Annotated in this window: 57 protein-coding genes and 3 riboswitches (1 of these 60 running past the window's edge); of the genes, 19 read left to right on the forward strand and 38 right to left on the reverse strand. The window is 50.6% G+C overall.

Annotation, left to right across the window (positions count from 1 at the left end; translation table 11 throughout):
* Positions 1-501, reverse strand: partial view of an ECF transporter S component gene (locus M4D81_RS21190; RefSeq protein WP_071222437.1) — the 5' portion only. It extends 129 nt beyond the left edge of the window; 501 of the gene's 630 nt are visible here — the first part of the coding sequence; the start codon lies at positions 499-501; the stop codon falls past the left edge of the window.
* Between the two features lie 91 nt (positions 502-592).
* Positions 593-705, reverse strand: a riboswitch (TPP riboswitch).
* Between the two features lie 164 nt (positions 706-869).
* Here M4D81_RS21190 and asd point away from each other — a divergent pair.
* The gene (asd, locus tag M4D81_RS21195; RefSeq protein ID WP_071222436.1) at positions 870-1,673 is read left to right on the forward strand and encodes an archaetidylserine decarboxylase; all 804 of its coding nucleotides are present in this window, start codon (positions 870-872) and stop codon (positions 1,671-1,673) included.
* 75 nt (positions 1,674-1,748) lie between these two features.
* Here asd and M4D81_RS21200 read toward each other — a convergent pair whose 3' ends face one another.
* The 3 genes from M4D81_RS21200 to pdxR form a co-directional block, all read right to left on the reverse strand.
* Positions 1,749-2,603, reverse strand: a complete 855-nt coding sequence (locus M4D81_RS21200; protein WP_260067979.1) for an SDR family oxidoreductase — start codon at positions 2,601-2,603, stop codon at positions 1,749-1,751.
* An 801-nt stretch (positions 2,604-3,404) separates the two neighbouring features.
* Complete coding sequence (locus M4D81_RS21205; RefSeq protein ID WP_260067980.1) at positions 3,405-4,190, reverse strand: helix-turn-helix domain-containing protein; 786 nt, start codon at positions 4,188-4,190, stop codon at positions 3,405-3,407.
* Between the two features lie 59 nt (positions 4,191-4,249).
* Positions 4,250-5,716, reverse strand: a complete 1,467-nt coding sequence (gene pdxR, locus M4D81_RS21210; protein WP_260067981.1) for a MocR-like pyridoxine biosynthesis transcription factor PdxR — start codon at positions 5,714-5,716, stop codon at positions 4,250-4,252.
* A 125-nt stretch (positions 5,717-5,841) separates the two neighbouring features.
* On the opposite strand from pdxR, the gene M4D81_RS21215 reads away from it, so the two are divergent.
* The 3 genes from M4D81_RS21215 (at position 5,842) to M4D81_RS21225 (ending at position 8,169) form a co-directional block, all read left to right on the forward strand.
* On the forward strand, positions 5,842-6,456 hold the full coding sequence (locus M4D81_RS21215) for a pyridoxamine 5'-phosphate oxidase family protein (RefSeq protein ID WP_260067982.1): 615 nt from the start codon (positions 5,842-5,844) through the stop codon (positions 6,454-6,456).
* Positions 6,457-6,581: 125 nt separating this feature from the next.
* The gene (locus M4D81_RS21220) at positions 6,582-7,880 is read left to right on the forward strand and encodes an aminotransferase class I/II-fold pyridoxal phosphate-dependent enzyme (protein ID WP_260067983.1); all 1,299 of its coding nucleotides are present in this window, start codon (positions 6,582-6,584) and stop codon (positions 7,878-7,880) included.
* A gap of 172 nt (positions 7,881-8,052) precedes the next feature.
* Positions 8,053-8,169: a sporulation protein YjcZ gene (locus M4D81_RS21225; protein ID WP_083397722.1), complete on the forward strand. Its 117-nt coding sequence runs from the start codon at positions 8,053-8,055 to the stop codon at positions 8,167-8,169.
* Positions 8,170-8,299: 130 nt separating this feature from the next.
* Here M4D81_RS21225 and M4D81_RS21230 read toward each other — a convergent pair whose 3' ends face one another.
* The 4 genes from M4D81_RS21230 to M4D81_RS21245 all read right to left on the reverse strand — a co-directional run bounded on the left by M4D81_RS21230 (position 8,300) and on the right by M4D81_RS21245 (position 12,877).
* Positions 8,300-9,520: an ABC transporter permease gene (locus tag M4D81_RS21230; RefSeq protein WP_260067984.1), complete on the reverse strand. Its 1,221-nt coding sequence runs from the start codon at positions 9,518-9,520 to the stop codon at positions 8,300-8,302.
* On the reverse strand, positions 9,517-10,269 hold the full coding sequence (locus tag M4D81_RS21235; RefSeq protein WP_071222429.1) for an ABC transporter ATP-binding protein: 753 nt from the start codon (positions 10,267-10,269) through the stop codon (positions 9,517-9,519). The genes M4D81_RS21230 and M4D81_RS21235 overlap by 4 nt, the downstream gene beginning before the upstream one ends.
* 119 nt (positions 10,270-10,388) lie before the next feature.
* Positions 10,389-11,735: a DEAD/DEAH box helicase gene (locus M4D81_RS21240; protein ID WP_260067985.1), complete on the reverse strand. Its 1,347-nt coding sequence runs from the start codon at positions 11,733-11,735 to the stop codon at positions 10,389-10,391.
* 257 nt (positions 11,736-11,992) lie between these two features.
* The gene (locus M4D81_RS21245) at positions 11,993-12,877 is read right to left on the reverse strand and encodes a LysR family transcriptional regulator (protein WP_260067986.1); all 885 of its coding nucleotides are present in this window, start codon (positions 12,875-12,877) and stop codon (positions 11,993-11,995) included.
* Positions 12,878-13,086: 209 nt separating this feature from the next.
* Between M4D81_RS21245 and M4D81_RS21250 the strand changes: the two genes are divergently transcribed.
* Complete coding sequence (locus tag M4D81_RS21250) at positions 13,087-14,367, forward strand: adenylosuccinate synthase (RefSeq protein ID WP_260067987.1); 1,281 nt, start codon at positions 13,087-13,089, stop codon at positions 14,365-14,367.
* Here the strand turns inward: M4D81_RS21250 and M4D81_RS21255 are convergent.
* The gene (locus M4D81_RS21255) at positions 14,354-15,106 is read right to left on the reverse strand and encodes an alpha/beta fold hydrolase (protein ID WP_260067988.1); all 753 of its coding nucleotides are present in this window, start codon (positions 15,104-15,106) and stop codon (positions 14,354-14,356) included. The genes M4D81_RS21250 and M4D81_RS21255 overlap by 14 nt on opposite strands.
* Positions 15,107-15,253: 147 nt before the next feature.
* Here M4D81_RS21255 and M4D81_RS21260 point away from each other — a divergent pair, with 147 nt between their 5' ends.
* Together M4D81_RS21260 and M4D81_RS21265 are read left to right on the forward strand one after the other, a co-directional pair.
* Positions 15,254-16,195: a helix-turn-helix transcriptional regulator gene (locus tag M4D81_RS21260; RefSeq protein WP_260067989.1), complete on the forward strand. Its 942-nt coding sequence runs from the start codon at positions 15,254-15,256 to the stop codon at positions 16,193-16,195.
* A gap of 43 nt (positions 16,196-16,238) precedes the next feature.
* Positions 16,239-17,072: a nucleotidyltransferase domain-containing protein gene (locus tag M4D81_RS21265; protein WP_260067990.1), complete on the forward strand. Its 834-nt coding sequence runs from the start codon at positions 16,239-16,241 to the stop codon at positions 17,070-17,072.
* A gap of 11 nt (positions 17,073-17,083) precedes the next feature.
* Here M4D81_RS21265 and M4D81_RS21270 read toward each other — a convergent pair whose 3' ends face one another.
* Positions 17,084-17,857, reverse strand: coding sequence for an SDR family NAD(P)-dependent oxidoreductase (locus M4D81_RS21270; protein ID WP_260067991.1), 774 nt, complete (start codon positions 17,855-17,857; stop codon positions 17,084-17,086).
* 94 nt (positions 17,858-17,951) lie between these two features.
* Positions 17,952-18,410 (reverse strand): chemotaxis protein CheX, encoded by a 459-nt coding sequence (locus M4D81_RS21275; protein WP_071222422.1) that lies wholly within the window; start codon positions 18,408-18,410, stop codon positions 17,952-17,954.
* 418 nt (positions 18,411-18,828) lie between these two features.
* Here M4D81_RS21275 and M4D81_RS21280 point away from each other — a divergent pair, with 418 nt between their 5' ends.
* Both M4D81_RS21280 and M4D81_RS21285 read left to right on the forward strand, forming a co-directional pair.
* Positions 18,829-19,731, forward strand: coding sequence for a LysR family transcriptional regulator (locus M4D81_RS21280; RefSeq protein WP_071222421.1), 903 nt, complete (start codon positions 18,829-18,831; stop codon positions 19,729-19,731).
* 53 nt (positions 19,732-19,784) lie between these two features.
* Complete coding sequence (locus M4D81_RS21285) at positions 19,785-20,594, forward strand: histidinol-phosphatase (RefSeq protein WP_071222420.1); 810 nt, start codon at positions 19,785-19,787, stop codon at positions 20,592-20,594.
* 233 nt (positions 20,595-20,827) lie between these two features.
* Here the strand turns inward: M4D81_RS21285 and M4D81_RS21290 are convergent, their stop codons facing one another.
* Positions 20,828-21,736 (reverse strand): metallophosphoesterase, encoded by a 909-nt coding sequence (locus tag M4D81_RS21290; protein WP_260067992.1) that lies wholly within the window; start codon positions 21,734-21,736, stop codon positions 20,828-20,830.
* Positions 21,737-21,832: 96 nt separating this feature from the next.
* Here M4D81_RS21290 and M4D81_RS21295 point away from each other — a divergent pair, with 96 nt between their 5' ends.
* A complete protein-coding gene (locus M4D81_RS21295) occupies positions 21,833-23,212 on the forward strand; it encodes an aldehyde dehydrogenase (RefSeq protein ID WP_260067993.1) in 1,380 nt (459 codons plus the stop codon).
* Between the two features lie 71 nt (positions 23,213-23,283).
* Here the strand turns inward: M4D81_RS21295 and M4D81_RS21300 are convergent, their stop codons facing one another.
* The 5 genes from M4D81_RS21300 to M4D81_RS21320 form a co-directional block, all read right to left on the reverse strand.
* Positions 23,284-23,970 (reverse strand): potassium channel family protein, encoded by a 687-nt coding sequence (locus M4D81_RS21300; RefSeq protein ID WP_260067994.1) that lies wholly within the window; start codon positions 23,968-23,970, stop codon positions 23,284-23,286.
* Between the two features lie 218 nt (positions 23,971-24,188).
* Positions 24,189-24,989, reverse strand: coding sequence for an AAC(3) family N-acetyltransferase (locus tag M4D81_RS21305; protein ID WP_260067995.1), 801 nt, complete (start codon positions 24,987-24,989; stop codon positions 24,189-24,191).
* A 116-nt stretch (positions 24,990-25,105) separates the two neighbouring features.
* Positions 25,106-25,870 carry a succinate dehydrogenase iron-sulfur subunit gene (gene sdhB / locus M4D81_RS21310; RefSeq protein ID WP_071222415.1) on the reverse strand — a complete coding sequence of 255 codons (765 nt, stop codon included), beginning with the start codon at positions 25,868-25,870 and terminating at the stop codon, positions 25,106-25,108.
* A gap of 19 nt (positions 25,871-25,889) precedes the next feature.
* On the reverse strand, positions 25,890-27,632 hold the full coding sequence (sdhA, locus tag M4D81_RS21315) for a succinate dehydrogenase flavoprotein subunit (protein ID WP_071222414.1): 1,743 nt from the start codon (positions 27,630-27,632) through the stop codon (positions 25,890-25,892).
* A 16-nt stretch (positions 27,633-27,648) separates the two neighbouring features.
* Complete coding sequence (locus tag M4D81_RS21320; RefSeq protein ID WP_071222413.1) at positions 27,649-28,317, reverse strand: succinate dehydrogenase cytochrome b558 subunit; 669 nt, start codon at positions 28,315-28,317, stop codon at positions 27,649-27,651.
* A 348-nt stretch (positions 28,318-28,665) separates the two neighbouring features.
* Between M4D81_RS21320 and M4D81_RS21325 the strand changes: the two genes are divergently transcribed.
* Positions 28,666-29,583 carry a LysR family transcriptional regulator gene (locus M4D81_RS21325; protein ID WP_071222412.1) on the forward strand — a complete coding sequence of 306 codons (918 nt, stop codon included), beginning with the start codon at positions 28,666-28,668 and terminating at the stop codon, positions 29,581-29,583.
* A gap of 36 nt (positions 29,584-29,619) precedes the next feature.
* On the opposite strand, the gene M4D81_RS21330 is transcribed toward M4D81_RS21325, so the two are convergent.
* Together M4D81_RS21330 and M4D81_RS21335 are read right to left on the reverse strand one after the other, a co-directional pair.
* Positions 29,620-30,294: a potassium channel family protein gene (locus M4D81_RS21330; protein ID WP_260067996.1), complete on the reverse strand. Its 675-nt coding sequence runs from the start codon at positions 30,292-30,294 to the stop codon at positions 29,620-29,622.
* Between the two features lie 16 nt (positions 30,295-30,310).
* Positions 30,311-31,651: a TrkH family potassium uptake protein gene (locus tag M4D81_RS21335; protein WP_260067997.1), complete on the reverse strand. Its 1,341-nt coding sequence runs from the start codon at positions 31,649-31,651 to the stop codon at positions 30,311-30,313.
* A 65-nt stretch (positions 31,652-31,716) separates the two neighbouring features.
* A riboswitch (cyclic di-AMP (ydaO/yuaA leader) is annotated at positions 31,717-31,861 on the reverse strand.
* A 292-nt stretch (positions 31,862-32,153) separates the two neighbouring features.
* Here M4D81_RS21335 and M4D81_RS21340 point away from each other — a divergent pair.
* Positions 32,154-33,842, forward strand: a complete 1,689-nt coding sequence (locus M4D81_RS21340; protein WP_260067998.1) for a CPBP family intramembrane glutamic endopeptidase — start codon at positions 32,154-32,156, stop codon at positions 33,840-33,842.
* Here the strand turns inward: M4D81_RS21340 and uvrC are convergent.
* Both uvrC and trxA read right to left on the reverse strand, forming a co-directional pair.
* A complete protein-coding gene (gene uvrC, locus M4D81_RS21345) occupies positions 33,814-35,817 on the reverse strand; it encodes an excinuclease ABC subunit UvrC (protein ID WP_260067999.1) in 2,004 nt (667 codons plus the stop codon). The genes M4D81_RS21340 and uvrC overlap by 29 nt on opposite strands.
* 135 nt (positions 35,818-35,952) lie before the next feature.
* Positions 35,953-36,270, reverse strand: coding sequence for a thioredoxin (gene trxA / locus M4D81_RS21350; RefSeq protein ID WP_009592891.1), 318 nt, complete (start codon positions 36,268-36,270; stop codon positions 35,953-35,955).
* Positions 36,271-36,523: 253 nt separating this feature from the next.
* Here trxA and M4D81_RS21355 point away from each other — a divergent pair, with 253 nt between their 5' ends.
* The gene (locus M4D81_RS21355) at positions 36,524-36,679 is read left to right on the forward strand and encodes a hypothetical protein (RefSeq protein WP_006212594.1); all 156 of its coding nucleotides are present in this window, start codon (positions 36,524-36,526) and stop codon (positions 36,677-36,679) included.
* 121 nt (positions 36,680-36,800) lie between these two features.
* Here M4D81_RS21355 and dnaI read toward each other — a convergent pair whose 3' ends face one another.
* The 3 genes from dnaI to M4D81_RS21370 all read right to left on the reverse strand — a co-directional run bounded on the left by dnaI (position 36,801) and on the right by M4D81_RS21370 (position 39,790).
* Positions 36,801-37,754, reverse strand: coding sequence for a primosomal protein DnaI (gene dnaI / locus M4D81_RS21360; RefSeq protein ID WP_260068000.1), 954 nt, complete (start codon positions 37,752-37,754; stop codon positions 36,801-36,803).
* 32 nt (positions 37,755-37,786) lie between these two features.
* Complete coding sequence (locus M4D81_RS21365) at positions 37,787-39,292, reverse strand: replication initiation and membrane attachment family protein (RefSeq protein WP_071222407.1); 1,506 nt, start codon at positions 39,290-39,292, stop codon at positions 37,787-37,789.
* Between the two features lie 198 nt (positions 39,293-39,490).
* Positions 39,491-39,790, reverse strand: coding sequence for a YuiB family protein (locus M4D81_RS21370; protein ID WP_015737411.1), 300 nt, complete (start codon positions 39,788-39,790; stop codon positions 39,491-39,493).
* A gap of 250 nt (positions 39,791-40,040) precedes the next feature.
* Here M4D81_RS21370 and hemQ point away from each other — a divergent pair, with 250 nt between their 5' ends.
* Positions 40,041-40,790: a hydrogen peroxide-dependent heme synthase gene (gene hemQ, locus M4D81_RS21375; protein WP_071222406.1), complete on the forward strand. Its 750-nt coding sequence runs from the start codon at positions 40,041-40,043 to the stop codon at positions 40,788-40,790.
* A gap of 147 nt (positions 40,791-40,937) precedes the next feature.
* Here the strand turns inward: hemQ and M4D81_RS21380 are convergent, their stop codons facing one another.
* Together M4D81_RS21380 and M4D81_RS21385 are read right to left on the reverse strand one after the other, a co-directional pair.
* The gene (locus M4D81_RS21380; RefSeq protein WP_071222405.1) at positions 40,938-41,201 is read right to left on the reverse strand and encodes a hypothetical protein; all 264 of its coding nucleotides are present in this window, start codon (positions 41,199-41,201) and stop codon (positions 40,938-40,940) included.
* The gene (locus M4D81_RS21385) at positions 41,201-42,394 is read right to left on the reverse strand and encodes an NAD(P)/FAD-dependent oxidoreductase (protein ID WP_071222404.1); all 1,194 of its coding nucleotides are present in this window, start codon (positions 42,392-42,394) and stop codon (positions 41,201-41,203) included. Before M4D81_RS21385 ends, M4D81_RS21380 begins: the two co-directional genes overlap by 1 nt.
* Before the next feature lie 479 nt (positions 42,395-42,873).
* Between M4D81_RS21385 and M4D81_RS21390 the strand changes: the two genes are divergently transcribed.
* On the forward strand, positions 42,874-43,875 hold the full coding sequence (locus M4D81_RS21390; protein ID WP_071222403.1) for an NAD(P)/FAD-dependent oxidoreductase: 1,002 nt from the start codon (positions 42,874-42,876) through the stop codon (positions 43,873-43,875).
* 199 nt (positions 43,876-44,074) lie between these two features.
* Here the strand turns inward: M4D81_RS21390 and sda are convergent, their stop codons facing one another.
* Positions 44,075-44,218 carry a sporulation histidine kinase inhibitor Sda gene (gene sda / locus M4D81_RS21395; protein ID WP_006212600.1) on the reverse strand — a complete coding sequence of 48 codons (144 nt, stop codon included), beginning with the start codon at positions 44,216-44,218 and terminating at the stop codon, positions 44,075-44,077.
* Positions 44,219-44,517: 299 nt separating this feature from the next.
* On the reverse strand, positions 44,518-45,180 hold the full coding sequence (locus M4D81_RS21400; RefSeq protein WP_194544537.1) for a YheC/YheD family protein: 663 nt from the start codon (positions 45,178-45,180) through the stop codon (positions 44,518-44,520).
* Positions 45,181-45,401: 221 nt separating this feature from the next.
* Between M4D81_RS21400 and M4D81_RS21405 the strand changes: the two genes are divergently transcribed.
* Positions 45,402-45,611, forward strand: coding sequence for a hypothetical protein (locus tag M4D81_RS21405; protein WP_071222401.1), 210 nt, complete (start codon positions 45,402-45,404; stop codon positions 45,609-45,611).
* 93 nt (positions 45,612-45,704) lie between these two features.
* Here the strand turns inward: M4D81_RS21405 and M4D81_RS21410 are convergent, their stop codons facing one another.
* Complete coding sequence (locus M4D81_RS21410) at positions 45,705-45,986, reverse strand: hypothetical protein (protein ID WP_260068001.1); 282 nt, start codon at positions 45,984-45,986, stop codon at positions 45,705-45,707.
* A gap of 242 nt (positions 45,987-46,228) precedes the next feature.
* Positions 46,229-46,588: a HesB/IscA family protein gene (locus M4D81_RS21415; RefSeq protein WP_071222399.1), complete on the reverse strand. Its 360-nt coding sequence runs from the start codon at positions 46,586-46,588 to the stop codon at positions 46,229-46,231.
* A 393-nt stretch (positions 46,589-46,981) separates the two neighbouring features.
* Here M4D81_RS21415 and mqnE point away from each other — a divergent pair, with 393 nt between their 5' ends.
* Both mqnE and M4D81_RS21425 read left to right on the forward strand, forming a co-directional pair.
* Complete coding sequence (gene mqnE / locus M4D81_RS21420; RefSeq protein WP_260068002.1) at positions 46,982-48,088, forward strand: aminofutalosine synthase MqnE; 1,107 nt, start codon at positions 46,982-46,984, stop codon at positions 48,086-48,088.
* 157 nt (positions 48,089-48,245) lie between these two features.
* Positions 48,246-49,304 (forward strand): NAD(P)/FAD-dependent oxidoreductase, encoded by a 1,059-nt coding sequence (locus M4D81_RS21425; RefSeq protein ID WP_071222397.1) that lies wholly within the window; start codon positions 48,246-48,248, stop codon positions 49,302-49,304.
* Between the two features lie 57 nt (positions 49,305-49,361).
* Here M4D81_RS21425 and M4D81_RS21430 read toward each other — a convergent pair whose 3' ends face one another.
* Complete coding sequence (locus tag M4D81_RS21430; RefSeq protein WP_260068003.1) at positions 49,362-49,610, reverse strand: YuzB family protein; 249 nt, start codon at positions 49,608-49,610, stop codon at positions 49,362-49,364.
* Between the two features lie 82 nt (positions 49,611-49,692).
* Here M4D81_RS21430 and M4D81_RS21435 point away from each other — a divergent pair, with 82 nt between their 5' ends.
* Complete coding sequence (locus M4D81_RS21435; protein ID WP_006212609.1) at positions 49,693-49,938, forward strand: NifU family protein; 246 nt, start codon at positions 49,693-49,695, stop codon at positions 49,936-49,938.
* A 199-nt stretch (positions 49,939-50,137) separates the two neighbouring features.
* Here the strand turns inward: M4D81_RS21435 and M4D81_RS21440 are convergent, their stop codons facing one another.
* The 7 genes from M4D81_RS21440 to M4D81_RS21470 all read right to left on the reverse strand — a co-directional run bounded on the left by M4D81_RS21440 (position 50,138) and on the right by M4D81_RS21470 (position 56,119).
* Positions 50,138-50,911 (reverse strand): SDR family oxidoreductase, encoded by a 774-nt coding sequence (locus M4D81_RS21440; RefSeq protein WP_260068004.1) that lies wholly within the window; start codon positions 50,909-50,911, stop codon positions 50,138-50,140.
* 201 nt (positions 50,912-51,112) lie between these two features.
* On the reverse strand, positions 51,113-51,955 hold the full coding sequence (locus M4D81_RS21445; RefSeq protein WP_260068005.1) for a MetQ/NlpA family ABC transporter substrate-binding protein: 843 nt from the start codon (positions 51,953-51,955) through the stop codon (positions 51,113-51,115).
* Positions 51,956-52,023: 68 nt separating this feature from the next.
* The gene (locus tag M4D81_RS21450; protein WP_260068006.1) at positions 52,024-52,692 is read right to left on the reverse strand and encodes a methionine ABC transporter permease; all 669 of its coding nucleotides are present in this window, start codon (positions 52,690-52,692) and stop codon (positions 52,024-52,026) included.
* Positions 52,692-53,708 carry a methionine ABC transporter ATP-binding protein gene (locus tag M4D81_RS21455; RefSeq protein WP_260068007.1) on the reverse strand — a complete coding sequence of 339 codons (1,017 nt, stop codon included), beginning with the start codon at positions 53,706-53,708 and terminating at the stop codon, positions 52,692-52,694. The genes M4D81_RS21450 and M4D81_RS21455 overlap by 1 nt, the downstream gene beginning before the upstream one ends.
* Before the next feature lie 107 nt (positions 53,709-53,815).
* Positions 53,816-53,962: riboswitch (SAM riboswitch) on the reverse strand.
* Between the two features lie 108 nt (positions 53,963-54,070).
* Positions 54,071-54,790, reverse strand: coding sequence for a Cthe_2314 family HEPN domain-containing protein (locus tag M4D81_RS21460; RefSeq protein ID WP_260068008.1), 720 nt, complete (start codon positions 54,788-54,790; stop codon positions 54,071-54,073).
* A 46-nt stretch (positions 54,791-54,836) separates the two neighbouring features.
* Positions 54,837-55,034, reverse strand: a complete 198-nt coding sequence (locus M4D81_RS21465) for a hypothetical protein (protein ID WP_260068028.1) — start codon at positions 55,032-55,034, stop codon at positions 54,837-54,839.
* Positions 55,035-55,144: 110 nt separating this feature from the next.
* Entirely contained in the window at positions 55,145-56,119 is a 975-nt protein-coding gene (locus M4D81_RS21470) for a COX15/CtaA family protein (protein ID WP_260068009.1), read from the reverse strand.
* Positions 56,120-56,274: the final 155 nt, after the last annotated feature.

A 56,274-nucleotide genomic window follows, 5' to 3' on the forward strand; every position in this document is an offset into this window, starting at 1 on the left:
GCTGAGTACCCGCATACCGTATTTGGCCAGGAACATCCACGTCTGCAGGTCATCGGTATAACTGTAATAGAAGTCCATGATCATCGATCCGATGGCTGCGCCTGCTCCGGCAATCGCCAGCGTCCACGCCGAGGTGCTCCGATAACGGAACGCCGCGAATACCAATTCTGCCCCAAGTCCTTGAATGAGGCCATACAGCAGCAGAGTCAATCCCCAGCCGCTGCCAAACAGCACTTCCACGTGGGCAGCCGCCACTTCCGCAATGATGGCCACTCCCGGCTTACGGATTAGCAAGTATGCAAGCGTGGCTGCAGCGAACCACATTCCGTATAACAACTCATCCGCTTCAAAGAACAGCGGTTTTAACAGATTGTAAACCGAACCCCAGAAGTGATAAATGACGCCAAGCACCAGCGATACCAGCACCGTCACCAAAATATCGCTTAACCGCAGCCCTTTTCGGGGCTGAACCCCCAACTTCTCTTGCATAGATGTTCCCATAACCATACATTCCCCTCTCCACCTCTATTTTTGTGTAAGCACAACAAAAAACCGTCTGGAAAAACGCGCAGACGGAAAAATAGGCCCTATGTAGGCAGGGTCGGATATTCTCTACGCTGGCATTACCCAGTTCAGATTAACGGTCAACAGCGGATAACAGCTGCAATCTCAGCCTGATTCACTCAAGCCCCCGTATTCCCTATTCGGTTTCATGTTAATCTTAAAATACACATTCGTTCTCCAATTAGCAAGAACCTTTTTTCAAAAATGGCTATTTATTGATTTCCAGCTCATTCTATGTCAATATCAGAGTGATTGGCTTTTCCACCAACGTTTATTGCTGACACCTATGCACAAAGGAGAATGACATGGCTAAACAATTGCTGCGTCTGATGACTGAGCTGTCCTCCCGCAAGTGGCTGTCCCGAATCATGGGACATTGTTCCCACAGCCGGCTGAGCCGTCATCTAATACCTGCATTCATACGAATTTATCAAATTCCGGCGCATGAAGCGGAGAAAGAAATCCACGAATACCGCTCACTGAACGAATTCTTTTCCCGCCGGTTAAAAATAGGCCTGCGCGCCATAGACGACACCGCCGATGCCATGGTAAGCCCCGTCGATGCCACGATATCGGCGATGTGCGCCGTCAACGCCGGCACCATTCTGAGCGTCAAGGGACAGGATTATACCCTGAGCGAGCTGCTCGCCAAATCACCGAGAATGGAAAACTACATCAACGGTTATGCATTTGTATTGTATTTAAGCCCAACCGACTATCATCGCATTCATTCCCCTGTAACCGGTGTTCAGGCGGAAAGCGAGCATTTAAAGGGACGCGTTTACCCCGTGAACGATTTTGCGATGACCCATATCCGGCATGTGCTCAGCCGTAATGAGCGCCTCATTACCTATATTGCGCATGAGTTCGGCGAAGTTGCCGTCGTGAAGGTCGGAGCCATGAACGTAAGCAGCATCCGTTATGCCGACGAGAACGTGAAGAAATACGAGATCGGCGATGAACTCGCGTACTTTGAATTCGGCTCTACCGTCGTGCTTCTGACAGAGAACGGCACGTTTACTCCGCGCGGTGACCTGGAACCCGGCTCCAAGGTGAAGATGGGAGAGCTGCTTGGTTTGCTTCACCCGTCCCCGACCAGAAAAGGGTAACTCCATTCACCTTACCAAGCTTCACCAAGCATCGCATGACAAGTTAAGGCCATGAATCATTCGCTGCATGAATGATTAACGCCGGTCCAGCATCCGATAAACGATCCGCTGAAACAGCCGATCCGGCAGTACGCCCTTGATCCATGCGGTCAGCCGCGTACCTCTGGGCAGCGTATAGCGGAACCTCGGTTTGGACATGGACGCAATGTTTGCCACAAGCCTGGCTACCTCCTGCGGATCTCCGCTTCCCCTGGCTGTCCGCTCGGAATAGTCCAGCACGCCCTTCAGCAGACCGCTGTAGGGTGATCCTTCCTTTACCGTAAGCTCCCCAAAACTTTTATTCCAGATCGGCGTGCCATAGGCACCAGGCTGGATCAGCACAACATCGATGCCAAAGGGCATCAACTCCATGGACAGGCTCTCGCCGAACCCCTCCAGCGCAAATTTGGATGCCGCATAGGGACCATAACCCGGAAAGCCGACCACGCCGCTAATGCTGCTCATGAGAATGATTTTGGATCGTCCCGTCTTGCGCAGCAGCGGGAGCATATGCTGCGTTACCGATACGGTCCCGAAAAAATTCGTCTCCAACTGCTTGCGCCAGCCGCTGAGCGGTACTTCCTCCACCATGCCGCCTACCGCTTCGCCGGCGTTGTTCACCAGCACGTCCAAGCGGCCGAACTTCTGCTCTAACTCCCAAGCAGCAGCCTTGACATGTTCCTCTGAGCATATATCCAGCTGGAATACGTGAATGCGTTCGACAACATCTGCTTTTTCGGCTCGGGTCAACAGCTCTGCAGCCGCCTCCGGCCTGCGCAGACCCGCTGCCACGTCATAGCCCGCTTTTGCCAGCTCCAAGCTGATGAGCAGTCCGAACCCGCTCGACGCGCCCGTGATCAGCGCAACCTTTCCTGCTCCCGCCGTTACCACCGAAACACCGCTTGGTCCGCCATTGCCACTTTACCCTTCACACCCTTCACCCTTCCGTTATCCGAACTGCCTGTCCGGTCCATTAAAACCCTGCGTTTAGCGCTTTATACATATTCCTAATATAACAAATTTTCGCAATGCCAACAGAGTCCCTATCCGTATATGCATCCTTTTACAACGTAATCAGACATACTCCCTATTCCCATGTGCATCCATTAAATAGAACCGCAAAGTGGAGCCTATGCTTCGATGCGTATTCCAAATACTTTGCGGGGACCCCAATACAAAATGCCCCACAAAGTGGAGCCTGTGCTTCGATGCTTATTCCAAATACTTTGCGGGGACCCCAAAACATATCAAAAAAAGGGAGCCATTTAGCTCCCTTTTGCGTTCATACAGAAAAAAGCGTATATGATAACGGGATTCCACGTCCCCGTATGTAGGCCTAAGTCTCGTTAAAACCACACATTCTGATGATCCTGAGTCGTTGTCTTCATGCGGCGCAAGCGATTTCTGAAAATACCGCAGCCACCGCGACTGAAGAAACGTCCACGCACCCGTCTTCTTGGGCTCATTCCTCTCTCCCCCCCTTCATAAGAAAAACGTCTATCGACGTACTCGCATAGAAGACAGACCGCATTTAGCGGAAGTTTTTCTTGCGATATCAGGAAGGCTCATGCTTCGAATTTATACTTTCTGATATCTTAAAATGAAACTGTATGTCGTTTTTACCCTAAATCGCTTGCTATGAAACCCATTTTGCCCTTCGACTACCCAGGTAAGTTATGGAAGGTCGGGGAATCACCGAATCTCGGATGGGCTCTTGCCCGTATACTGCTTGAATTGCCGGCTGAAAAAGAATATATCCCGGTAACCCAGCGCGTCGGCTACCTCCGTTACGTTCATCCCCTGATGCAGCAGCAGATGCTGCGCCCGCTCGATCCGCATCTGAATGATGTAGGATTGTACCGGCGTGCCGATCAGCTCCTTGAACTTGATCGAGAAGTAACGGGGGGACAATCCCGCTCTGGCCGCCAAATCCTCGACCCGATGGGGAACACCCGGGTGCTGGCGTACGTAATTCGCGATTTCATGGATCGCCTCGGACAGCTGATTGCTTGCTTTTTTGACCACCGGCTCCGCGAGATCTGCACGCAGCAGATGAATCATCAGCTGTTTCAGAATTAGCTGCCCCTCCTCCAATGATCCATAGGGCTTGTCCAGATACAAACGCACATAGCGTGCAAGCAAATATTCGAAATCCATCGTTTCCGTCAGCTTGCGATAAGATGCCGGAATCTCTTGGACCGGGTCGGTCACGTCAAAATGGATATATGTCAATACGAGCGGCTTCTGCGGATTGTGCGTCGCGCTCGTATGATCTCCTGGACGGAACAGGAAGCAGCTTCCTTTTCCCACGGCAAAGGGCTCGTCATTAAGCTCGACCGTGCCTTCGCCGCTCCATACATAGAACAAATCGTAGTTCTGCATGGGCCTTTCGCGTTTTTGCCATTTCCAGCCCGGCTCGCACACGATTTTGGCAAGCGCAGGCATGATTATAAACGAAGACGGCGATGCATTCAGCATCTCGTCATAACCCCCTCATCTCATTCAAAAATTGACCTCTTTTCCATCATACCCGTTTTTTATGTTTTTTGCATGTCCCGCCATGCCTGCGCCATCCGGGCAACCCCTTCTTCGATGCTGGATATGCCGAGATGCGAGAAGCCGAAGCAGGCGGCAGGCGGTCCGGGCGTACGATGATAGGCCGCTGCATCCCGAAACATGACGCCGCGCTTGCGGGCAGCTTCCTGGAACAGGGCATAATCTTCCGCGGAGCGCAGCCAATTCGCGTAAACATGCAGGCCGGCATCGCCGGGATGAAGACGAAACAGTTCGGAGGCATGGGTATCCATCGCCTGGCGAAGCGCCCCATATCGTGCGCCGTACAGCCGGGTCATTCTTCTAAGATGCCGACCGTATCCTCCCCGTACAATAAAGCGCGCCAGCGCGCGCTGCTCCAATACGGATGGTGAGATCGGCTCATACAGAGCCTTGGCCTGCACGACCGCCTCAACCAGGCTTGGGGGCAGCACGGCATACCCGATGCGGAGCCCGGTGAACATCGTTTTGGAGAACGAACCGACGAAGATGACACGTCCCTCGTTATCCAGCATCCGCAGGGGCTCAATCGGCTTGCCGCCCCACCGGAACTCGCTGTCGTAATCATCCTCGATAATAAAGGCCTGTCGGCTTCGTGCCCAATTCAGCAGCGCCCTTCTTCGCTCCAGCGGCAGGACCGCGCCCGTCGGGTATTGACGGCTGGGGCTTACGACAAGCAGGCCGGCGTCCCAGTCACGCGGTATCAATCCCGCATCGTCGACGGGGGACGGCAGCGGAATCCCGCCGCTCAGGCTTATGCCCCGGTGGATTCCCTGATACCCCGGATCCTCCATCACCACGTGATCGCCGGGATCAACCAGCAGCTGAAACATCAGGACAAGCCCCTGCATGGAACCGCTGAAGATCACGATATGCTCGGGATCGGCCTGTATGCCCCGCGTAAAGCGCAGGTGTCCGGCTATCGCCTGACGCAGTTCGGGATCCCCTTCCGGCGGCGCGCCGTTCTGCAGTTCGGTTCCCCCGCTTCCGCCTGCGTAGGATAACGCGCTCCGCCACTCCGAATAGGGGAAATCCTCCATGGGCATCCTCGCATTCGCGAAAGAGATCGTACCCGGGGGAGGCTCCTCAAGCAGCTGCTGTGCCGAGATATATTCCCCGCTCTGGTTCATCAGGCGTTGTCCCCAAGCGGAGAGCACTGGCGCCCGCTCGGCCGATGGCGGCTGGTCTGCCATCGCAGCAATCCCTTCGGCAACATAAGTTCCGCTGCCCTGCCGGGATACGACGTAACCCTCGGCCATCAGCATGTCATAACACTGCGCGGCCGATCCCCTGGACACGCCATACAGCTTTGCAAGCTCCCGTGTCGCGGGAAGTCGGGTTCCTTCCGGCAGCTTGCCGCTATGAATGGCCGCGCGAATTGCGTGGTACAAAGCCAAATATTTATATCGATATTGTTCCACATAGGTCTCAAATGGCAATCCCAGCTCCATAATGACGACTCCTCTATTGTTATTTCAATAAAATTGGACTATATAAATTACTCTAAATTGGCGCTTTTTCCTTGTCAATGTTCATCGTATGCTGTTAATCAAAATGATAGGGGGAGCGTTTAACCATGAGAAGAGACGAATTTACGATGGAGGATCAACAAGAAATCGAGGACTTCCTTAGCGGCATGAGCTTTGGTTTCCTTGGAACAGCCGATGAAGAGGGAATTCCGCGTGTAACGCCATTGAACTACGCCTATGTTAACGGCGCGTTCTATTTTCATGGCAGCCGGATGGGGGAAAAAATGGACCATTTGCGCCGGACGCCCGCCGTGTGCTTTACCATCGCCGATGAGTATGCCCTAATCCCTTCTTATTTCTCCGATCCGGAGATGGCCTGCCCGGCCACGGCCTACTTTAAAAGCGTAACGGCTGTCGGCGAAGTGGTAATCGTGGATGATCTGGAGGAAAAAGCCCTTGCGATGGAGGCCCTAATGACTAAACTGCAGCCTGAAGGCGGATACCGCGCCATCGACGCGAATGACCGGGCTTATATCCCCAGACTGAAAGGGGTAGCCGTCATCAAGCTCGCTCCGCAGCGAATGAGCGCTAAATTCAAGTTCGGCCAGAACCTGAAGGCGGATCGGCTCCAGACCGTAGTCGAAGGGCTTGAATGCCGCGGCAAGGAGCGGGATGAAGAAACCGCCGGACTGATCTGCAAGTATCACCCTGGACCGCGTTAAAGCATTACAATTATCCGTGACGGTTCCTGGGGTAGGTGGTATAATGTTAGGCAATGAAAACGTAAAGGCAACTTGTCACCTGCACTTACCTTAACCAAAAGTATTCGGAAGGAAGGAATCAGTTCATGAACCCATTGGTTGGTCAATTGAATGGAAAAATGCAAGCCGGCAATCCGCATGTGTACGACATGCTCTCCACACTCGGCAAAGAAATCTACTTCCCGAAAGAAGGCATACTGAGCCAATCTGCGGAAGCGACGAGCCATGCGAAAAAATATAACGCTACGATCGGTATTGCAACCGAAGGCGGAGTCCCGATGCATCTGGGCGTCATCCAGGACAAACTTTCGGCTTACCAGCCGAAGGATCTGTACCCGTATGCCCCTCCGGCAGGCAAGCCGGAGCTGCGCTCCGTATGGCGAAACAAGATGATTCAGGAGAACCCTTCGCTTGAAGGCAAGAGCTTCAGCAATCCGATCGTCACGAATGCGCTGACGCATGGTCTTAGCATCGTAGCCGATTTGTTCGTGGATGAAGGGGACGCCGTTATTTATCCCGATAAGAATTGGGAGAATTACGAGCTGACATTCGGCATTCGCCGCCATGGCATTCATGTAACCTATCCTCTCTTCACAGACGATATGAAATTTAACGCCGAAGGACTTCGTCAGGCTCTGCTGAGCCAGAAGGATAAAGGCAAAGCGGTCGTTCTGCTGAACTTCCCGAACAACCCGACGGGTTATACGCCTGGCGCTCAGGAAGGGGCCGCCATCGTGTCCGCAATCCAGGAAGCGGCCGAAGCCGGCATGAATATTGTGGTTGTTACGGATGATGCGTATTTCGGATTGTTCTTTGAAGATTCGCTGAAGGAATCACTCTTCGGACGTCTGGCAGGCCTTCACCCTCGCGTGCTTCCTGTGAAGGTTGACGGAGCGACCAAGGAAGAATTCGTATGGGGATTCCGTGTTGGCTTTATCACGTATGCGGCAGAAGATAAAGGCGTGCTGGACGCATTGGAGCAGAAGACGCTCGGCATTATTCGCGCTACGATATCCAGCGCCTCCCACCCTTCGCAAACCTTTGTGCTGGAGGCGCTGAAGGCGCCGGAATTCCATGAACAGAAGGAAGAGAAGTTTGCCATCATGAAAGGCCGCGCCAACAAAGTGAAGTCCATTCTCGACAGCGGCAAATACGGCGATGTATGGGAATACTATCCGTTCAACTCCGGCTACTTCATGTGCCTGAAGCTGAACACGGTAAATGCCGAGGAGCTCCGTTCCCATCTCATCCATGAGTATGGCGTGGGAACCATCGCCCTTGGCGAGCATGATCTCCGGATCGCCTTCTCTTGTATTGACGAGGAGTATTTGGAGGATCTGTTCGACCTGGTCTTTAAAGGGATTCAAGACCTGCAGAAGGTTTAATGATCCGCTGCATCCAACAACATAACCGTTCAAACATAACAAAGACCGGGGAGAGTCATCCCCGGTCTTCATTTTTTCTTCTGCCACAAATAAACGCTCGCCCATACACATAGACCATTAGCTACATACAATACCGTGTACTACAAATCAACGAACTGAAAGGGGAATGAACATGGGTGCAGTTGAAGAAGTAAGATACGGCGGCGGATACGGCGGTGGATACGGAGTTGGAGCAATCCTGGTTCTCTTTATCCTGCTCGTTATCATCACTCGTTCTTTCTGGGTGTAATGACAACTAGATAACAGCCTAACAGAAATCGCAGGTCGCCACACCACGCACTGCGATTTCTGCAACCGGAATAACCCATACTATAATTACAATAGAAGGCCGGGACGTTAACGTCCCGGCCTCTTCCCGTTTATTCGTCGTCATCATCTTCACGTCGGCTCTTCCGGGCAGCAGCGCTTCGGAACAGAAATACAAGCACGATCCCTGCAGCCAGCGTACCCAATATACGTCTGGGGGCACTCAGGATGTCCGGAATGAGTGGGAGCCACAGGAGGACAGCCCAGAACAGCTGCACCTGGAAGATCAGTTTCCCTTCATTGTCGCGGCGCGTACCTTCCGGAAGCGGGTAGACATGCAGCCAGAACGATTCCGGGTGAAGCTTTCGCAGTGCAGACAGTTGGAGTCCGATAATCATCAGGCTGACCAGATACACAAACGCCGATACCAGACTCTCCCGGGTTGCCCACACCAGAAAGGCTCCCAACAGTCCGACCCGAATCAGTATGCCCAGAATATCACTGCGCGTCAGGCTCTTAATCAGAAGAAAGCGATAGGCGCTTTCCTTCTTCCACGCCAAGCCCTTGCCCCATCCGGACAGCCATTTCCGCGCATGGACACGCTGCCCGCGCTGAGGCACATTCACGAACCAGCTCAACACCATCATCACCCGGCTCGCCTGTCGCTCCTCAACGGCGATGAATCGTTCCCAAGCGACCAGGTGCTTGCCGGGTACCGACAAGGCGGCAATATACGTGAGGCCGAGCAGCGCCATGAACAAGAGGGCGCGGCCCGTTGGATGCCATAACCAGGCGGCTAAGCTCAGCGCCGGAATGATCCAGCGGAGTGCCCGGTAGGCTGCTGCCGCGTTCCTTGACACCATAAGCTGCTCCTTCCAGCTGCCGAAGCTGGAGAGCAGTTTAAACAGCGTCAAAACAACAAACGTAGCCAGCAGCGGTTTTGGTGAAACATCGCTGCGTATGTATAGAGGCCATAGGATTAACATCACCAGTCCCAAACCGATGATTTTATAAATGACGCCGCTGAACCATGCTGTACTGAAGTATTTCTTCATCCGGGATTCCTGCGGAATGAGAAACACCGTATCCGCCGGACGCAGATAGGTACGGATGCTGCTGTTGATCATAAGGGGCACAAGGAAAATCATCATGATCCAGCGAATCGGCAGATCTGGCGGAATCTGCTGCAGTAGTGCAGTATACCAGGCAGCGAATGCAATCAGCAGAAACAGAAATACGACGGCTACCCCGCTCTGTATGACATAACCCAGATAGGGGAGAACTTCACCCCAAAACTGCCCGCGTCGTTTGACATACAGCTCACGCAGGCTCATTCGCCTTTACCGTCCTGAATCAACACATTAAACAGCTCCTCCAGCGACATCCCCGGCCTTCCGGCTTGGTCCTGAATTTCCTTCAGCGTTCCCTGAGCAATGATGCTGCCGCGGTGCAGCACGATGAACCGGTCGCAATAATTCTCAATCGTGGAGAGAATATGGGAGCTGAGCAATACCGAAGCGCCGGACGCCTTCAGCTCCAGCATGAAGTCAAGCAGTGAACGTATCCCGAGCGGATCAAGCCCAAGGAAGGGCTCGTCAATAATGTACAGCGACGGTCTGGCGACAAACGCGCACATGATCATCACTTTTTGGCGCATACCCTTGGATAAATGCGTGGACAGGCTGTCCATCTTCTCTTCCATGCGGAACATCTTGGACAGCTGCTCCGAACGCGACTCATAATCTTCACGGGATACGCCATAGGAGCGCGCCGTAAATTCCAGATGCTCGCGTACCGTCATCTCCTCATACAGCAGCGGGGATTCGGGAACAAACGCCAAAGCGCCGTGATAAGCTTCGGAATGCTCTGCCCGGCTCTTCCCTTGCACCTGAATGCTCCCTTTTTGCGGGTTCATCAGTCCGAGAATATGCTTCATCGTGGTGCTCTTGCCCGCCCCGTTCAGGCCGATCAAACCTACCATCTCACCCGGTTCAACCTGAAAGGTTACATCATGCAGAACCGGTCGATTCATGCTATATCCGCCGCTTAATCCTTGAACAGACAATACCGGCTGTTCACTCATTATCGATCACCTCTTATTCTGAAAAGTCCGGTCCCTATGGATGTCGACCACATCCGTTGAATCGGACCCGAAAAACAACATACCGGTTGCAAGCTCCGCATGGATGGAGCCTGCAGCCATTAGCTCCGTGGAGGCTTATTCTTCAGCCATTTCGGAGCGCCCTTGTTCTTGCGGTCCCGCTCCCTTTCACTCTGACGCTCACCCGAAGCCTTACCGCTTCCCGCCTTACCATTGGCGCTGGTCGAAGCAGGCTTTCGGGCTGGTTTCTCTTTTCGGGCAGGACCTCCGGCTGACCCACGTGGACCATGCCCTCGATCGGCCGGTGTAGCACGAGGAGATCTAACCTTCCCGCCATACAGAGCGCGTTCTTCAATCGATATGCCCAGCTCGCGATTGAACTTGCGCATGATGAACGTCTGACGGTCCGTTACGAGCGTTATCGCCATGCCGCTCCGTCCCATGCGTCCAGTACGTCCTGCGCGGTGTGTATAATGCTCGGCGTCTATAGGCGGATCGTAATTGATGACCATGCCGAGTCCTTCGATATCAAGTCCGCGGGCAGCGACATCGCTAGCCACCAAGAGCTTGGTACGCCCTTCTCTAAACGCATTCAAAACCCGGCTTCTAGTCATCTTGTCGGCATCACCATAGATGGCAGCCGCATTTAAGCCGAGGTAGTTCAGCTTCGCTTCAACCTCTGCCAAATTCTCCGTGGCATTGACGAAGACAATCGCACGGTCGGGATTGTAATGCCGGACTATGCGGCGCAGCATGTCCAACTTGTCACGCTCTTCGGTCACAAAATAATAATGCTCCAGCGCGGACGGTGTCCGCTGCTCGGGATCAATCCCGATTTCGACCGGCTGATCCATCTCCTTCTTAACGAGCTCTGCCGTCTCCGGACTCACCGTGGCGGATAAGAATACCAATTGACGATCGCGTAATGCACTGCGCAGAATGCGATCCACATCGCCGGCGCCGCCCAGATTAAATACCTGATCCACCTCGTCCACTACGATCGTGCTTACTTGGTGCATCTTCAATTTCCGGATTTCGATCAACTCCCGCACGCGTCCCGGCGTCCCTACGATCAGCTGCGGATGCAGCTTCAGCTTCTCAATCTGACGCTTGGCCGCGGCGCCCCCGATGAGACCGAGCACACCGATTCCGCGGGCTTCCCCGTAACGCTCGCTCTCTCTCACAATCTGTACGGCAAGCTCTTGTGTCGGAGCAAGAATCAATTTCTGTGTTCCCTTGATCTCCGGATCGATGCCCTGAAGAACAGGCAGCAAATAGGCAAGCGTCTTGCCTGTGCCTGTCTGGGAAGTCGCAAGCACGTCCTTGCCTTCGAGTATGGGTGGTATAGCCTCAGCCTGAACGGGAGAAGGCGTGACAATGCCAAACTCCGTTAATCTGGAGGACAAATCCTCGGCTATTCCTAATGTATGAAATGTAGTTGCAGTCATATGTTAGTCCATCCTTTTTTTTAGATATCAGAAGTCTATAATTCCAAAGCGCGTCTGCCTGATATCGCTAGAAAAAATCTTCCGATACATGTGGTTTGTTTACTTCATACGGTGGTAGCAGGCGTGTTTCCTACCAAGTTTTGATCACTCTTTTTCATTATATGCCAAAACAGGAGTCCTCACCAAATCAAACATCCTAAACGGCAGTGAACAGCACTTTCAAATATAGCATTCGAATGGCTCGATTACCGACCTGGCTAAGGCAAAAGAGAAAGAAATGACTTGGCGGCAGCAGATAACGGAATACCTCGAAGCGTTGCAATTCCTATGCTGCGCTCGGGAATCGGAGGATGGAGCGGCACCTCGATCAGCTGTCCTCCTTGCAGTTCCTCGTTAGCATAGTCGCGAATGACAAAAGCCAGTCCAAAGCCGCTCCGGGCAAACTGAACCAGCAGCTCAATGCTGCCAAGCTCGAACTCGGGTTTCAGCGTCACTCCCTGCCGCTCGGCATATTGATCGACGTAGTTTCTTGTGCTCCCGCCCCTCTCCAGCATAAGCAGCGGGTAGTTCCCGATATCGCGAAGGGACAAGGGGTGCTGTAACTGTGCCCGCTCCACAAATGACTTGCCGGCAACTAAACAATCATGGATCGGCGAACTCGCGCGAAAATCGATTTGTTTATCGGTGGCCGGTAAATGAACGATGCCAAAATCAATCTTCCCTTCCTTGAGAAGGGACAGCGTTTCCGGGGTTGTGCGGTTGGAGATGCGGATGCGTATATCCGGATAAGTGGCGTGGAAATACTCCAAATGCGGCAGCAAATAATACTTGCACAGCGTATCGCTTGCTCCAATATTGATTTCGCCGCTATGCAAGTTATGCATGTCCGCAATCGCCTTTTCGCCGATCTCGATAAAGCTGAAGGCCTGCTCGATATAGCGAAACAGCACATCACCCTCCGACGTGAGTTTAACCCCCTTGGTTGTCCGAAAGAACAGCGGTCCTCCGATCGTTCCCTCCAAATGCTTAATGGTATGGCTGACGGCCGGCTGGGTGATATGGAGATGCTCCGCTGCCCGCGATAAACTGCCAAGCCGGGCGGTCCAATAAAAGACACGATACCATTCCATATTGATTTCCATTATGATTACCTCGATTTTATCCTATGATAAACGGGTACCCTTATCGAAAGATCAGCTTAGAATTCACCCGTTATCCGTATTCTTCTCTACAGAATCGTATAACATAAATGAAACTAATGTCTACTATTACTAATATCAATTTTATTTATGATAATTCAGCTCATATAATGAGCCCTGTAAAGAAAAAGACCGTAGGAGGCGAATATGCTTTGACAGTTACAGCCATAGTAGGAGCCAATTGGGGAGATGAAGGCAAAGGAAAAATGACGGATGTTCTTGCGGCGCAATCGTCGTATGTCGTCCGATTTCAGGGAGGGAGCAATGCAGGACATACCATTATTAACGATTATGGGAAGTTTTCGCTGCACATGCTGCCGTCAGGTGTATTCTATCCAAACGTAACAAATATCATCGGTCCGGGAACGGCTTTGGATATGGAGGTATTGATCAAGGAGCTGCAGGAGCTGGAAGCAAGGAACGTCCCCGCCCCCAAACTGTTTATATCGGAGCGGGCCCAAGTCGTGCTTCCTATTCATCGGCTGCTGGATGAACTGGAAGAAGAACGGCTCGGTGCCCGGGGATTCGGTTCTACGAAACGCGGGATCGCGCCATTCTATGCTGATAAATATGCAAAGCTGGGCATTCAGGTAGCTGATCTGTTCCATCCCCAGCGGCTTCGTGAACGGCTCGAGCAGATGCTTGCCATCAAGAACGTGCAGCTGCAGCATCTGTACGGGAGAGATCCGCTAAGCGTTGAGGAGATGACCAAGCAACTGCTGGAGTCCTTCCAGTTCCTGTCTTCATATATCAAGGATACCACCACGATGCTGCAGCAAGCCTATATGAAAGGCGACCCTATCCTCGTGGAAGGCCAATTAGGGGCACTGCGGGACCCGGATCACGGGATTTACCCGTTCTCCACCTCCTCCTCCACGCTGGCAGGCTATGCACCGGTCGGAGCTGGACTGCCGCCGTACGCCATCAGCCAAGTCATTGCTGTGGTTAAGGCTTATTCAAGCTGTGTCGGCGCCGGCCCGTTCGTGACCGAACTGCATGGGGATGAAGCGGATGAGCTCCGCCGCCGTGGCGGCGATGCAGGCGAATACGGGGCAACGACTGGTCGGCCAAGACGAATGGGATGGTTTGATACGGTAGCCACCCGTTACGGCTGCATGGTGCAGGGAGCTACCGAAGCCGTTCTCACTAACCTTGACGTCCTGGGGTACCTGGATGACCTCCCCGTATGCGTTGGCTACGAATTAGAGGACGGAAGCATCATTGACCATTTTCCGGTAACGGCCGATCTCCAGTCTGCAAAGCCTGTTCTGAGAACACTGAAGGGCTGGAAATGCGACCTGTCGCATATCCGATCCTTTGACGAGCTCCCGGAAGCCGCACAGCAATACGTGCAGTTCATTGAATCGTCCATTGGCGTTCCTATCAAGACGATATCCGTTGGCCCGAGACGGGATCAGATTATGATAAGATGACAGGGTGACGGCCTTCGTTCACTTGATTTGCGAAGCCATCCAGTATCCGCTGGACTCCACGGGGATCGCTCAGCATTGGCAAATGGCCGGTGCTGAGGCTTTCCACCCTATCTGCAGACAGATTTGCTATCATGCTTTCCTGGATGGATAATCCGAACTCTTTGTCTTGGGTAAGCTTCACATAAAGCTTTGGCACATCGGGAATAGACGCTTGAACGCGATCCGTATAGACTCTGCGGGATTCTGGAACAAACTCCGATACGATTCGGGAGGCCAGCTCCTCCGGCAGATCACTGCACAGACCATTACGGATTGCGAATTCAGGCGGCTTCGTGCCAGCCGCTTTCAGGATGATCGGCATGATGGCCCTCTGAGGAAACGGAAGCACCGAAACAAATGAACCTCTGCGCTTAGGAATCGCCGCACCGATGGCTACAAAACCGGCAACACGGCCTGTGAACCGGGAGGCCAGCTCCATAGCCAATACCCCGCCCAGGGAATGCGCCACAATGACAAACTTGTTCGTCTCCCACGTTCTCACCTGCTCCGCCATATGGTTTACGTAATCCTCCAGCCCCAAATGATGTCCCGAAACCACGTTCCGATCCCGCAATGGGTATTCCACTTTCAAACACGGATGACCCAGCCCTTCCACAACGTAATCCCATACTCCTCCGTTCAATCCTGCTCCGTGTATAAAAACAAATCCCAGCTCTTCTTTAGTCATGTCTTGTTTCATTCTATATTCTCCTCCCTTAATGGACCCTGCTCCAAGGATTCAGCGTGAACCCTTGCTTCTTGAGAACATCATATCTTTTAAATAAGACAAATATTGTCTTATTTAAAGAATAAGATAAAATAAATGATATGAGACGGAGGTATTCCTATGCAGAAATCCCAGCGCCTGATTCAATTAATGATGATGATCAATGCAAAAAAATCGTTTACGGTAAAAGAGCTGGCCGATGAATTCGGGCTCTCCGTCAGGACCCTCTCAAGAGATTTGGATGAGCTGAGCGGGCTCGGCGTTCCCATCTACTCCGTGCAAGGCCGAGGGGGCGGATACAGATTGCTGCAGGAGCGGATGCTGCCGCCGATCAGTTTCACGGAAAGCGAGGCGACCGCCATCTTTTTTGCGTGCCAATCCTTAAGCTATTTCAGCACGCTCCCGTTCGGTGACGGAGCCGCCACGGCCCTCCACAAGTTCTATCATTATTTGCCGGCAGATACCAAGGAGCAGATTGACCGTCTTAAGGATCGCGTTATGATTCACAGTCCATTCCGTGCGATGTCCAGCGAGATTTTACAAACGCTAATGGAAGCCATCATGGTTCGGCAAGCAGTCACCATCTCCTATCGTTCATCCGCAGGAAGCAGCCAGCGGCATATTCAGCCTATCGGCTTGTATGCAAGCTCGGGCTACTGGTATTGTCCGGCTTACTGTTTTACACAAGAGGATATGAGACAGTTCAGAGTCGACCGGATCATTGCTGCCAGCCCCAATGAGTCCATAACGATCCGTGAAGATATCGCCAGCCAAACGCTGCGTGACATACCGGAAACCGGGGATGGGGAAATGAAGCCGTTTGAGGTACAATTAACTTCCAAAGGGGTTTGGCTGCTCGAAACGGATACTCGCCTTGGCCCCCATATTCATAAGAACAAGGATGGCACCGGAATTATTCAGCTTGAATTACCAGCGGCCGACATCTTCTTCTATTCGGACTATGTGTGGCGTCTCGGAGAGGAAGCTACCATCATCTCCCCAGCTGAAGCCGTTCAATGGACCCGCGAGAAAATTGAATCCATGAGGCAAAGGTATACATAAGGGTAGATCAATTCCGTATATAACATTTAAGGAGGAGAACTGCATGAGTGCAGAAGTTGATTCTTTGATCCAGCGGATAACGGAAGAACTTCGGGAGGTGCCCGGCGTTATAGGGATCGTACTCGGGGGATCCAGAGCCAAAGGAACCGCCAAGCCGGATTCCGATATCGATATCGGCATTTATTACGATGAATCACAAGGATTCAAGGTAGAGAGCATCGCTAAGGTGGCGAAGAAATTAGATGACGAGCATCGGGAGGGGATTATTACTTCATTGGGTGAATGGGGTGCCTGGGTTAATGGGGGCGGATGGTTAATGATCGAGGGCTATCATGTGGATTTCTTATTCCGTGATGTACACCGTGTGTCCGGCATCATCGACGACTGTTCCGCAGGCTCAGTATCCGCGCATTACCAAACCGGGCATCCGCATGCTTATCTGAATGTGATGTATATGGGAGAAATCGCGATTTGCCGCATACTGTGGGATTCGGATAACCGAATACAGACGCTGAAAGCCAAAACGGCTCCTTATCCAAAAGCATTAAAGGATGCAATCGTTGGCTTCTTTACCTTCGAAGCATCCTTCTCCTTGATGTTTGCGGATAAAACAGCTGCCAGCGATGATATTAGCTATGTAACCGGCCACTGCTTCCGCTGCATTTCGAGCTTGAATCAAGTGCTGTTTGCCAAAAATGAGTTGTACTGCATCAATGAGAAGCGTGCGGTGGCCATGATCGAAACCTTTCCCATCAAGCCAGCCAATTATAAGCAGCGCGTGGACCGAGTAATCACATTGCTCTCATCAGATGCAGAAAAAACAAAACAAGCCACTGCGCTGCTTCAGGAGCTTGTTGCCGAAACGGAAGCGTTGTAGCGCCGCAGCCGTTATTTCTTATTCATCCATTTGTAAGACACGCGGTCTGCAAACCTCGGAAACAGTTGGTACAGCCTTATGCCCAGTGAGGCCAGCCTCGGAAGATTGAGTTCTTCCTTGCGCTTTCTCACCAGTTTCACGACCTGATCCGCAACATATTCGGCCTTCATCATAAACCAGCTCACATTTTGGACATAACCGCCTGTCGGATCGGCCAAGGAAAAAAAGGGGGTATCGATGGGGCCGGGGTTTACAGTAGACACGGTTATGCCCGTGTTCCTCAGCTCCTGCCGGAGTGAATTACTGAACCCGAGCACGGCATGCTTCGTGGCCGAATAGGCGGTGGATTTGGCTGTTCCGATTTTTCCGGCCATGGATGCAATGTTTACGATATGGCCGTCACCCCGCTCCAGCATCCCCGGCAGCACCGCTTGCGTACAGCGCACGATGCCCATATAATTGACGTCCATCATGTCCTGAAACTCTTCTTGGCGCATGTCCATAACAGCTTCGAACTTGCCGTAGCCGGCATTGTTAATCAGCACGTCGATTCTGCCATGGCGACGAAGAAGGCCCTCCATGACAGATTGCACCTGCTCGGGGCTCTGAACATCCATGGTTGCAAGCTCATGGGGGCCCGGCATTCGCGCACCCACCTCCTGCAGACGTGCTACCGAACGGGCGCACAGCACCACATATGCTCCTTCCGCAGAAAGCTTCTCCGCAATCAAAGCGCCGATTCCGCTGGATGCTCCCGTTACGACGACAACTTTATTTTTTAACATGATTTCATTATCCCTTTCTTCGCCGGCACAGCTCTTGATTCCTCATTATTGACAGAGACTTGCATGCACGGCTATTGGGTTCATTACTCCTATTTTATGAAATCATGACTTGAATATCCAGCTCCCCGATTCCTTCCATTCTCAGCGGAATACAAAGGGCTTTCTTCTGAATAAGACTTGACGTGCTATCCGATTTCATTACCTTGGGAGGCGTAATATCCACGCTGACGCCCTGGTTCGATAAAATGGTGCTGGCATTGCCGCTAATCATGTTTCCGAGCTCTGAAATCGCGCTTTGCCCCATCTCATCCATCTCGGTAATTACATAACCGCCCATCATCACCGATACCATCTGCAGAGCTACTTGCTCCTGAATTCCAAATACAATGTCACCGTTCATTTGGCCTGTCATGCCAATTTGGATCCAGATATGATTCTCCAAATATCCGATCTCTTTGACCCCAAGATTCCCCGTGGAAGGTGAAACCTGTATGACTTGTTCGATCACGTGTCGTGCGGACTCTAAAAAAGGATTGATGACTTCCGCTTTCATTCCTCATTACGCCCCTTTCACTGGGTTGTTGGTCAGGGTCCCAAAGTCCCACCTATATATTTAAACATTATAATGGATACCTTGTAATAAATCATCACAAAATAGCGACAGCCCTCATTCCAACAACTGTACTGCAATGTAAGCTATCGCTTGAAACGCTTTAGTACGAAGATATTCCTTTCGCTTAAACGGGCCTTTGGTCTCACCTTTTTTCTATGTCTACTTTACTATTATCGGAAGGTTTCCCCATCTTTTAATAATAATTAAATGGAAATTAAAATGTTTTTCATTTTTTCGGCCGAAAACGACCAGGTTTGCTCCCTTCGTTGCTCCACCGGAAAGAATAACCTATAATTTAAATAATACAGATTGCACGCGATAGATGAGCGGAAGAATATATCAAGTAAGGAGGAAGGCTATGAACATCAGCCAATTGGAAACGCTTATTACCATCTCCAAAACGATGAGCTTTCGCAAAGCGGGAGAGCTTCTTAATCTGACACAACCGGCGGTATCCGCCCAGATCAAGAGCCTGGAAGAAGAATTTAAAACGGTGCTGGTGGACCGGAGCCAGCCCGTAACGTTAACCGACCGGGGACAGGTCTTCGTGGACCATGCCGAACAAATCCTCGGGATCGTCGATGAGCTGAAGCAGCGGCTATCCGACCTTGATCAAACTCCCCAGGGTCATATTCAGCTGGGTACAACCACTTCCATAGCGATTCAGATCCTGCCACGGGTACTTTCCTACTTTCAGGATCAATTCCCTCATATTAAAACAACCATTCAATCCATGGCCTCTTCGCAAATCTACCACAGCGTGGAGAACGGGCTCATCGACATCGGGATCGGTTATCTGATCGAGCGCAATCCCAACTTAAGCACATCCATTCTGTACTACGATACCTTTGAGCTTGTCGTATCCCCTCAGCATCCGCTAGCCAAACTCTCCACGGCAAGCATGGATGTGCTCGGCGGAACCCCCCTTATTCTGCTAACGCGCGATACCGTTGGCCGCCGCTTCGCAGACGACGTAATGAAGAAGCACGGCATTGAGCCGCAGGTTGTTATGGAACTGTCTAGCAGCGAAGAAATTAAACGGATGGTCGAGATCAATTTGGGCGCAGCGATTATATCGAAGCAGTCCGTCGCGACGGAGCTGCGCAACGGCACCCTGCAGATTGTTCCCCTGAGCGAGCTTGAAGTCAGCCACCCTGTCGGCGTAATCTATAAGAGCGGACGATACGTCAGCTCCGCTATGCGTCAATTCCTCAGTGACCTGAAAGGCATGCCCGAAACACAGTTCATCAGCAGCGAATAACGCCGCATCAAACCTAGATTGATAATCAATCAAGCGTTATAAAGGAGGTCAACATGAAATTTGATCTGCACACCCATCATTTCCGCTGCGGTCACGCAGACGGCAACATTCGAGATTATATCGAGGCTGCGATTGCGGCAGATTTACAGGTAATCGGAATCTCGGACCATACTCCATACTTCGGGAGCCCGGAAGAGCAGCCCTTTCCGGCCATCTCCATGGCAAAAGCGGACTTTGCGGGGTACGTACAAGAAGTTCTGGACTTAAAACGGGAATATGAAGGTAAAATCAAGGTCCTGCTGGGCATTGAATCCGATTATTTTCCTAATCATGCGCAGGTTTATCAGCAGGCATTAACGGCCTACCCTTTTGACTATATCATCGGCTCCATCCATCACGTCAGGGATGTCAGCATCTTTAATAAAAACCGCTGGAAGAAACTGACCCCGCAGCAGCAGGTTGCGGATAAAGAGGAATACTTTAATCTGATCCGCCAATCCGCGCGAAGCGGCATGTTCCAGATCATCGCCCATATGGATGCCATGAAGGGGAATTATCCGCTGTTCTCCGAAATCAAGGCCGACGAAGCAATCGAGGAAACGTTGAAAGTCATCGCGGAATCGGGCCTTGCCATCGAGATCAACACGTCCGGCAAAACCAAGCTGTGCGGCGGCTGGTATCCATCCAATGCCATCTTGGAGGTCGCGCACCATCACGGCGTTGACGTCACCTTCGGCTCCGACGCTCACAAGCCGTCAAGGGTCGGAGATGAATTTGACGAAGTCGCTAAAGTGCTCAAAGAAATCGGATACACGGAATGGGTATATTTCGAACAAAAGCAGAAGGTGACCGTACCTCTTTAATGGGGTACACCTCCTTCTGTTTTTTTGTATTTTTATAGGAAGCACAGTAAAATAGGCAAAAAAAAGTGGACCCGTTACCGGGTCCAAAACATAATATATATTCTCAAAAGGGGGTCATGTGATAAGTTTAACCCGCGGCTGTTAGAGTTTGATAACAGGTATATTTCATTTGTGTAACAAATTCCAAGTGATCCTTTCATCTTGAAATGTTCAGATCACATATTTCAGTCCCATTATGCCATGGAACGCAAGGTAAGCACCGTAAGCTCAGGTTTGCACAAGAAACGAAAAGGAAGCTGCGTCGTGCCGATTCCCCTGTTTACATAGAGCAGCATTCCTTGCGAACCTGTAGTATATAGTCCTTGCACATAACGCTTTGCCCCGGGCGGCGTGATCACCTCGCCAATCCAGGGCAAACGGATCTGGCCCCCATGGCTGTGCCCCGACAGTTGGAGATGGAATGAATAGGCCGCAGTCGTGTCTGCATAATCCGGCTCGTGCATTAAGAGCAGCTTGAACATCCCGTCGGGTAAATCTTGAATGGCCGCAGCCGGATCCGGCTGCCCCCAGAATACATCGTCCAAACCTGCCACGGCGATGACAGCACCCTCCCGCCTCAGCTTCACGGCCGTGTTCCGCAGCACGTGAAATCCGGCCTCTTCCTCCAAAGAGATTAGAGTCTCCACGTCTTCGTAATCATGGTTACCCAATATGGAAAAAAGGCCGAGAGGAGCTTTCAGCTCGGTGAACGGTTGAATGGCAGCCCTCATAGCCTCTGTATTGCCGTCCACCATATCCCCCGTGAAACAGATCATGTCCGGTTTCTCTTGTTGAATGGCTTGTACCAAGCGTGCCACATCTTTTGCCCCGGTGTGAAAGCCCAGATGCAAATCGCTAAACTGAACGACCTTCATCCCGTCAAAAGCCTTGGGCAGTGAAGGAACTGCCAAAGTCAGTCTTGAAATGTCCAATTGATGAGGCTCCCATAACGATGCGTAAGCCCCGCCTGCAACGCCAACGCCGACCACGGCGGAAACACCCATCTTCAGAAATTGGCGGCGCGACATCTTCGTCTGCATGACTTCTCGCTTTCCCCCTTCATGGGCTGTGCCATGCGGGGCTGCCGAGGATGGATTTCTCATAGATGGACATCCTCCTATATAATAATAAAGAGTACAGACTTTATCGTCCTTATGGTTATTCATATACATAGAATAGCAACAGAAAGGGGTTTACATATGACTGTTAACGATTCGATCGCAGCATTAGTTTCAGCTCAGCGGCGTTTTTTTCATAAAGACATTACGAAGGAAGTGGATTTCCGTCTGCAGCAGCTATCCAAGCTGCGCCAAGTTCTGATAGCCAGGGAAAACGATATCATGAAGGCCCTTCGCAAAGACCTGAACAAAAGTGAACAGGAGGCCTTCACGACGGAGATCGGCATTGTCTATAAGGAGCTTTCCTTTATCATAAAGAATCTGAAGCGCTGGGCCAAGCCGCAGCGAGTCAAAACCGCACTGACGCATGTAGGCAGCAAGGGAATGGTTTACCCTGAGCCCTACGGAACCGTACTGATTATTGCTCCCTGGAATTATCCTTGGCAATTGGCCCTCTCTCCGCTGATCGGAGCTTTGGCCGCCGGGAACACCGCGATTATAAAGCCCTCCGAGCTGACGCCTAACGTATCCGGACTCATTACGTCCATCATCACGGAGACGTTTGAGCCGCAATACGTGGCTTCGGTGGAGGGAGGACCCGAGGTAAGCACAAGCTTGCTGGAGCAGCCGATGGATTATATCTTCTTTACCGGCAGCACCCATGTCGGCAAAATCGTCATGCAAGCCGCCGCCAAGCAGTTGATCCCGGTGACGCTGGAGCTTGGAGGCAAAAGCCCCTGTATCGTCCACGAGGATGCCCCTCTGGCCCTGGCGGCAGCACGTATCGCATTTGGCAAATATACGAATGCCGGCCAAACCTGCGTCGCGCCGGATTATGTGCTCGTACACAGCAAGGTCAAGGAGAAGTTCATCGCGCACCTGAAAGACGCCATCACTTCGTTTTACGGCGAGAACCCTCTAACGAATCCCGACTATGGGCGCATGGTTTCGGAGAAGCATTTTGACCGGCTGTCCGGTTTTCTGAACAATGGAACCCTTCGCCATGGCGGGAACATCTCTAAGGAAAACTTGCGCATCGAGCCCACCGTTCTGGACGATATCACTTGGGATATGCCGGTTATGGAAGAAGAGATTTTCGGCCCCCTGTGTCCGATCCTGACTTATGAGGATGTACACGAAGCTGTCCAGGCGATTCATCACCGTCCCAAGCCGCTCGCTCTTTACTTGTTCACGGAGAATGAGGACGTTCAGGATTACGTGCTCTCCTCGGTTTCTTTTGGCGGGGGATGTGTCAACGATACGCTGATGCATCTGGCCACTCCCTTCCTTCCATTCGGGGGTGTCGGCGAGAGCGGGATGGGCGCCTACCACGGGGAACACAGCTTCCATACCTTCTCTCACAAGAAAAGCGTGCTCAAGCAGACCAACCGGTTCGATTTCAAATTACGCTATCCTTCCAAGAACGGACTCGGCATTCTAAAAAAGCTGATGAAGCCGTAGCTTTAACTAAGGTCTTGCACGCTTGACCACTAGCACAAATAAAAAAGGCGCATCGTCAAAGATGCGCTTTTTTACATGGATGAATGCTTTCTTCGATGCGGCTTACTGGCCTTCGCTTTCTCTTCACTGCCAGCCACATCCAAGCCGTCATCGCCCGGTGTGAAAATCCGGCGCAGCGTTCCCAGCATGGACAGCGCATACGCAACGGTAATGAAGCTGAAGGCAATCTCCAGCACTACGACAAGCCGGGACGTATTATCGATAGGGGCTACATCGCCATACCCGACCGTCACAAACGTTGCCATGCTGAAATACAGGAAGGTAATGAACTGGCTCAGCAAATCCTGGCCGATATTCTCGCCTTCGAAGGAAGTGCCTCCGAACAGCTTATAGATCGACATATACACCATCGTGAAAAACAAAATGCACATCCCCGCCGCCATGCTGATCCGAACCAAGGTTGTTTTCATATCAACATGCTGATGGACGGAGTCTGCAATCTTGTCGAATATGTACAGCACATAGAAAATAACGGAGCATAATGAAAACAACAGGATCAGAGCGCGCATGCCGCCATCTCCGGGCACCACGTTCATCAGATCGATCCACCCAAGCAAATCTTCAACCGATACGAGGACATAAATGAGCAGTGGAGCAAGCAGCAAAGGCCTGCTGGACCACTTCTTGTCCATACTGTAGAACAAATAAATCAACAGCAGGAAGCCCGTCAAATTGAGCAGCCACATCCACCATGACATTTTCAAGTCCCTCCTTTGGCTTGAGGTCTGAAGCTGCAGACCGTACCATTACACCTTTATTACCCTTGTAACGGTATTTATGCACCTGGAGGTCGCTGGTAGTTTCGCCCCTGCTCACTTTATACAACGTTCATGTCCGGCCGAGCCCTCATTAAAAAATAGCGCCAAAACACGCATGCGAGACAAACGAAAGCCGTTCAACTGCCTTGCTTTAGCATCTAACGGTTCTTCTCCAACCACTGTGCGGCATGATCCACCATGGCCCGTTGTTCGGCCAATACGCAGTCTGCCTTTCCTACATGGCCGTGCTTATATGCACCGGTGCATTCCGCTTCAAACGAGGCTCCAATCGCTTCAAAATCGTCGGAATGATAGTTGATATCCTGAAATGCCTCCCACTCTGTTATTCCCTGTACCCTGCGTACAGGCGCGTGGGCGGTAACCGCCTTCTTGCCTGCCCAATCCGCACGATATTCGCTTAAGTGGAAGGAAGTATTATTGCCGTAGCCGCTGCCCAGCATAAGCACGTAGGCCCCAGCTTCATATAAACGCGCCAGCGGCGAGACTTCTCCCAAGCCGTAATCCAGCGAATGGGGTTGCATAAGCGCCTTCGCATCCCTGCCGCGTGCAGCAAACGAAACATGCGGGTGTAGGCTTCGGATGACCCCTTCTTGCTTGCGGAACACTTCCGGTATGATCCCCATCCCTGATGTGACGGTCAGAGCCGGATCATAGGGAGGCATGCCTTCGCGGATCAGATCCCACCATTTCGGGTCGGCCGGAGGATTCCCCCATGTCTTCGGATCGGTTAAGTTCGCAGACTGCGTCGGCATCACCAGTGTCCCTTCATCGCCCAGTACGCCCTCCAGTGCCAGTATAACCGCCTCCGGACCGCCGACGATCCATCCGCCAAGGCTCTTAAGCGAGGAATGAACCAGCAGGGTCATTCCCTTCCTTACGCCCAGAGCAACCAGGTCATCGCTAATATCTTTTATCGTAATCGGTCTTTCAATGATCAAGTGACTCACCTCGATTTCAATATCCTAAAAAAACACATGATTTCTATCATACAACAAAAAAGCGCCTGTACCGAAGCCATGCCCCGGTCAGACGCCTTGGTGTTGAAATTAACCGATTAAACGCTAAGCCAGCGCTTAAACAGGTGTTTGGTTGTATCCTTGTTCATTTCCGCAATCGACGTGGTCAGCGGAATGCCCTTCGGACAAGAACGCACGCAGTTCTGCGAGTTGCCGCAGCCCTCGATGCCTCCGTCCTGCATTAGCGCTTCCAGACGCTCTTCCTTGTTCATCTCGCCTGTCGGGTGAGCATTGAACAAACGAACTTGGGAAATGGCGGCAGGTCCGATAAAGTCCGTTTTTTCGTTGACGTTCGGGCAAGCCTCAAGACATACACCGCATGTCATGCATTTGGACAGCTCGTAAGCCCACTGGCGCTTCTTCTCCGCCATTTTAGGTCCAGGGCCAAGGTCGTAGGTGCCATCGATCGGAATCCACGCCTTTACGCGCTTAAGCGCCGTGAACATGCGGCTGCGGTCGATTACCAAGTCTCTCACAACCGGGAAAGTCTTCATCGGCTGAATTCGGATCGGCTGTTCCAGCTTATCGATCAGAGCCGCACACGCTTGGCGCGGCTTGCCGTTAATGACCATGGAGCAAGCTCCACACACTTCTTCAAGGCAGTTGGAGTCCCAGCATACAGGTGCGGTCGTTTGGCCCTGCGCATTTTTGGGATTGCGCTGAATTTCCATCAGCGCACTTATAACGTTCATGCCGGGACGGTACGGAATTTCGAATTCCTCAGTATAGGATTTCGTCTCCGGATTGTCCTGACGTGTAATGATAAACTTAACGCTCTTTGAGGCGGCTGTCGTTTGAGACATCGTAAATCCCCCTTCCTTCTTACTTGTCTTTCGAATAGTCGCGAATACGCGGCGGGATTAAGGAAACATCCACTTCTTCGTATGAAATTTGCGGTCCATCAGGCGTCCAGGTCGCTTTGGTTGTCTTGAGGAATTCTTCATCATTACGATCAGGGAATTCCGGCTTGTAGTGAGCCCCGCGGCTTTCGTTCCGGAGAAGCGCACCCAGCGTCATGGCCTCGGACAGCTCCAGCATGTTCCACAGCTGGCGCGTGAACGCCACGCCCTGGTTATTCCAGCGGGAGGTATCCGTCATATTGATATTGCGGTAACGCTGCTTCAATTCCTTGATTTTGCCGATGGTAGCTTCAAGCTTGTCATTGTAGCGAACCACCGTCATGTTGTTGGTCATCCATTCGCCGAGCTCTTTATGGATTACATAAGCATTCTCGGTTCCTTCCATTTTGAGCAGGCCTTCGTATTTGGTCGTTTGCTCTTTCGCAGCGCGATCAAATACTGTGGAGGAAACATCCTCAGCGGACTTCTTCAGGCCTTTGACATATTCAATCGCCTTCGGTCCGGCCACCATACCGCCGTAGATGGCGGAAACCAGGGAGTTCGCTCCCAGACGGTTCGCACCGTGGTATTGATACTCGCATTCTCCGGCTGCGAACAGCCCCGGAATGTTCGTCATTTGGTTGTAATCAACCCACATGCCGCCCATGGAATAATGGACTGCCGGGAAGATCTTCATCGGGATTTTACGCGGATCATCGCCCATGAATTTCTCATAGATTTCAATGATGCCACCAAGCTTCACGTCCAGCTCTTTCGGATCTTTATGGGAGAGGTCGAGGTAGACCATGTTCTCGCCATTGATGCCAAGTCCCATATCGACGCAGACGGAGAAGATTTCACGCGTAGCGATGTCGCGCGGAACCAAGTTTCCGTAAGCTGGGTATTTCTCTTCGAGGAAGTACCATGGCTTCCCGTCTTTATAGGTCCAGATCCGTCCGCCTTCGCCGCGTGCCGATTCCGACATCAAGCGGAGCTTGTCATCGCCTGGAATGGCTGTCGGGTGAATCTGGATGAACTCGCCGTTGGCATAATGAACGCCTTGCTGATAAACGGCACTGGCCGCTGTTCCCGTGTTGATCACCGAGTTGGTCGTTTTTCCGAAAATAATACCAGGACCACCGCTTGCGAGAATGACTGCTTCAGCTTTGAACGACTTGATCTCCATCGAGCGCAGATCCTGAGCAGCGATACCGCGGCATACGCCTTCGTCGTCGATGATCGCATTCAGGAACTCCCAGTTCTCGTACTTGGTCACAAGACCCGCGGTTTCCCAGCGGCGAACCTGCTCATCAAGCGCATAGAGCAGCTGTTGTCCGGTCGTTGCGCCGGCAAACGCAGTCCGGTGACGCTTCGTTCCGCCGAAACGGCGGAAATCGAGCAGGCCTTCCGGCGTACGGTTAAACATAACGCCCATGCGGTCCATCAAGTGAATAATGCCCGGAGCCGCTTCACACATCGCTTTGACCGGAGGCTGATTCGCAAGGAAGTCGCCGCCGTACACCGTATCGTCAAAATGCTCCCAAGGAGAGTCACCCTCACCTTTCGTATTCACGGCGCCATTGATGCCGCCTTGCGCACACACGGAGTGAGAGCGTTTAACAGGTACAAGTGAGAATAGATGAACGTGAGCTCCTGCTTCTGCCGCTTTGATGGTTGCCATCAGCCCGGCGAGGCCTCCGCCCACTACAATAATATTAGATGCCATTTTTCGTTCACTCCCCTTAACTTAAGACTGTCTTAACTACATCGATCGCTGCCGTCGCCGCCTGGAATTCGGAGCCGCGGAATGCTGTCATAGCGAGAACAAACAGCACGCTCATCAATACGAACAAGCCCATGCAGATGTAAGTGGATACCTTCTGCGCGCGCGGACCGACGGTAATGCCCCAGCTGACGAGGAACGCCCACAGACCGTTAGCGAAGTGGAAGGTTGCGGAAACAACGCCGATGACGTACAGAGCAAACAGAACCGGATTGTTCATGATGCCGTGCATCGTGGCGCCCAAATCGTCATGCGTGATTTTGCCGATCATGATTTGGAAACGCGTATCGTACATATGCCAGATAACAAAAACGAACGTAATAACGCCGGTGATCCGTTGGATAGTAAAGCGGATGTTCCGTTCATAGTTGTAATTGCCCACGTTGTTATTCGCCTGGTAAGCAATGTATAACCCGTAGACGCCGTGATATAGCAGTGGCAGCCAGATCAGGAACAGCTCGAGGAAAAATACCAGCGGCATGCTGTTCAAAAAATGGACCGCGCTTGCGAAGCCTTCCTTTCCACCCTCGAAAGCCTTAAAGTTGGAAATCATATGGCTGAGCAAAAATGCCCCAAGCGGTATGACACCGAGTAAAGAATGCAGCTTTCTGGAATAATACCCTTTCATCAGTTGACGTTCCCCTTTCCAATGTGCAGCGTTTTCATTTTCAATCTTTCCTATTTTCAGAACAATTACACTTACCCTGTCCTAAAGAGGTTGTTCACAAGGCCCGCTTTGGATTACGAAGTGAATCAGGAAGCCACTCGGCATCTAAACCGACCTTTATGAACTAACATTAAACCGTTGCAACGACAAAAAGCTGCCGATTTCGGCAATCGTGTGAACAACTTGTGTCATGTTTCATGTTACTCCTTTTTTTCTTATAATGGAATTGCAATATAATTATTAATCGTTATAATCTATACGCATAAGCAATGTTTTGCACGCATGTCTATTTTATATAGGAGGAATTTTATGTTCGAAGAACTGGACATGTTCGCCGTCGTTGTAGAGCAATCCAGCATAAACCAGGCCTCCAAGCTGCTTAACTTGTCCCAGCCGGCCCTGTCCCGGAAAATAGCCAAGCTGGAGGACCAGCTCGGGCTGCAGCTGTTCAACCGCCGGGGCAAACGGCTGGAGCTTACCTCCATCGGACAGATTGTCTACACCTTTGCCCTGGAGCAGCGGCAGCAGCAGATCAAATTCATGCAAACGTTGGCCCATTACCGGGAGGGGGATCAGATCTCGATCAACTTGGGGGCCAGCCTGACCACCCTTCAGACGACCTTGCCCCCGCTCGTTAACGCATTCATGGAGCGACATCCCGCGGCCGAAATCAAGCTGATTACCGGCAAGACCCATGAAATCGTTTCTTATGTAAGAGATAAACGCGTCGATGTCGGCATTGTCGCCTCCTCCATCAACCAGCCCGGATTAAACTGCATCCCGTTGTTTGATGACCATCTGGAGCTTGTCATCCCATCTTCACACCCGCTGGCGGAGCTCGACGATGTTGGAATCGAGCAGCTCCAAGGCTTGCCGATGATCATTTTCTCGACTGGAACCTGGTACCGCAAGCTGACAGATGACCTGTTCCACCGCTGGGGCATTATGCCGGATATCCGGATGGAGATCGACTCCTTCGAAGCGATCGTCAGGCTCATCCCGACCTGCAAGGCGGCCGCACTTCTGCCCAAATCCTATCTCAGGCCGCAGCTGCTATCCGATAACGGGCTTGTCGACATTCATATTCCGGCACTCATCGAAACCCGGCGGACGACTTCGCTGATCTACGGCCAAGCCTCGGATTTAAGCAAGGCAGCCAGCCGCTGGATTGACGAAACGGAAATTCTGTTCCGTAAGCTGGAGGAGGATAAAACCAAGAAAACCTGACGATATGCATGACCGTCAGGTTTTTTTCTTCTATATTTATTTTTCGAGCATATTCACGACCTCAGACTCAAAGCGATCCACATTATCATTCGAACCGATAACGACCATAATGTCGCCGGAGTTCACCACGTCCATGGCTGTCGGCGCTACGATGATGCCGGATTGTTTATTCAGGGCCACCACGCTGACACCGTAACGAACTCTCGTATTGAGCTCGCTAAGCGTTTTTCCGTCCATGCAGTCCGTGACCGTCATCTCCACAATCAGATAGTCCTTGGATAATTCAATATAGTCAAGCAGATTGGGCGTGACCAGCTGGTGAGCTACCCGGATCCCCATATCCCGTTCCGGAAAGATCACCCGGTCCACGCCCAGTTTCTCCAGCGCCCGGCCGTGCAGCACCGAAATCGCCTTGGCAACGACCATGGTGACACCAAGCTCTTTCAACAAGATGGCGGATAAGATGCTCATCTGAATATCGTTTCCGATCGCAACAATGCCGCAATCGAAGTTACGGATACCGAGCGATTTAAGCACCTCTTCATCGGTAGCATCCGCTACCACCGTGTGTGTCAGCAGCTCGCTCATATCCTCGACAACCTCTTCATTTCGGTCGATGCCGAGCACCTCATATCCCTGTTCCATCAGCTCAAGCGCCAGGCTGGCGCCAAATCGTCCCAAACCGATGATTGCAAATTGCTTTGGTTTCATGTCTCTCCAGTACTCCTTATCCAATAATCATTTTGCCTTCCGGATGACGATATAATTCTTTACCCTTTTTCGGCCCCAGTGCATAAGCAAGCGTCAAAGGCCCCAACCGCCCTGCAAACATCGTAATGCTGATCAAAACCTTCCCGAACACTGTCAGATCAGGCGTTAAGCCCATGGATAGACCCACCGTACCGAAGGCGGACGTCGTTTCGAATAGAATCTCCAGGAAGTCCCCTTCCTCTGTCGTCGACAGAATCATCGATACGGTTAGAACGAGCAGCAGTGCCAGTAATGCAATGGTCAGTGCCTTCAGCACCCGCTCCTGGGCCAGGCGATAACGGAACATGACGATGTCCTCACGCCCGCGCATCATGGCGATGACCGCCCCCACCATAATGGTGAAGGTTGTTGTTTTGATACCACCCCCGGTTGACCCTGGGGATGCTCCGATAAACATCAGAATAACGATAAAAAATTGCGTGGCCTGTCTAAGCCCCGTAATATCTATAGTATTCGCGCCAGCTGTACGCGGCGTTACGGATTGGAATAATGCGCCGAAGAATTTTCCGCCCCAATTCAGGGAGCCGAGCGTCCTCGGATTGGTGAATTCAAAAATAAGAATGACGATAAATCCAACCAGCAGCAAGGTAGCCGTCATGGTGAGCACTACTTTGGAGTGCAAGGAAAGTCTCCGCTGTTTCCGGAAATCAATCAGATCGGATAATACGATAAAACCGATGCCGCCCGAGACGATCAAAAACATCACGACAACGTTGACTACAGGATCATAGACATACCCGGTCAAACTCCGAAAATCGCCAAACAAATCGAAACCGGCGTTGTTAAACATCGTGACCGCATGAAAAACACCATAATAAATCGCTTGGCCGATCGGCATGTCAAACGCCCAGCGGATCGATAGAATCAAGGCACCGCAGGCCTCGATGATCAGGGAATACAGGAGCACTCTGCGAATCAGCCTTACGATTCCTTCCATCGAGGACTGATTCATCGCTTCCTGCAGAATGAGGCGATCCTTGAGCGATATGCGCCTTTTGAGAGCCAAGGCAAACAAAGTGGCCATCGTCATGAATCCGAGCCCGCCGATCTGAATCAGCAGCATGATCACGATCTGTCCGAAGGAGCTGAATGTCGTTCCTGTATCCACCACAACCAGCCCCGTTACGCAAGTTGCCGATGTCGAAGTGAACAAGGCATCGATAAATTCCAGCGGTTCACCTGTACTTGTGGATATCGGCAGCATTAACAGCGCCGTCCCGATGAAAATAATAGCCGCGAAACCAAGCACGAGAATCTGCGGCGGAGACAACCTGAGCCAGTTCAATTTAGAGTTCAATCGGTCACCTTCTTAAAAAAAATCAAGAAAAAAAGACACTGGAAAACGCAGTGCCCTTTACGGTCTGGTTCCTGTGCTGCAGCCTACGAGGTTAGCTGACGGATTCGGGCATTTTCACAGGTCGCCCTATTCATTATTCTGGGAATAATGAAATTCACCCCAATTACATGGTTCCCCCATTTTCAGTACGAAATTCGGCTGGAATATTCAGTTCCTTGAAGCATGATGTGATTATAACGCAATCCGGTACGTAACCCAATGCCGTTTTTCACCCAAAAAATCTTTAAAAGAGCGCGAATTGGGCATATTCAAGAATACAAGCATAGGGTTCTCTAACGTTTTCGAAACCTTTCATTCATTTTCATCGATTTGTTTCATTATTCCGGGATATTGGGATAAGCTGCTTATGACTTTCATAACTATGTTATATTGACTCTATGCGTTCTTAATCAGGCATATCGAATACCAGTGGGAGTATCAACTTTCTTAGAGGAGGAATTTCATGAATCGTGCAAGAGAGCCCTTGAAGCTGAAACCCAATCTGAAGCAGCTCATCGCGCCTGCCGCAGTCGGCCTGATTCTGTTCCTATTATTTCAGGTGTTTCCGTCGACGAATTCGGATTCTACCGAGATGGCATCTCCGAATATCATATCCAAGGAGCAGGCTCGGCAAGCGGCTTCAAGCTTTGCTCAGGAGTTTTTGCAGTTTACGGCTGCAAAAACGGATGACACGCTGGTTACATATCAATCCAAATCGGAACTTTACGGATATCTGGCGAAGGAAAAAAGACTTTCGGAATACAACAAAACCTATGAAGCCAAATATCCCTATGACGTATACCGCGTTCGCTTCAGCGAGCCGGGCGGCGATGCCCTCAACGTGGACGTGCACATGCAAAATTCAGGCATCGTCGGCTTCTCATACGATTACACCCGCTCCAGCTATGACCGGATTGAGCTGAACAAGGGCGATGTACAAAGGCAGATGCTGCTTGTCGTCGAGGACGGCATGTCATTAGCCGAGAAGCAGGCTCTCGCTGAGCCTTGGCTCCAGCGAGCGGGCTATGATCCTTCGCAACTGGAGCTGGTTACCCGGGAAGGGGAACCCCGGCTCCGGTATGTGGATCCGGAATCCAAGATCGGCGATTCCAGATTGGAGCACCGTTTCACCTTCGAGCAGGGGAAATTACGCTCCTATGAGCCATCTTTTTCGGTCCCGGCCGCCCATTCCGCCTATGTCAACAAGCAGACCCAAGATGCCACGCTGCTGACGCTCGCAGGGTATGGCCTGTTCACCCTCATCCTTGGCATACTTGCGATTGTGTACAGCGTGAAGACCAGAGCCTACACGTCGTTTAAGCGCGGCCTGTTCCTATCGGCGCTACTGTTTGTCATTCAGATGCTGAATACGTACAATCTGATTCCCGTTTTCAAATCCGAGGGGATGTCGCAAACCGGCATACTCGGGATGATGATTTTCTATGCGGTCTATTCGCTCATCTTCTCAGCTCTGCTCTACTTCTCCCTTGTCGGGGGCAGCGGGCTATGGCTCAAAGAAGACGGGCTCAATCCTTGGCCGCGCGCCAAAGAACCCGGATACGGTCATTATGTGCTGGACAGCATGAAGCTGGGGTATATGTGGGCTTTCATCCTGCTTGGGGTCCAATCCATTATCTTTGTCGTTCTGGGCCTGACCTTGAATACATGGTCCACTACGGATGCCACACAGTCGCCTTACAACATGCTCTATCCTTGGCTCTTTCCGCTGATGGCCTGGCTGGCCGGCATATCCGAGGAGGCCGTCTATCGGCTGTTCGGCATCAAAATGCTGAAAAAGATCGTCCGCAATACGTTCGTGGCCAGTTTGATCACTTCGATCATTTGGGCGCTCGGGCATACACTCTATCCGATATACCCTGTTATTTCCCGGCCCATTGAACTGGTTATCATCGGCTTGCTGTTCAGCTACATCTTTTTGAAATACGGGTATTTGGCGGCCATGTTCTCCCACGTCATCTTTAATAGCATCTTGATGGGCATTAGCCTGATCCTGCTCAAGGATACCAGCAACTTGCTGATGGGTGCGTTCTACATGGTGCTTCCGGCGATGGTCGCCTTTGCGATTTACCGTTTCAATCCAACAAAAAAAGAGAAGCCGTATGTCACGACTCCTCCTCACGAAGTGCATTAAGAATTTCCGTTGCTAATTTCTCACCGATTGAAAGGGGCTTGAAGTCTTCGACTGAAGCCTCTTTTATTTTTTTGACTGAGCCAAAATGCTTTAACAGCAGCTTGCGGCGCTTCTCTCCAATGCCCGGAATGGAATCCAGCTTGGAGGATACCATCGATTTGCCGCGCTGTTCGCGGTGGAAGGAAATCGCAAACCGGTGAACCTCATCCTGAATGCGCTGCAGCAAATAGAACTCCTGGCTGTCCCGGGGAAGCGTAACCGGCTCCGGCGGGTCTCCGACCATGAGCTGCGCTGTTTTATGCTTGGCATCCTTCACAAGCCCACAGACCGGGATAAACAGCCCCAGCTCATTCTCAAGCACATCGATGGCGGCGGAAATCTGCCCCTTCCCTCCATCGACCACAATCAGATCGGGAAGCGGCAAATTCTCCTTCAAGACGCGCTCGTACCGCCGCCGGATGACTTCACGCATCGTATCATAATCGTCCGGTCCCAGCACGGTACGGATCTTGTACTTCCGGTATTCCTTCTTGTCCGGTTTCCCATTGGTGAATACAACCATGGCCGATACCGGATTGGTCCCCTGAATGTTCGAGTTATCAAATGCCTCGATCCGGTTCAGCGACTGGAGGCCGATCACTTCGCCCAGATTCGCCGCGGCAACCGAGGTGCGTTCTTCATCGCGTTCAATCAAGCGGAATTTCTCGTCCAAGGACACCTTCGCATTATCCGATGCCATGCCCACCATCTGCTTCTTCAAGCCTCGCTGCGGCACATGCACCTTCACGCCGAGCCATTCCTGCAGGGCGGCAGCCCCTCCGGCTGCATCCACGATGCCCGCAGCTTCCGCCTGCTCCTCCTGTGCCTGGGCAAGGGCAGCCTGCTGCGCATCCAATGTCCCTGCGGAAAGCGGATTCGCCGAATCCACGGCTTCCTCTGCGCTTCGCACACCTGCATCCGCAGCCGTTCCCGTAATCGACTCCGAACCAGCCTCGTCTATCAACAGAGGCTCAGGCAGCAGAATTTCCTGCGGCAATGCAGGATTATCGCTGTAATACTGGGCAATAAAAGACATAAAGTCGCTGTGCGCATCGCCGTAGAACGGAAAAACGGATTTGTTGCGCTGCACCATTTTCCCTTGGCGCATGTACAGAATCTGCACGCACATCCAGCCTTTATCCACAGCATAACCGAATACGTCGCGGTCCCGCGTATCCGTCGTCGTAATCTTCTGCTTCTCCATCAGCGTATCAATATGGATGATCTGATCCCGCAGCTCTTTGGCTCGCTCGAAATACAAATCCTCCGCGGCCTCCTGCATCTTGCGCTGCAGCTCCTTCTTGATCTCCTCATGCCCACCGCTAAGAAATGATGTAATCTCCCCGGTGATCTGCTCATATGCAGACTTTGGAATTTCCTTCACACATGGAGCCAAGCATTGCCCCATATGATAGTACAAACACACTTCTTTCGGCATGACGCCGCATTTGCGCAAAGGATACATCCGGTCCAGCAGCTTCTTGGTCTGCTGTGCCGCGTAAGCATTCGGGTAGGGACCAAAATATTTGGCTTTATCTTTAAGCACCCTTCTGGTTACTTCCAGACGGGGATGCTCTTCATTCGTTATTTTAAGATATGGATAGGTTTTATCATCCTTCAGCAGCACGTTGAATCTCGGCTGATGGGTTTTGATCAGGTTGCACTCCAGAATCAATGCTTCCATGTTGCTGCCGGTTACAATGTATTCGAAATCGCGGATTTCCGAAACCAGCATCTGGGTCTTCCCGTTATGGCTTCCGGTAAAATAAGAGCGTACCCGGTTCTTCAGCACTTTGGCCTTGCCCACATAAATAATCGTGCCTTCATGATTCTTCATCAAGTAACAGCCGGGCTGGTCCGGCAGCAATGCCAGCTTGTGGCGAATATTTTCCAGCGCCTTCTCCTGGTCCTGAAGCTGTTTGGCAAAATCGTCCATGCTGTCCCTCCTCTCCAAGGAGATTATATAGTATTAACCATAAATATAAAACACGATGAATAACCACACAAAGCGCCTCCGGGTTTCACCGAAGGCGCTGTATGAAAGCAGATGGCGGTCTAGGACCAAGCCTGCTTATTGATGTTTTGCAATGATGCCTTTCAAGGCTTCTTTGGAGTTCAGACCTACCACTTTATCGACAGGCTGGCCATCTTTAAAGAAAATCATGGTCGGAATGCTCATCACGCCGAAACGTGCTGCGGATTCCGGATTCTCATCCACGTTCACCTTAGCAATTTTTACATCATCGCCGAGTTCTGAAGACAATTCGTCCAGAATCGGAGCAAGCATTTTACAAGGGCCGCACCATGGCGCCCAGAAATCAACTACAACCGTTCCTTGACCTTCAACTTCATTCACGAAGGTTTGGTCGGTAACATTGACGATAGCCATTGTATTCTCCTCCTCACAGGATAAGATCAGGTATAGTGCGAATCATAATTGTCGAATGGGTCGACGAATTTAGTATACCACAATCGGCCGGAAAAAGTGAAATATACTCACCTAAAGAAAGAGGATTTCACGGGATTTTTATGCAATCTTTACAAATGATTTGCGCATTGGGTATACTACTAGTAACAAGTCGGGTGACTGTCAAGTTTTTCGAGTTGGCACGGCATGTTCACCTTTTGAGGAGGCAAGCACCATGGATGTAAACGTACGCGTTAACGATCCACGGGAGCACATCAATGAAGAACCACGCAATGACTTTGGCGATTTGATGATGGGCTTCGTGGGGATGTTTGGTTTCATGACCATCATCTTTTTCGGATTCGTCATTATCAAGTTCTTGGTCGGCTAATACTTGATGACTCCTTGTGCGTAAATAAAAAGTCTGATCCCTGCCGCGTTCCATACGCTAACGGGATCAGACTTTTTACAATTTCATGGGGGGGTTGTCCATAGGAAGCTTGTTTGCAATACTAAAATTTACCTCGCTGGTTCTCCCCGAATAAATGAACGACATCCACAAAAGGCGCAATCCGATTCATCAAGCGCTGACCTTTGTGAAGCTCCTCGCCATCCTTGCTCGTGAAGCTCAGATGCTGTTCAAGCCCGTCGAGCGGATAGTTCGACGTATAGAAGGTCGGCAGCCGGTTCATCCGGAAATTCAGGATGGAACCGAGGACATGATCCCGAACCCACGGATTCAAATTCTCCGCTCCGATATCGTCAAAGATCAGCAAATCGCAATGCTTCATCGTCTCGACCATGTCCTTCAGCTTTTGACCGTCCTGCATCATGGTTTTCAGATCTTCCACGAAATCGGGCATATACACGATAACGCCCGAATGGCCTGCTTTCGCGAGCTCATGCATTAGGTAGCCCATCAGGTAGGTCTTGCCCGTACCAAACGAACCGGTGAGATACAAGCCGTGCGGAGATAATCCATTCTCCTTCGTATCCCGGATGTACTTAAACACCTGGTGCACCGCAGGTGCCCGCAGGCGGTCCTTCGCCATAATCTCCATGTTGTCGTAACCTTCGTTCAAGGCATGCTCATCGACATAAAAGCTGCGAATCCGTTTTTTGATCTGATCCTCATTGGTCTTCGCAATCTGCAGGGAACACGGCGCCTTCCGCTCATAGATCTCCACGGTTCCGTTCATCCGCTGGATATCCAGCTTGCTGAAATGTCCCTGGAAATCATTCGGACACCGGTCGAGACCCGGACATGCCTTGCAGTGGGCCTGATCTCCCGCATATTGGTACAGTTTGCTTAAATTCAAACGAATGACCCGGTCATCGATCTCCGGGTATTCGCTCCGCAATGCTTGAATCAGAGGATTCCTGAGCAAATCTTCCATAATCTGCTCGGTTCTGCGCCGGAGCGCAGGACTTTTCATGCTTTCCAGCAGTTCACCAAGGGACTCCATCTCTAGTTCCCTCCTCTCTTAAGCAGGATTCTTTATCCGCCCTTCTTGCTGCCAGCCTGCATTTCTGCCGCAAATCGCATCATTTCTTCGAATTCCTCATCCGATACGGCCTCCGCCTGATCGGATTCCAGAGCCACTGGAATTTCCGGCTTCACCTTTCCGCCTTTAGCGTATGTACGCGTACGTTGTGTGGTCGCCTTCTGCTTGCCTTTCATCTTGGCTTGATCGCGTATATACTGAACAGCTTTCTCATAGCTGTTTACCTGCTTCAGCAGCATATTGGAAGCAATGGCCTCCACGAAATTGCGATTGATGCGCTGCTCGCCGCCTGCGGCCATGAGTGACATTAAATAATGAATGAGTACGTTGATGACTTCACCCGGCAGCTTGTAACTCAGATCGATCTTTTCGAAAATGTCCAGGAACTGCGCTGGAACCGAGCCCGGGAAGAAGGTCTGCAGGAGCCGGGTATAAGGCTCGTTGCGAAGCATCATATTATATTGGTGAATGTCGCACTTCGATTGGAACTGAGTCGGAACCTCCACATAGTATTCCATCTCTACCGCATGCTCCTGTGCCGGCTCTTCCGGATCGGCCGTCATCTCCTGCCGCAAAGCAACGACCTTGCCTGCCGTAATCTGCCGCTTCTCCTGCATCTTCATTCCCTGTCTAAAGTGAAGACTGGCTTTGTGCTGAAGATCATCCAGCACGACCTCGCCATGCTCGGTAAATATGCCGTCCTCGTCCAACAGGCGGCACAAATCCTGCGTGCTGAGATCGTATTTCCGCACCACGTAATTCACGATGCCCATCTGCTCATGGTCGTAGCGAAGACGCTCCACAAAGACTCGATTGCGGGATTCCCGCGGGAAACGGAGAATAATGTCCGCATAGTTCAGACCTTCTCCTTGCGGATTTGGCGGCGCCGTGGACTTCCGTGACACCGCGACCTCTTCCAGCGCTTGCTCCAGTTCATAATCAATGACATGCGTGTTCAGCTCAAAAATATCATAAAAGGGAACCGAAATGTTCTCCTTGTTGAAGGAAATACCGGACCATTCAAGAGGTTCCTTGCTCCAAAGCTCTTCTCTTAACGACAGCACGGCGAATTTCCCCACCTTGTCGCGAAGCAGCAGTGTCAGATGCTGAGTGTTAAAGAACTCCGCTGGACTGAGCGGTGCTTGCAGCTCATATTCATAGATATGGTCATCCGTTTCCGGGACAAACATCCGGCTTGTCTGCAGTAAACCTACCGCTTCCAGCTTCGAGGTTTGCTCAATGAGAAATCGGCGTCCTTTTTCACTAGGCTCAAGCCCTAATGTCAAGAATAATCTTCGCTGCTGTTCAATAGCCGAGTAACCCACCTTCTCCACCGGCACATGCGATACGAGAAGACGGTACAGACTGACAGCAAACGCGCCAACCATCGGTTGATAAATCGAACCAAGCATTTTGTCATCCAGGCCGCTTAAGCAGAAGTCACGGTATACGCAGTAACGGTGGTTCTCGGTAAAATGTAAAAAATTAGTCATGCGCATCGTTTATGCTCCCCCTGTCGCCCAAAAATAGACTTCCTCTATTCTATCATAAATCCGTCGTCTCGAAGTCGGTTCTTTCGCATCAAAAATTCTGGAATTCTTGCACCCGCCATTTGCATGCTTCCACAAATAATAAATGACGGCCCCCAGGTATTGCAGAGCCGCCATCAACACTACATTCAATTTGCGCCGAGCGCGTTAAAACATTCTAAAGCCTTTAATACGCAATGTCTTAATGGTCCATCCGCTCATGTAGGCACCAATCAGACCTGCAACTCCCGTTAAGTAATCCACCAGTTGGAAGGATCCCACGTGAGTCCAGAACGACATTTGGCCCCGATCCCACAAGCTGTATACAACGACCGGCAAAATGACGATCACGAACAGAAAGCAAGGAAACCAGGTCGTCTTCATCAACATATTTAGGATAAAACCGATACCGAACATCATGACAAAAAACAAAATCATCAGCACGAGCACAGGAATAAATTGAAGCATGATCGCTGTTTTCACCTCTTCTTTATCACCTACGCGTAGCAGCTATTCTACTCTATTGCAGCAAGAAACAGCACACCAAGCTTTAGCTAATAGCTAGTTTACTAAAAATAATGTCACAGATCAACGAACAATCGTGAATACATTGTGTCGGCGTTTGCCCTTCCGACTGCGCTTACAGTACAATATAGGAAGTTAATGCAAGCGGCCATCCGCTTCAATTATAACGAACATAACGTTTAGGAGTGATCACATGAACGAAGCTGCAATGACGCTTGAGGGCTGGTATGCGCTGCACGATTTCCGCACCATCAATTGGCCGGCCTGGAAAGCTGCAGATGAAGAAGTACGTGCTTTTGCGCTGGACGAGCTGAACGCGTTCCGCGAGGAATGGGATGCCGTCGAAGCTGCCCAAAAAGGCAGTACCGCTGTATATACCATCGTCGGTCAGAAAGCCGATTTTGTATTCATGCTTTTGCGCGAGACGCTGGAAGAGCTGAACGCGATCGAGAACGCCTTTAACAAAACAACGTTCGCCCAGTTCACCACCAAGGCTTATTCTTATGTAAGCATTGTCGAGCTGAGCAACTACCTGGCCGGCTCCTCCGATGAGGATCCGATGCAGAATCCGCATGTCATTGCCCGTCTGAAGCCAGCCCTGCCAAAATCGAAGCATATCTGCTTCTATCCGATGAACAAAAAGCGGGATTTGTCGGACAACTGGTACATGCTCAGCATGGACGAGCGCAAATCCATGATGAAGAGCCACGGGATGATTGGCCGCGGTTATGCCGGCAAGGTCAAACAGATCATCACCGGTTCCGTTGGATTCGACGATTGGGAATGGGGCGTAACCTTGTTCAGCGACGACGCGCTTCAGTTCAAGAAGCTCGTGTACGAAATGAGATTTGACGAAGTAAGTGCGCGTTTCGGCGAGTTTGGTCCGTTCTATGTCGGCAACCTGCTCGATCAGGCTTCATTTACAGATTTAATGAAGGTATAATTCCTTCTGCACATAAACAGCATGTACAAAATATCCCCACAAAGTGGAGCCTATGCTACGATGTTTTATTCCACATACTTTGCGGGGACCCCAAAAAACTTATAATGTCAAAAAAGGGATGCTCTCAACACGAGGGCATCCCTTCTTCTATTCCTCACCGTCGTCTTCATCTTGCTCTTGCTTGCGCAAGGTTTCAAGATATTCAGCCGTCGCCCGGTCCCGGGCACGCCCCTTATCCTTGAGCCGCTCAATAGCAGGAAGTATGAGAATGTCGACCTCCTGCTGAATGGTGTAAGCCAGATCGTACCGCTCCTGCGACTCCAGATAGGAGCCTACCTCCATGAGAGCGTTATAACGATCCAGCTCATCTCTGGTGAGCAGCCCCCGTACTTGAACGCTGCAGTGTCTCATTATAGAAACCTGCCTTTTTTCAGGACGAGCGGAATCCCTCCAATAATGAAGAGGTAGCGCAGATCAACCAACTTTTTCAGCTGGGCCGCTTTCCATCCCTGATATTTCTTATCCCCGACAACCGCAATGCCTTCGCCCCGTCCAAGAGAAGCTACCGTGCCTTTGTTATGGAACTCGAATTTGCGCATCGACTTGTCCCGAATGGCCGCAACAATATTTTGGGCACAGCACACGCCTTGCTGCATCGCCATTTGGGCGGTCGGCGGATAAGGTCTGCCTTCCTCATTAAAAATCAGGGAGTTATCGCCGATAATATAAATGTTCTCGTATCCGGGAGCACGCAAGTATTCATCAACCTTGACGCGGCCTCGCATCGTTTCGAAACCGGCTGCTTCCACCAGACGGTTCCCGCGGATGCCGCCGGTCCATACCACCGTTGCCGCCCGGATCTCTTCGCCATTGTTCAGAACGACTCCGCCTGGCAGGCATTCCTTGATCGCAATGCCCATCTTGAAGGTAACGCCTTTCTTCTCAAGAACGCTCATGGCGTACTCCACCAGTTCCGGTGCAAACCCCGGTAACGCGGCAGGAGCGGCTTCGACATTATAGATGTTCACCAGCGTCGGATCCACGTCGTATTCCTTGCACAGTCTCGGAATGCGGTCCGCCAGCTCGGCTACAAACTCGATGCCGCTGAATCCGGCTCCGCCAACCACAAAGTTAATGCGCTCCTGCGGTCTGCGCTCATTTTTATATAAAGCAAACTGATACTCAATATGCTCACGTATCAATCGTACCGAGTTGATGCTTCGGATCGTCATCGCATGCTCTGCGAGTCCTGGAATCCCAAAGGTTTCCGGCTCTCCGCCGAGTCCAATGACAAGATAGTCATAGGATAATGTTCCATCTTCAAGAATAACCTTCTTATCGTGAAGGCGGATTTCCTGAACCGAGGATTTGACCAGGTCGATTTTGAATTCGTCGATCAACTTGGAAATGGATACCCGGGTATTCTCAATGCTGTCTGTTCCTGCTGCCGGCATATGCAAATGCGTTGTAATATAATGATAATCATGGCGATTCACCAATGTAACATCGGCCTCATTATAATTCAGCTCTTTTTGCAGCCGCTGCGCTGTCAATATGCCTCCGTAACCCGCGCCAAGGATTACGATCTTCGGTATGCTGCTCATTCTATTGCTCCTTCCAGCTTACTCTTTATATATACAGTATGGTACACATGTTAACATTCTGTGAAATTGCATCCAAAAAAAGAGAAGAGCCCTAATCAGAGCCCGTTTCAACATTTGACCTGATGGTTCATTAAGGTTCAAAAACAGCTGTAACACTAAGGTTTCCTTACTTCGGCTACAGTTGACAATATATAGAACTACCCTGTAATGAACACAAGTTATCACGTTAATCATATGCATAAACTATGCAAATATCAAGAAATTTTTTGCCATATAATGTGCAAATCATTCCGCCATTTATCCCCTTACTTACTAAGTAAGCGTATCCATTCCAATGTTAGGTATTTTAACTCATTTCTCGTCTTTTCATGCCGCTTCGGGACGATTATAATAGGTAAGGAATTCGTGAATCAGCTTTATCCGGACAAGAACGTCTGTCTGATTCGAATATAAACTCATTTTATGGAGGTGCTTACCGCATGACAACGATGCCACAAGACAGCAATATGACGGATCTTTTGATTATCGGTGGCGGACCTGCAGGTATGTTTGCTGCTTTTTACGGCGGAATGCGCCAAGCTTCGGTAAAACTTATCGAGAGCATGCCCCAGCTTGGAGGCCAATTGGCTGCGCTGTATCCTGAGAAATATATTTATGACGTAGCAGGCTTCCCGAAAGTAACCGCTCAAGAGCTTGTGAACAATCTGTCCGCCCAAATGGAGCTCTTTAAAACGGACATTCGTCTTGAAGAGAAAGTACAAGCTGTGGAAAAACTCGAAGAACGTCATTTTGTCGTAAAAACGAATTTGGGTGAACACCACGCCAAAGCTGTTATCATTACAGCCGGTGTAGGAGCGTTCCAACCCCGTCGACTGGAGATTGAAGGGGCAGAAGCATACGAAAAGACCAACCTTCATTATTTCGTCAACGACCTCAGCCGCTTCAAAGGCAAGAAGGTTCTCATCAGCGGCGGCGGCGACTCCGCGGTAGACTGGGCGCTCATGATCGAGCCCATCGCCGAGCAGGTTACACTGGTTCACCGCCGTGACAAATTCCGTGCCCATGAGCATAGTGTGGAGCAGCTCATGGCATCGAAGGTGAACATCATTACACCAACCGAGATCACCGAATTGCATGGTGAAGATACGATTACGAAGGTTACGCTTTCACATATTAAGACCAAAGAGACGCAGGAGATTGAAGTGGACGATGTCATTGTCAATTTCGGATTTGTGTCCTCTCTCGGTCCGATCTCCGAATGGGGCATCGCCATTGAAAGCAACTCCATTGTGGTGGATTCCCGTATGGAAACAAGTATCCCGGGCATTTTTGCAGCCGGCGATATTACCACCTATCCGGGCAAGGTCAAACTGATCGCTGTTGGATTTGGTGAAGCACCTACCGCCGTGAACAATGCCAAGGTTTACTTCGATCCTGAGGCCAGATTGGCACCGGGCCACAGCAGTAACATGAAATTGTAAGGGCAGCTAGAATTTTTAACTCCATCTACATCCATATTCATAGAAAAAAAGGTATCTTCGTTCCGAAAGGGGTTACACCCGCCCTGGAACCGAAGATACCTTTTCTATTCTTCAAACCATATGTAGAACTTGGTTGAAAGCTCCCACATTATATACGTATCATGTCGTAAGTTATCTATTCTATATACGAAAAATCTGATTAATGCAGGATGCTGCCGGAATCGGTGTCCAAGTTCCGTTTATGAATTTCGGCTAGCAGTAGAGTGATGAACTCTCGTTCCAACTTCAACTCAACAGCCATATGATAGGAATCGAGAAGCATCTCATCCGTCAACATAGCCATCCCTCTCACACCCCTTCCTCAAATTTCCTGAATCTATCATATCAGACATGCTAAAACGGAACAACTGTTCGCTTATCCACAACCTCTTGTGGAAATCCTGTGTATAATTTGTTGGTAAGTGTAAAAAACAGGGTCATATCAAAGTGGATTATGGGGATAAATGTTATACACAGGATTTGGGGAAATTCTACTATAAAAAAAATTGATCAATTATAATATCGGTAGATTGTGGTTATTTTTTTATTACCCTATTAAAAAATCATATAAACGTCTCAAATTGGGAAAATTAAACAAAAAATTCAGCTTGGTCTTGTATTTACCTCCAAAATCCAAATCTTACCCTCGTTGTCTAGTCCGTAATCAAACCCCAGCTCCCCGATTCCTGGAAAGCGGGATTCCAGTATCGTTATGCACTGCCTGGTTAATTGGCGCATTTCATTGCGCTTTTCCCTCGCATTAATGTGGGGCAGTGACAGCCGGAGTGCAGGACCACAACGAAGCAGCGTCCCCCCTTTACAAATATTCGTCACAAAAAGTCCTGGGCTCGCGAGCCGCCCAAGCATGGCCCGGAATTCCCATCTCCCTCGATCCTTGACTACCTTTACACGGTAATCCAGCGGACGTCCCTGAATTCTAGCCAAATGAATGCCCTGCTGTATCATGTAGCGCCGTCTCAGCCTCATCCTGCTCAGTACGTATAACAGGGAATTCAATGTATCTACATGAACAGTACGCCTCTTATGGGTTACCAAGTATCCCGTTCCGTCTTTTTGTATTCGGATGACTCCGTTACCACCGGTTCCTATAATCGGCTTAATCACGACCATTTCGTGTTCGGCCAGCATTGAGACCAGGGTATCCCCTCCATACGACTGGGTAGCCGGAATGTAGGGAGCAACCTGCGGATCGGTCAGCAGCGCTTCCGTCTTCAGCCACTTGCTGGCCAGTTGTCTTCCCGCCATGCTGCTTTCGCCTCCTTTTATTCATGACATACGTTATCCTATTCCCCTATCCGCGCTTTGTCTTGGATGATTGTCCGTGATGGTATGCCTAATAATCGAGGTTCTTGCTGCCTCACGGCAGCCTCCCTTTGCAAATGCTGTGATCTATCGTATAGTAAGAACAGAGCTTTGTCCGTATTAAATCCATCACCATGGATACCTATAAAGGAGGCTTTGTCACCTTGGCAGCGTTGTTTGAAATATTGTACTGGATTGCCATTGTCGGCATGTCGGTTGCCCTGGCAGCCATCACCGTTCTTATCTTTGTCATGGGCTTCAAGTTCATCAAGGATAAGCGCAGAGGGCTTGGAGCGGGCTGCATCGTATTTTCGCTTGTGGCCGCCGGCATGATCGTGCTGATGCTGAACGATACCTTCTTCTTCCCGGTCTGAATAGGAAGAACCCCCCCAAAAAAGCAGCCTCTCCTTACCGCGGAGTTGGCTGCTTTTTTATGTTCTTAGGATAAGGAAGCCTAACCATCGTGTTTATCTATTGGATGGTTCTCTAATTTCTATTTTATTGACCGTGATTTTCTCGGGGTCATATTGGTCTCCTTCTGCTTTACTCTCAACTTCTGCGAAGACCACATCACCAACATGATAAGTTTCCGCATTTTTTACCGGTAACCAAAAGCCGTCTACATAAATACATGCGTCCTTTAGATTTATCTCTTCAACGGTCCCTTCAATATGGAAGAGATTCTGCTCCCCCGCGCATCCTACTAAAACCAAGAATAGGAGTAACCGTGCGATCACCTTATTTCTCATGAGCAGGATTCCCCTTCATTTAGTTATATAACTTTATTATAAAAAACGACCTCCATAACGGTTATACACCGTCATAAAGGCCGTGATCCACAATCCCAAAACGCTAATTTTAGGGTTGTGTTTTATTCCATATCGCGATTGAGGTCTGCGTATTTATCGGTGCATTCCGCAATCATGGCGCCTAGCTTCCGCAAGTCTTCCGATCGTCACATCCGAAACCGTTAACGCTAAAAACCCGCTGATCAGCAAGGCTCCTCGTTTGGTTTGCCCGCATCCGTTGCCGTACGGAATGACGAACCACAGCCGCAAGTGACGGTGGCGTTCGGGTTGTGGATGGTGAAGCCGCCGGTCATGCCGGATTCCTCAAAGTCGATTTCAAGACCGTTCAGGTACTTCAGATCGTCCTTCTCGACAACGACTTTCATGTCCTGCAGGTCCATGTACACGTCAGCTTCCGTTTCTTGATCGTCAAAGCCCATTGCATATGAAAAACCACTGCAGCCGCCGGCAGTGACACCCAGTCGAAGGAACATATTGGGCGTTTCCTGTTCAGCAAGCATTTCTTTCAAACGTTCTGCAGCTGAGTCGCTGATTGTAATCATAGGTCACCCTCCTTTTCGTTCACTCTTTCAGTATACTCCTCTTCGCGAATTCGCTCAAGGTTGTTATGATGGCGTTTGATATGTAATGAATAACCTATTTTCAATTCCTCTATTTGTGTTGCTACCCCGAGGGGTCAGGTTTATAATAGGGAAGGAACATGGGCGGCAACTGTTGGATATTTGTCACATCCCCCAGCTAAAAAAGCGGCAAAGGTTATGGCTGGTCCACAGTTGTATATTTTTTCACAAACTCACTTATTTATTCAGCCCATTATTGATGTTTGTTGTTATACCACTATAAACGGACCGTTCCCTTAGGGGAGTGATTCACTTTATGATCGCTTTTTCTGCTGGATCTTCTATGCAGTTCAAGTGTGAACAGGAGGATTGAACATGTCCACAATTGTGACACCATTTACCGATCAGAGAATGGCGGAGATCGTTGCGAAAGTCCAAAACGGCGAACGCCTGAATCTTGAAGACGGTGTGTATTTGTACCAAACCGATGACCTGCTGACCCTCGGGCAGCTGGCTAATGAAGCAAATTTGCGCAAGAACGGGAAAAAAGTTTACTTCATTGAGAACATGAGTCTCTATTTTACGAATGTATGCGAATCCCACTGCGCTTTTTGCAATTTCCGGAAAGATCAAGGCGAGGAAGGCTCCTACACCCTCTCCGGCGCTGAGATGATCGAGTATGTCGAGCAGCATATTCATCCCGGGATTCGTGAATTTCACATCGTTGGCGGACATAATAACCATGTGCCGTTCCAGTACTATGTAGATTCCCTGAAGGCATTGAGCGCGCGTTTCCCGGAAGTAACCCTGAAAGCCTATACCGCGGCGGAGATTGAATTCTTCACTCGCATTAGCGGACTTAGCACGAAGGAAGTACTTCAAGAACTGCAAAAAGCGGGTCTTCAGTCTTTAACGGGCGGCGGCGCCGAAATTCTGTCTGACCAATACCGTCAGAAGATGAAGGTGGATAAAGCCAACGTAGATCAATACCTCGACGTTCACCGTACCGCACATAAGCTTGGCATGAAGACGCACACGACCATGCTGTACGGATCGATCGAGAGCCATGAGGACCGGATCCGCCATATGCTGCAAATTCGGGATCTTCAAGATGAAACCGGTGGATTCATGGTATTCATTCCGCTGTCCATGCAGCCGAAGAATAAGAATGCAGGCATCATGCGCCGCAATTCGGCCTATGAGGATTTGAAGACCATTGCCATCAGCCGTCTGATGCTCGATAATATCGACCACATCAAAGCGTACTTCATTAATATCGGGCCGCAATTGACTCAAGTTGCTCTCAGCTTCGGTGCTTCCGATGTCCATGGTACGATCCTGAAAGAACGCATCAGCCATGCTGCAGGAGCCTTGACCCCGGAAGGGCTGACACGCAAAGAGCTCGTCTGGCTCATCCAAGGCGCTGGCCGGATTCCGGTTGAACGCGATACCTTCTATAACGAGATCAAGGTTTACGAATAAGTCTTACCAGCAGGGATTTAAGCAAACGAGAGACGTTCCAAAAAACGGAAAACAGGTTAAAGAGATAATATAGCGTGGGTAACCTAAGCCGCTTCCAGCGGCGTTTTTCTTGCGAATCGGCGCTCACCTTCTTATCTCTTGAGAAAGGAAGAAATTTATGAAAAAGCTCGTCATTCTCGGCGGAGGCTATGGTGGTCTTGCCTTAATTCAAGAATTATTCAGCAGCTATCTTCCTCCGGACGTGGAGGTCGTGCTCATCGACCGCATGCCATACCAAGGACTCAAAACCGAATACTACGCGCTGGCAGCAGGCACCGTGGCCGATACCGCCGTTCGTGTTAAATTCCCGGTGTATGACCGCCTCCAAATTGTATATGGTGAAGTCACATCCATCGATCTGGAGAAGAGGCTTGTTAACCTGACGAACAACGATCCCGTGGAATACGACCAACTCGCCATTGCTCTGGGATGTACGGACCGATATCATGGCGTTCCGGGCGCTGAAGAATTCACGTTTAGCCTGCAATCTTTCTCTGCATCCCGGGAAACCTATTTGCACCTGAACAACCTCAGACCTTATGGTCAAGTTCATATCATTGGCGGAGGCTTAAGCGGCATCGAACTCGCTGCCGATCTTCGTGAAAGCCGGCCTGACCTTAATATCGCCATTTTGGACCGGGGACAACGGGTACTTTCTTCTTTTCCTAACCGTTTGTCTGCTTATATTCATCGCTGGTTTGAGGAACACCATGTGGATATCCACAGCGGGGTTTCCGTATCCCGAGTTGAGAAGGATGCCGTGTACAATCTGGATGTGCCTATCGCAACCGACCTAGCCGTATGGACGGCGGGCATTCAGCCCGTAAAAGTCGTACAGGACCTCGATCTGCCAAAAGACCGCAGCGGACGCATACTGCTGAACGAGTGGTATCAGGTTCCGTCCCATCCGGAAGTGTACGTGATCGGCGACTGCGCCAGCCTTCCGTTCGTCCCAAGCGCGCAGGCAGCCGGGGCTCAAGCCGAGCAAGTGGGACATGTCATGAAAGCTTTATGGCGTGATGATACGCCAAAGGTATCTCCGCTGAAGCTCAAGGGAACCCTCGGCTCCCTCGGCAAACATGCGGGCTTTGGACTCATGGGCAGCACGTCGGTGCTGGGCCGGGTACCAAGAATATTGAAGAGCGGCGTTCTTTGGAAATCCAAGCGTCATTACTAGCACCGAACAGGCTGCAGACGCTATGTTCTTCCTTACGGAAATGCCAGGTATCCGGCGTCAGTTCTCCTCTTCGCTGTCCTGAAAGCTCTCCAGCTTGGCTATGACAACGTCAAGCAGCTCTTCAGCCGTGGGGGCCTCGACCCCTTCGCCATCCACATAAGCGAAGGGCATCAAGTAGCACTGGCCGCAGCTGGTCAGGCAGCCGTATTCGATGACTTTACAATCGTACTTGGCTTCCAGCGTCTGCAGAACTTTATCCGTTCCAAAATAGGAATTGCTTGTGCAAAACTCAATGATAATGGACATTGTTATTAGACCTGCCTTAAGATTGGCATTTTATTTTGCCGGTTTATGTACTATAATATAGGGAGGAAAGGAGTTGAACAAGATGAGTGAAAACACGCAAACCACTGTATATGATGAAGTGGCTGAAGTGCTTGATAAACTTCGTCCGTTCCTGCAGCGCGACGGCGGTGACGTGGAACTGGTTGACGTTGAAGACGGCATCGTTAAGCTGAAATTGATGGGTGCATGCGGTAGCTGCCCTAGCTCCACCATTACTCTGAAAGCAGGGATTGAACGCGCCCTGGTTGAAGAAGTAGAAGGCATTCAAGAAGTAGTTCAAGTATTCTAAATCTTCTTTAACTATAAAGAGTCTTGGTTTCCCTCGTGGAACCAAGACTCTTTTTTTTGAGATTAAAAAATATATAAGTTTTCAGCGGAGCATAAGCAATTCTTTAACGCATTTATATGTTTAAGGGGGCCCCGCAAAGTACAAAAGAAGTTGGAATAACCATCGAAGCATGGACTCCACTTTGTGGGGTGATTTTAGGTTATTCCGGTTTAATCAACGGACGGATCGGATCCAGCCCGCCGGATATATCCATGATATTACCGGTAATGAAATCCGACTTATCCAGGCATAAATATTCGATCACCCTGGCGACGTCCTCCCCGCTTCCCGATCGTCCGCGCGGGGTCAGCCCGTCTTGGATGCCCGATACCTCATCGATGGTCTTCTCCTTGTTGGCTCCGCGAATATCCCCCGGACAGATCATGTTCACGGTGATCCCATACGGGGCTTCTTCCACCGCAAGCGTCTTCGTAAAGGATACCAGGCCCACTTTAGCGGCAGCGTAGGCTGAACGCTGAGGCCACGCGCGGGCTTCTCCCGCATGTCCGAATCCAAAGTGGATGATGCGTCCCCACTTTTTCTCCCGCATGGCAGGCAGAACACGGTGGTCCAGCAGCATGACGCCGGTTAAATTGCCATTCACCATATGTACGATTTCGTCGCGGCTGTACTCCGAGAATAGACGACGTTCCCGAATGAACGGACCTGCGTTGTTCACCAGGATATCGATGCTTCCCAGCTGCTCCTCCGTCTGATCCACCAATGAATACAGCTCACGCTCGCTGGCGATATCGGCTTTAATCGCAATGGTTTTGACACCAAACCCCTCGATTTCGCGGGAGAGCGCCTCCGCTTCATCCTTGCTGTTTACATAATTTATAGCCAAATGACATCCCTGCCGGGCTAACGACAGCGCCGTCATTTTCCCCAATCCTGTCGCACTGCCTGTAATCAGCGCCACTTTTCCCTTCAAGGCTTTCCCTCCTCAGATGGATATCCTTCCTTCAGTATAAAAGATTTGATAAGGCCTAACAACTTGCAAACCCGCAGAGAGGGCCCATTATACAAAAAAAGAAAGGGATTATCCATAAAGACCCACGGTCTTTTGGATAATCCCTCTCTTCTCGGATACGATGAAACTTATGTTCAGCATCATCGAGCCTTGGTGCTCGAATTAAAATGCCGGAATGACAGCACCTTTGTACTCTTCTTTAATAAAGGTCTTCACGTCCTCGGAAGTCAGCGCCTTCGCCAATTTTTGAATGGCATCGGAGTCTTTGTTGTCCGGACGAGCTACCAGCAGATTGGCATAAGGGTTCTCTTTGTCTTCGATAAAGAGCGCATCCTTTGTTGGATCCAGTCCCGCTTCAAGCGCGTAGTTCGTGTTGATGACAGCCAGATCCAGCTCATCGAGCATACGCGGCAGCATCGCGGCTTCAACTTCTTTGAACTCCAGGTTCTTCGGATTTTCCACGATATCCTTAGCGGTAGCTTCAAGCTTGGTTTCATCCTCCAGCTTAATGACGCCATTCTTGGACAGCAGGGTCAATGCACGGCCCGCATTCGAAGGATCGTTCGGGATTGCTACAACAGCTCCATCCTTCAGCTCATCCGCTGATTTAATGGATTTGGAGTAAGCACCCAGCGGCTCCACATGCACGGCAATCACGGACTCCAGGTCCAGTTTGCGCTCTTTGATTTCATTATCCAGGTAAGGCTTGTGCTGGAAGAAATTCGCGTCGATTTCCTTGGAATCCACTTGCGTATTAGGCAGAACATAATCCGTGAACTCCACGATTTCCAGGTTTACACCTTCCTTTTCAAGCGCCGGTTTGATATGCTCCAAAATTTTGGCGTGTGGTGAAGGCGAAGCACCTACTTTCAAGGTTACGGTCTCTTGAGCGCCGCCTCCTGTTGTTCCCCCTGGCTCAGCCGCGTTATCCGCAGGCTTGCTGCCGCACGCTGCCAACACCGTAACCAAGGTCAAGCTGATCAATGCCAATGTCCATTTTTTCATTTCTAAAACTCTCCCTCCGAAAAATATATTATTTATATGTTGTCTTCCTTGAAGCCTCATCAATCCCGTTATTTTCTTGTAAAATGCCGCACCAGACGATCCCCTGCCATTTGCAGCAGCTGTACCAGCACGATCATCAACACGACGGCCAGGATCATAATCTCGGTCTCATAACGGTAATATCCATACTTGATGGCCAAATCGCCCAAACCGCCGCCGCCGACTTGACCGGACATCGCGGTATACGATACCAGGGTTACAATCGTGATGGTCATCCCAGCCAGCAAGCCCGGACGAGCCTCCGGAAGGAGAACCCTCCATATGATTTGGCTTGTCGAGGAGCCCATGGCATGAGCCGCTTCAATGACCCCTTTGTCCACCTCATTCAAGGCGGTTTCTACGAGTCTGGCGAAGAAGGGCGCCGCGCCGATCACGAGCGGTGGAATGGTTCCCAGCACGCCATACGAAACACCCACAAGCGATTTGGTAATCGGGATCATCGCAACGATCAGGATAATGAACGGAACCGAACGCAGGATGTTCACAATGAACGACAGGATCGAGTAACCGAAGCGTACCACACCGGATGTGGATCTAGCGGCCATGTAGAGCAGCACGCCAATCGGCAGTCCGATAATGAAGCTGAACAATGCCGATGCCCCTAGCATCCGCAGGGTATCCAAGGTTGCCGTCCATATTTCTTTCCAGTCGATCTGGGTAAAATCGAGTCCGAACATTAATGAATCACCTCCACGTCTAATCCTTGTTCCAGCAGCTTCCGGATCGTATCTTCGATGGCGCCCTCTTCCCCTTCAAAACGGACAATGAGTTGGCCGTACGGCGTTTCTTTGATCGTGGAAATGGTGCCCTGCAGAATTGCAAAATTCACGCCCGTCTCATGTACAGTATGGGACAGAATTGATTCGTACGTTTTCGATCCAAGGAACGTAATCTGCACCGCCCTTGAAGGTCCGTTTGCCTGTCCCTGAATGGCCAGCCGGAGCGCTTCGCCGCTGTCCATCTCCTGACGGATAAATTCCTGGGTTACCTCATGCTTCGGCTTCAGAAACACTTCCGTTACCGGGCCTTGCTCCACGATGCCGCCTTGATGAATGACAGCGACCCGGTCGCATATGCTCTGAATCACATGCATTTCATGGGTAATCAGCACGATCGTCAGATGAAACTTTTTGTTAATGTCCAGCAGCAGGCGCAGGATCGAATCCGTAGTCTGCGGGTCAAGCGCAGAGGTCGCTTCGTCGCACAGCAGCACTTCCGGGTCGCTCGCGAGCGCTCTGGCGATGCCCACCCGCTGCTTCTGGCCCCCTGATAGCTGGGACGGGTATTTATCCCGATGCGCCTCCAGGCCAACCAAAGCCAATAACTCGGATACTTTGCGTTCCAGTTCGGCCTTCGGCGTCTTGATCAGACGCAGCGGAAACGCAATGTTATCGTACACCGTCGCCGATGACAACAGGTTAAAGTGCTGAAAAATCATGCCGATTTTGCGGCGTTCCGCCTGAAGCTGCTTCTTGCCAAGCGACGTTAAGTTCTTACCGTTCACCCACACCTCGCCCGAGGTGGGACGTTCCAACAAATTGATACAACGGATCAATGTACTTTTACCTGCACCGGAGTGTCCGATCACTCCGAAAATTTCTCCTTTTTCAATCGACAAATCCAATTCGGACAACGCAGTTGTTAAAGTTCCGGCTTTTCCGTACTGCTTCGTCAATTGCTTGAGCTCAATCAATCCGATAATCCTCCTTTTTCCGTAGCTTCATATCTATTTACCCAAAAGAAAAGAGCCTCTTTTTGTAGAATCAAAAAGGGCCCTCTTTACGTAAAAGTCAACGCCTTTTCTCATCTGTCAAAGCCAAGGATATCCTATAGCTTTGAAGGAATTAGCACCATGTCACTCCAAGCGTCATCGCGTTAAGCAATTACACGCTTAGAGTCGGTTGCCGGGCTTCATCGGGCCTGTCCCTCCGCCTCTCTCGATAAGAAAACATCGATATGAAATTTTTCCGATTAATTTGATCTGATTTGATAACAATAGTTAGTATAGAATCTTTTCAGGTTTTTGTCAAAAGGAATTTCATGGCGATTTTGTGCCTAAGTCCTGACTCCATTTTTCGCCCAAAGCTTGTTCGTATATTTATAAGAGGCCGCCAGACTCCGGCATACCATATCAACACCCTGTTTGAGATCGTCCAGGTGCTGGCCGATATCCTCCAGCTCGATCTTGTCCGACAGTCCTTGATGACGCTGCCACAAATCATCCTGCATCTCGGAATTCATGTAATGGATTTCGGCATTGCGCCGTTTCCGGAGGGTGTTCAGCGGTGTTTTGTAACGATCCTTGATCTCCTCCAGCTCTTTGGCCAGCTCTCCGTGGGCCTTCAGGAATTTAAACTGCCGCAGGACCGTAAAATAAGAGAAATGCGCTTTCACCTTGGAGGTTTGAAGATCATACAAATCGTTCAACACCGTCCCCAGCTTGTCAAGGATCGAGAATACGCGGATGAAGCCGTTTTTGTAAAAATACACATACCGTTGATATTCTCCTTGCTCCTGAATCGACATGTCATCGATGTAACCCGATTGGATCGATTGACTGAAATGCCTGGCCGCATTCCAGCTCTGTTCCAGCTCATCCAGGGAAACGATCAACCCCCGGGTCCAAATCTCAAGCTTGCGAAAATCATGCGTCGGATCCTGATTTTTCTCCATTTCCTTCTGCAGCAGCCGGGTTGTTTGGACCATCGATTCGATGGCTTCCTCAAGCAGGCCGTTATTCTGCCGGGGCTGTTCCCCAAGTAACATACGAAGCATGGCAGTACCCCCTCGCGTCATCAGATTAACCTTGGTTCTTGGATCGCTATTTGCCAAAATAGGGAATCCACCGCGTATCAATCGTTTTCACGATATCCTCACGCAGGAATAACTCATCCGGGTATCCCGGTTTCATTCGTTCATCCATAACCAGGGGATTGTTCTTATAGGATGCCCCCGAAATGACCAGACAACCCCCATCTCCTTGAGATCGGACAGGTCGAGCGGATGGCTTGGTTATCATCGGCTCCCCCCTTACTATACAACAAAGCCCTCGAGGCAAGCTCGGGGACTTTGCATAAACAATGTTGTCTGAATTCGATCTTTTTTGTTTCATGGTTTTTGCTTTTTTTCTTATACGATCTTTTCGCGAGGCATGCTATGATCCGGCCGCATTTCGGCTTTAACCGGTCTGCTGAGCTGCCAAACCCTGACACTTAAATAACACAGTACGCCGAATAAGGCGGAGATCAGCAAGGTATGCCCCAGTGCGGAGAATACGTAAACCTCCTCGTTATGCATCGTTGCCATAATGAGGGCGCCGCTGAACACCTGCAGCAGACAGAGCACAGTTGCCGAGATGCCCAGCATCTGGATCTCCCGGTTGTCGCGGTTGCGCCAATATGCAAAATGCCCCATCACCGCCACAATGATCAGCAGCAGAAGCGCCGCCACGCGGTGCATGAAGGCGATGCCTACCCCTCCGCTCAGCTCCGGTATCACTTCCCCGTTACACAGCGGCCAGCCGGAGCACCCTTCCCGGGAATCGGTATGGCTGACGAATGCACCGATATAAACCACGATGTAACTGTACAAGGCTGTGCCCCATACTAAATTGCGGAAGCCCTTGCTTACTCGAGGCAGACGCTCCAAGTCTAGGGGCCCCTTCGCCTGTTCTACCCGCCGCATACCCAGAGCCAGCATGACAGAGCTAGCAAAGGCAATCAGCGAGAAGCCAAAATGCAGCGCCATAATCGCAGCCGATTGAGGCTTAACCACCGCAAGAGCACCCATGATCGCCTGTACAATAACGAATACCGAGGTCCCGATAACATAAGCCATCAAATCCCGGCGATCCCGCTTGTACTTCCAGAACGCAATCAGCGAAGCGAGCGCCGCCAAACCCGCCATTCCGCTAACCGCCCGGTGGGAATACTCAATCATGGAGGATACCGTGTAAGCGGGAACAAATTTACCGTTGCACAGCGGCCACTCCTGACCGCAACCGAGTCCCGAGCCCGTCTTTGTCACAACCATGCCACCGAACGTCGCGCAGAACATAACTAAGCATGTTATGTAACTCAGCCATTTTAGTTGTTTATCATTCAATTATCTCACCTGCTGCTCCTAATCATTCACTATTTAAACCTTTACAGGATCGCATCGTACACAGTCCACATTTCATTATACCTGATTCTGTCGCTACGGTCACTTGAGCGATTGTGACAAAATGTTCAAATTTGAGAAAAACCTTCATGATCCAG

It is taken from the genome of Paenibacillus sp. p3-SID867 (genome assembly GCF_025142895.1).
GTDB lineage: Bacteria > Bacillota > Bacilli > Paenibacillales > Paenibacillaceae > Paenibacillus_AQ.

Excerpts from the sequence above, each read along its gene's own strand:
- M4D81_RS21465 (WP_260068028.1), bottom strand. The coding sequence starts at position 55,034 with ATGATAACCAAGCCATCCGCTCGACCTGTCCGATCTCAAGGAGATGGG.
- M4D81_RS21235 (WP_071222429.1), bottom strand. The coding sequence starts at position 10,269 with ATGAGTGAACAGCCGGTATTGTCTGTTCAAGGATTAAGCGGCGGATAT.
- M4D81_RS21445 (WP_260068005.1), bottom strand. The coding sequence starts at position 51,955 with ATGAAAAAATGGACATTGGCATTGATCAGCTTGACCTTGGTTACGGTG.
- M4D81_RS21370 (WP_015737411.1), bottom strand. The coding sequence starts at position 39,790 with ATGCTTCAATTTATTCCTGTGCTCGTGCTGATGATTTTGTTTTTTGTC.
- dnaI (WP_260068000.1), bottom strand. The coding sequence starts at position 37,754 with ATGGAGTCCCTTGGTGAACTGCTGGAAAGCATGAAAAGTCCTGCGCTC.
- M4D81_RS21390 (WP_071222403.1), top strand. The coding sequence starts at position 42,874 with ATGACAACGATGCCACAAGACAGCAATATGACGGATCTTTTGATTATC.
- M4D81_RS21280 (WP_071222421.1), top strand. The coding sequence starts at position 18,829 with ATGAACATCAGCCAATTGGAAACGCTTATTACCATCTCCAAAACGATG.
- uvrC (WP_260067999.1), bottom strand. The coding sequence starts at position 35,817 with ATGGACGATTTTGCCAAACAGCTTCAGGACCAGGAGAAGGCGCTGGAA.
- M4D81_RS21355 (WP_006212594.1), top strand. The coding sequence starts at position 36,524 with ATGGATGTAAACGTACGCGTTAACGATCCACGGGAGCACATCAATGAA.
- M4D81_RS21430 (WP_260068003.1), bottom strand. The coding sequence starts at position 49,610 with ATGTCCATTATCATTGAGTTTTGCACAAGCAATTCCTATTTTGGAACG.
- M4D81_RS21245 (WP_260067986.1), bottom strand. The coding sequence starts at position 12,877 with ATGGAAATCAATATGGAATGGTATCGTGTCTTTTATTGGACCGCCCGG.
- M4D81_RS21365 (WP_071222407.1), bottom strand. The coding sequence starts at position 39,292 with ATGCGCATGACTAATTTTTTACATTTTACCGAGAACCACCGTTACTGC.
- M4D81_RS21415 (WP_071222399.1), bottom strand. The coding sequence starts at position 46,588 with ATGATTACAATCAGCGACTCAGCTGCAGAACGTTTGAAAGAAATGCTT.
- M4D81_RS21240 (WP_260067985.1), bottom strand. The coding sequence starts at position 11,735 with ATGACTGCAACTACATTTCATACATTAGGAATAGCCGAGGATTTGTCC.
- M4D81_RS21320 (WP_071222413.1), bottom strand. The coding sequence starts at position 28,317 with ATGAAAGGGTATTATTCCAGAAAGCTGCATTCTTTACTCGGTGTCATA.
- M4D81_RS21220 (WP_260067983.1), top strand. The coding sequence starts at position 6,582 with ATGAACCCATTGGTTGGTCAATTGAATGGAAAAATGCAAGCCGGCAAT.
- sdhA (WP_071222414.1), bottom strand. The coding sequence starts at position 27,632 with ATGGCATCTAATATTATTGTAGTGGGCGGAGGCCTCGCCGGGCTGATG.
- M4D81_RS21205 (WP_260067980.1), bottom strand. The coding sequence starts at position 4,190 with ATGCTGAATGCATCGCCGTCTTCGTTTATAATCATGCCTGCGCTTGCC.
- M4D81_RS21325 (WP_071222412.1), top strand. The coding sequence starts at position 28,666 with ATGTTCGAAGAACTGGACATGTTCGCCGTCGTTGTAGAGCAATCCAGC.
- sdhB (WP_071222415.1), bottom strand. The coding sequence starts at position 25,870 with ATGTCTCAAACGACAGCCGCCTCAAAGAGCGTTAAGTTTATCATTACA.
- M4D81_RS21215 (WP_260067982.1), top strand. The coding sequence starts at position 5,842 with ATGAGAAGAGACGAATTTACGATGGAGGATCAACAAGAAATCGAGGAC.
- M4D81_RS21385 (WP_071222404.1), bottom strand. The coding sequence starts at position 42,394 with ATGAGCAGCATACCGAAGATCGTAATCCTTGGCGCGGGTTACGGAGGC.
- M4D81_RS21450 (WP_260068006.1), bottom strand. The coding sequence starts at position 52,692 with ATGTTCGGACTCGATTTTACCCAGATCGACTGGAAAGAAATATGGACG.
- M4D81_RS21300 (WP_260067994.1), bottom strand. The coding sequence starts at position 23,970 with ATGTCATGGTGGATGTGGCTGCTCAATTTGACGGGCTTCCTGCTGTTG.
- M4D81_RS21340 (WP_260067998.1), top strand. The coding sequence starts at position 32,154 with ATGAATCGTGCAAGAGAGCCCTTGAAGCTGAAACCCAATCTGAAGCAG.
- M4D81_RS21460 (WP_260068008.1), bottom strand. The coding sequence starts at position 54,790 with ATGCTTCGTATGTTACTTGGGGAACAGCCCCGGCAGAATAACGGCCTG.
- hemQ (WP_071222406.1), top strand. The coding sequence starts at position 40,041 with ATGAACGAAGCTGCAATGACGCTTGAGGGCTGGTATGCGCTGCACGAT.
- trxA (WP_009592891.1), bottom strand. The coding sequence starts at position 36,270 with ATGGCTATCGTCAATGTTACCGACCAAACCTTCGTGAATGAAGTTGAA.
- M4D81_RS21400 (WP_194544537.1), bottom strand. The coding sequence starts at position 45,180 with ATGGCGGGAAGACAACTGGCCAGCAAGTGGCTGAAGACGGAAGCGCTG.
- M4D81_RS21230 (WP_260067984.1), bottom strand. The coding sequence starts at position 9,520 with ATGAGCCTGCGTGAGCTGTATGTCAAACGACGCGGGCAGTTTTGGGGT.
- M4D81_RS21425 (WP_071222397.1), top strand. The coding sequence starts at position 48,246 with ATGAAAAAGCTCGTCATTCTCGGCGGAGGCTATGGTGGTCTTGCCTTA.
- pdxR (WP_260067981.1), bottom strand. The coding sequence starts at position 5,716 with ATGGAGCTGGGATTGCCATTTGAGACCTATGTGGAACAATATCGATAT.
- M4D81_RS21285 (WP_071222420.1), top strand. The coding sequence starts at position 19,785 with ATGAAATTTGATCTGCACACCCATCATTTCCGCTGCGGTCACGCAGAC.
- M4D81_RS21225 (WP_083397722.1), top strand. The coding sequence starts at position 8,053 with ATGGGTGCAGTTGAAGAAGTAAGATACGGCGGCGGATACGGCGGTGGA.
- M4D81_RS21410 (WP_260068001.1), bottom strand. The coding sequence starts at position 45,986 with ATGAGAAATAAGGTGATCGCACGGTTACTCCTATTCTTGGTTTTAGTA.
- M4D81_RS21435 (WP_006212609.1), top strand. The coding sequence starts at position 49,693 with ATGAGTGAAAACACGCAAACCACTGTATATGATGAAGTGGCTGAAGTG.
- M4D81_RS21295 (WP_260067993.1), top strand. The coding sequence starts at position 21,833 with ATGACTGTTAACGATTCGATCGCAGCATTAGTTTCAGCTCAGCGGCGT.
- M4D81_RS21275 (WP_071222422.1), bottom strand. The coding sequence starts at position 18,410 with ATGAAAGCGGAAGTCATCAATCCTTTTTTAGAGTCCGCACGACACGTG.
- asd (WP_071222436.1), top strand. The coding sequence starts at position 870 with ATGGCTAAACAATTGCTGCGTCTGATGACTGAGCTGTCCTCCCGCAAG.
- M4D81_RS21260 (WP_260067989.1), top strand. The coding sequence starts at position 15,254 with ATGCAGAAATCCCAGCGCCTGATTCAATTAATGATGATGATCAATGCA.
- mqnE (WP_260068002.1), top strand. The coding sequence starts at position 46,982 with ATGTCCACAATTGTGACACCATTTACCGATCAGAGAATGGCGGAGATC.
- M4D81_RS21380 (WP_071222405.1), bottom strand. The coding sequence starts at position 41,201 with ATGAGACACTGCAGCGTTCAAGTACGGGGGCTGCTCACCAGAGATGAG.
- M4D81_RS21270 (WP_260067991.1), bottom strand. The coding sequence starts at position 17,857 with ATGTTAAAAAATAAAGTTGTCGTCGTAACGGGAGCATCCAGCGGAATC.
- sda (WP_006212600.1), bottom strand. The coding sequence starts at position 44,218 with ATGGCTATGTTGACGGATGAGATGCTTCTCGATTCCTATCATATGGCT.
- M4D81_RS21265 (WP_260067990.1), top strand. The coding sequence starts at position 16,239 with ATGAGTGCAGAAGTTGATTCTTTGATCCAGCGGATAACGGAAGAACTT.
- M4D81_RS21330 (WP_260067996.1), bottom strand. The coding sequence starts at position 30,294 with ATGAAACCAAAGCAATTTGCAATCATCGGTTTGGGACGATTTGGCGCC.
- M4D81_RS21255 (WP_260067988.1), bottom strand. The coding sequence starts at position 15,106 with ATGAAACAAGACATGACTAAAGAAGAGCTGGGATTTGTTTTTATACAC.
- M4D81_RS21290 (WP_260067992.1), bottom strand. The coding sequence starts at position 21,736 with ATGAGAAATCCATCCTCGGCAGCCCCGCATGGCACAGCCCATGAAGGG.